This is a genomic window from Streptomyces novaecaesareae (assembly GCF_000716875.1).
Taxonomy (GTDB): Bacteria; Actinomycetota; Actinomycetes; order Streptomycetales; family Streptomycetaceae; genus Kitasatospora; species Kitasatospora novaecaesareae.
Genome location: NZ_JNWQ01000025.1, coordinates 1 through 57,671, shown reverse-complemented (window position 1 = coordinate 57,671; position 57,671 = coordinate 1). Strand labels below are relative to the sequence as shown.

Here is a 57,671-nt window from a genome sequence, read left to right as displayed (position 1 = left end):
GCCGGGGCAGAGCGTCGAGCCGCCGCTCCTGGCGAAGTGCTCGTTGCGGAAGGCCAGGCTGTGGGCGGTGTTGTCGGCGCTGCCGGTGAACGCGCCGCTGAGCTGGTAGGTGCAGGTGATGGTGCCGAACCAGCTGTTGAGGACGGCGGTGGCCTGGATCGTCCCGGCGGAGCCGCCGCCGAGCGTGACCGGCAGCCCCGGGCCGTCGGAGACGGTCAGACCGTACGGGAGGTTGCCGACGGTCAGACTGCGCACCGACGTGACGCCGGTGACGTTGCTGGTGCACGAGCCGAAGGTGAGCCCGGTCAGCGACTCGGTGGCCGAGCCCGGGGCCGCCGGGTTGGTCAGCACCGTGGCCGAGAGCGCGGAGGTGGCGCAGGTGACACCGGTGGTGCTGGTCGCGGTCGAGTAGAAGGTGGCGACGGCGCCCCCGGCCAGCGGCGCGGCGAGCGCGTCGCCCGGGGCGACGGCGGCGCCGCCCGCACTCCCGGCGGTGAGCACCGGCGCGGCGGCGACGGCTCGGGGCGCCGAGGCGGCGGGCACTGCGGCGGAGAGGAGGGCCGCGACGACGACAGCGGGGACGGCGGCGCGGACGGCGGTGGGGATGGCGGCGGGGACGGCAAGGCGGCGGCTGAAACGCATGGGAAAGCCTCTTCCTCGGTGAGGGGCGAGAAGACGACCTTTCGCTGCTCCCGTGCGGTGGGGGACCGGGAGCTCACTACGTTTTCTAGAACCGTGACCGTGCCTCGTCAAGGCGCTGCGCGTAACTTGCTGACGATTCGTCAACAAGGGGAGAATGGGACCGTGACACCTACTGCCGACCCCACCCCTGCCGAACTCGCCGCCCTGCTCGCCGACGTACGGGGCTCCGCCGGGCGGCTCGTCGGCCGCGGCCCCGCGCCGGACGGCTTCGGCCCGTCGGCGCCGACACCGACACCGACACCGCCGCCGTGGCCGCTGCCGCCGGTGCCTGGCTGGGGCTGACGGCGGGCCGCGCGCCAGCCGTCACAGCCCCGACTGCCCCAGCCGGCCGAGGCGTTCGCGGCCCTGGGCGGCCCAGTTCTCCAGGCCGGCCGGGTCCAGCCGGTTCGCCCACCACTTCATCTTCGTCCTCGGGAAGTACTCGCCCTCCCGTGCGTGGTCCTGCCCGGGGTACGACGACACCGGGTACTCAGGGGTGCCGGGCCGGCCCGCGTTGTGGAGGAACAGGGCGTGGGAGTTCCAGCCGAGCCGGCCCGCGCCCTGCTCCCTGACCTGCCAGTCGTCGTCGGCCATCTGCGTCAGGGCCACGCAGACGTCCTCCACCGGCATGCCCGGCCGCCGGAGGGAGACGTCCAGCGAATTGGCGTGCGCGAGGCTCTCGATCAGCTCGATGTGCAGGCCAGGCTCCGCCGGATTCGGGCGCCGGAGCACGAGGGTGAAGCCGTGGCCGGCGAACTCGATGCGGAAGACCGCCTCGGCACCCTGGCTCGCCGCCGAACCGATCGCCGAGGTGAGCCCGTTGACGGCGGTCCGGAACGCGGCGGCGTCCTCGGTCACCTCCCGGTCGTTGCCCGGGCCGCCGGCCTCGGCCCCGTCCGCTGCCCGGTGCGAGAGTGCCTCGCGGGACTCGCCCGCGCCGGCCGTGACGCCGGACAGGATCGGGAACAGGTGCTGGGCCGTCGGGTAGCAGGAAGCGAAGTTGACGGGGTTCAGGATGTCCCTGCGCAGCAGCTCGGGCCCGATCTCCGCGGCGAGGTCCATGGTGTCGTCGAACCCGTACGCCGGGTCGAGGACCACGTCCATCAGGTACCAGTGGAGGGCCTCGGGTCCGTCCCGGTGCGGGAACGGCGCACCGGCGGGCAGCGACTGCACGGCGAGTTCGATCAACTGGTTCACGTCCTGCGGGAGTTGAGCCGGAAGGGCCGGCTGGAACGCGGTGCTGTTCTGCTGGCAGAACGCCCGGAGCTCGTCCTCCGACCTGAAACTCCCGAAGAAGCCGCGCCAGGTCTCCCGGACCAGGTCCTGGTCCGCTCCCTGCCAGACCCGCTGGGCCAGGTCCAGGAACGCCTGCTGCTCCGCCGGCGGGACCACGCGGCCCGGCAGCGCCTCCCCGAGGGTCGTCCGCTGGACGGCGGCCGGTCCGGACACGGCCCCGGTGTCGCCGGGCTGGGCCGCCCGCGGCTCGCCGGGGGCCGGCCCCCGCAGCACCCGGGTGGCAGTGGCCTCCGCCTCGCGCTCGAACCGGTCCGACGGGTCGGAGATCCTGAGGCCGCCGCCGTTGTCGGTGCCCGCGACGGGGCCCTGGCGCTGCTGGATGACGTGGGTGAGTTCATGGGCGAGGGTGTGCCGGTCGTGACCGCCCGAGCCGAGCACGACATGGTTGCCGCTGGTGTAGGCGCGGGCGCCGACCTCGGCGGCGGACGCCGCCGCGGCCGGGCCGGTGTGCACGCGGACGTCGCGGAAGTCCGCGCCCAGCCGGGCCTCCATGTCCAGGCGGGACGCCTCGTCCAGCGGCCGACCGCTGCTGCGCAGCACGGACTGGACGGCGGACCGCTGCACGGCCGCCGCTCCGTGGGGTCCGGGGAGCTCGCCGCCGCGGCGGAGCATCTGGACGACGGCCGCGTTGCCGACCGTGGCCTGGAGGCCGAGCAGGCCGACTGCCGGCGCGGGTGCGGCCGGAGACGGCCTGCGGGCCTGCTGCCGGTCGCCGGCTGAGCCGCCGCGCTCGGCTGTCTTCTCTTCACGCACGTGCTCACTCCCTCGCTGAGGGCGGCCCCGCGTTGCCCGCCCGCGGGAGGAGGCCGCACATTCCGCTACCAGAGGGTAGCTTGAGCGGCAGACGGTTCAACGGACGTACGGTTCGGTCAAGTTGGCCGGATATCTGCCCTGTCGACAGCTGCTGGTCCACGCCGAGGGCGGAGCGGAGTGCCGCGGCGGGACTTACCCGGAAGAATGATGGGGCTGTGCGGACGCGCCGAGCGGACGGGCGAGGCGTTGGCGCGCGGCACGACACGGATTCCTGGTCGAGCACGGGACGGGGGCACGATGCGACGTCCGACACTGGTGGCCGTCAGCGGCCCGCCCGGGGCGGGCAAGACCACGCTGGCGCACGCCCTGGCCGACGCGCTCGACTGGCCGCTGGTCTGCCGGGACGAGATCAAGGAGCGGATGGCCGGTGCCGAGCCGATCGGTGCCGAGTCTGCCGAGGCCGGGCCCGCAGGGGACCAGGACCTGAGGACGCTGCACGCGTTCTTCCGCACCATCGGTGAACTCCTCGGGGCCGGGCGGAGCCTGGTGGCGGAGGCGGCCTTCCAGGACCGCCTGTGGCGCCCCGGCCTGGAGGCGCTCGCCGTGCCGGCCGACCTGAGGGTCGTCCGCTGCGTCGTCGATCCCGAACTCGCCCGGCTGCGCATCGCCCGCCGGGCCGCGGACGTGCCCTCGCGGGCCGTGCACGCGGACGCCGAACTGCTGCGGCGCATCGCGGCGGGGGAGCGGCCGATCGAGTCGTGGGTGCCGATCGCGACCGACGCCCCCTGCCTGGTCGTGGACACCACCGAGGGGTGGGAGCCGTCCCTGGCGCGGATCGTCGGCTTCGCGTCGGGTACGCCGTAGTCGAGGCCCAGTCGGGCCCCCAGCCCGGGGCCCCAGCCGGTGCCCGCGGCTGCCGGTGTCGCCCGCGGCCGGGGTTACCCTCGGCGGTATGGAGGCGTCGGAATCCACTGCCCCGGGCCCGTCGGCGAACCCGGTGAGCCCGTCGGCGAACCCCGCGGCCCCGGCAGGCGTGGCCGACCTCGTACGGCTGCTGGACCAGCGCGGTGCGGTGGTGCTGAGCGGCGCGGGCCTGTCCACCGAGTCCGGCATCCCCGACTACCGCGGGGCCACCGGGCGCCGCCGCACCGGCACCCCGATGACCTACCAGGAGTTCACCGGCAGCGAGGCCGCCCGGCGCCGGTACTGGGCCCGCAGCCACACCGGCTGGCCGCTGTTCGCCCGGGCCCGGCCCAACGCCGGCCACCACGCGGTGGAGCGGCTGCGCCGGTCGGGCCACGTCGCGGCGGTCATCACCCAGAACGTCGACGGCCTCCACCGCGCGGCCGGGACCGGGGAGGCCGTGGAACTGCACGGCGGACTGGACCGGGTGGTCTGCCTCGACTGCCGCCGGACCAGCTCCCGGGCCGAACTCGACCAGCGCCTGGAGGAGTTGAACCGGGGATTCCGCCGCCCCGGGGCCGTCCTGCGCCCGGACGGCGACGCGCAGCTGCGGCCGGAGCTGGTCGCGGGGTTCCGCGTCGCGCCCTGCGCCGACTGCGGGGGCGTGCTCAAGCCGGACGTGGTCTTCTTCGGCGAGAACGTGCCTGCCGCCCGGGTCGACCACTGCTACGAACTGGTCGACGCCGCAGCGGCGTTGGTGGTTCTCGGCTCCTCGCTCACGGTCCTGTCGGGCCTGCGCTTCGTCCGCCGCGCCGCCCGCGCCCGGCTGCCCGTCGCCATCGTCAACCAGGGCCCCACCCGCGGCGACGACCTCGCCGCGCTCCGGCTCGACCTCCCGCTGGGCCCGACCATGGCCGAGGCCGCCCGGCTGCTGGGCACCGGCTGAGGCGGCCGGCGGTCGGGGCTCGGCGGTCGGGGCCGCGGCTCGGTGGTCGGGGCCGCGGCGGCCGTCAGGGCCGCCCCGGCACCCACAGCGGCGCGGGGCCGCCGCGCGGCATGGCGCGCGCCGCGTCCTCCTCCAGCCACCCGGCCACCCGCTCCGGGTCGCCCTCGCACAGCTCCACCAGCGTGGTTGCGGCGATCCGAGTGCAGCCCAGCACCAGCGCGAGGGTGTCCCGGCGGCGGTGCCGGTCCCGGACGTACGCCTCGACCCGCTCCTCGATGCGCCGGTCGTGGTCCGCCCCGGCCCCCGTGGCGGCCGCCTGGACGCCGTGCCACACCAGGGTCAGCGCGCAGGGCTCGGCCGGGTGCGTCAGCTCGTCCCGGTGGGCCTGCTCGCGGGCCTCCGCCGACCGGTGGCCCAGCCACTCCAGCGCGGCCGGCTCGTCCCCCGCCCGGGACCGTACGACCAGCTCCGCGGCCCGTCCGACGACCGCCCGCAGCACCGCGGGCGCCGGCACCCGCAGCCCGGGCGCCGCCGGCTCGTCGAAGGCCAGCCAGGCGTCCGCGTAGGAGGCCGCCCGCAGGCCGCCCACCCAGGCCGGCGCCCCGGCGGCCGCACCCTGCCACTCCTGTGCCCCCAGCCGCACCAGTCCGACGGCGACCAGCAGCGCCGCATCCCCGTCCAGCCCCAGCAGTCGTCCACTGCGCACAATCACACACCCCCACCTGCGGTCATCACCCCGTGACCCGAACATCCCACCACACCAGGACGGGAACGAACTAGACAGGGCCACGTCACAGATCGGAGCCGATGCCAAGCTCCGCGACGCGCCCGGCCGCGCGGACGGGACGACCGACCGGGGGATGGTCCCGTCGGCGCGACGGCCGGGCGGGGGTGGCGCTCCGTCAGGAGTGTTCTGCTGACGGGCAGGCGACCGTCGCCGACCCCATCGATCACGTCGATCAAGGAGAGAGACCATGCCCCGCCTGCTCGGATCCCCCCGCCGGTTCCGTCCGTTCCATCCGTTTGGTCCGGTTCATCCGTCCCGCACCGGAAGGGCCGCCGGCGCCGTTTCCGCGACCGGCCTCGTCTCGGCGGCCTGTGCGGCCCTGGCCCTGCTGGCCGCGACCCCGGCCGTCGCCGTAGCTCCGCCGCTGTCCGCCCCGCGGATCATCGCCCACTTCGACCTGGCCCAGGGGCAGCAGCCCGAGAACATCGCCCTCGAACCGGACGGCTCCGCCGACCTCACCCTGTCCTTCGCCCGGCAGATCGGTCGGGTCACCCCGGACGGCCGGCTCACCGTCCTCGCCACCCTGCCCGACCCCGCAACCCCGTTCATCGGTGCCGCGCTCGTCACCGGCATCGTCCGCGCCCACGACGGCACCCTCTACTTCGGCTACGCCACCGGCACCGCCGACCTGCACGGCATCTGGCGGCTGCGCCCCGGCGGCACCCCCGAGCGGATCGCCGCCCTGCCCGTCACCGGCCTGCCGAACGGCCTCGCCCTCGACGAGTGCGCGGGCCGCCTCTACACCGCCGACTCGGCGCTCGGCGTGGTCGACGTGATCCCGGTGGACGGCGGCGCCGCCACGACCTGGTCAGACGACGCCCTGCTCAAGCCCGTCACCGCGTTCGGCGCCAACGGCCTCAAGCTGCACCACGGCGCCGTCTGGGTGACGAACACCGACAGCGGCAACCTGCTGCGCATCCCCATCGGCGACTGCGGGGCCGCCGGGCCGGCCGAGGTCCGCGCGAGCGGCCTCCCGGGCGTCGACGACTTCGCCTTCACCGGGCACGGCGACGCCCTGATCGCCACCCTGAACCCGTCCAGTGAGGCCGTCCTCGTCGAGCCGGACGGCAGCCACCACACCGTGCTCACCGCCGCCGACGGCCTGTCCAACCCGACCTCCGTCGCCGTCCGGGATGACACCGCCTACGTGCCGAGCGCGGCCTACTTCACCCGCACCGACCCCAACCTGCTGCTCGCCGACCTGCTCCGCTGACTGGTCGGCCCCGCCCTCGGGCCTGTGCCTCGGCGGCGCGGGCCGGGCCGGGCGGTGGGAGGCCGGGGCGCTGCGGCAGTGTCCGTTCCTGGTGGGGGTGGGGATGGACATGTGCGGCGCCGGCCTCCGCGCTCGCCGTGACGGCCGTCGGAGCGGCCCGGGTGCTGCGGGTGCGCCTGAGGGGCAACGAGTGGGCGGGCCTGGTGGCGGTGGGCGCGGGGCTGTGTCTGCCGGCGCTCACGGCCGGGCGGACGGGCACGGCACGGGCGGCAAGGGGTTGCGGCTGGGCGCGACGGGGCTGGTCGCGACGGGGCTTGCCGCGACGGGGCTGGTCGCGACGGGGCTGTTCGGGGCGGGCTGGGCGGCGGCGCGGTGCGCGGGTGCTGCCCGAGCCGAGGCTGCCGGAGCTGCCGACGGAGCCCTCGGCGTACGCCCTCGCGGTGGACGGACCCGGGCGAGACGGCGGGGTCGGCGACGCCGAACAGCCTGCCGCGGCGGCTCGATGAGTGGCGACCCGGACGACCCGGGCCCAGGGCGGGTCGTGCCCTGGGCCCGGGCGGGGTGGGCGGCGTCAGCCGTTGTCGGCCGCGCTGTCCGTGTCGGCCTGGGTGGCCGCGGAGTCGGCGGCGTCGAGCTTGTGCTGCATGTCCTGGACCTGGCTGCTGTCGGCCGGGCCGGGGGCCGCGTGGCCGCCGGAGCTGCCGGGGCCGCAGGCGGTGAGGAGGGCCGTCGCGGCGAGGGCGAGGCCGGCGAGCAGGGTGGCCGGGCGGCGGGTCACTTGGAGGCACCCTGGTCGTGGCCGGCGCACCAGGTGGCGACGGAGCGGAGGTCGTTCTGCCGGGTCTGCAGGGTGGTGACCAGGGCCTTGCGGGCGGTGAGGCGGTCGTTGAGGAGCTTCTCGATCTCGGTGTGGCCGGCGGCCTTGGCGTCGGCGGCCCGCTGCTGCAGCCGGGCGACCGAGCCGACCACGGTGGCGTCGCCGCCGAGGCGGGTGAGCGCCTTGGTGACGCGCTCCTCGGTCTTCGGGAGCCGCTTGCAGATGGCCTTCGCGCCGTCGCCCGCGGGCGTGCTCGCGGGCGACGGCGTGGCGGCCTGGGCGGGGACGGCGGCGACGGCGGCGAGGAGCGAGCCGGCGAGGGCCAGGGCGCCGAGGACGGAGGTGTTGCGGTGGGTGGACATGGGAGTCCCTTTCTGCCGTGGACGGTCTCCGGCGCCGGGCCGGCAGGCGGGTGCCCACCCGGCGGGATCCGGCCCGGTCGCCGGGAGCGTAGGACGGCTTCTTGTGGATTCCCTGTGGAACTCAGTGCTCCTCGCCCGCGATCCAGTCCCGCCGGGCCGGGAGCCGTACGGTCGGCGCGTCGGCGGTCGGCAGTGGCAGGCGGACCTCCACCCGGCAGCCGGTGCCGCCCAGGGGTTCGGTGATCCGGACGGTGCCCCGGTGCAGCGCGGCCTGCTGGGCGACCAGGGTGAGCCCGAGCCCGGAGCCGGGGCTGTCGCGGCGGCGGTGGAAGCGGTGGAAGACCGCCTCGCGCTCGCCGGGCGGGATGCCGGGCCCGGTGTCGTCGACGGTGAGCAGCGCGACCGTCCCGGCGGGGGCCAGCCGGACGGTCACCCGGGCCGGCTCCGTCCCGCCGCGCCGCCCGTGCACGGCGGCGTTGACGAGGAGGTTGACGAGCATGATCCGCAGCCCGGGCTCCCACCCGAACACCCGTAGCTCGGGCGGGAGTTCCACGGTGAACCCGGCGGCGGGGTGGCGGCGCCGGGCGTCGGCGGCGGCCGCGTCGGCGAGGTCGGCGAGGTCCACCGGGGCGAAGGAGTCGATCTCGACGAGGTCGCCGCGCGCGAGGGTGCCGAGGGCGGTGAGCAGGTCCAGCAGCCGGGTGTGGTCGTCGCGCAACTCGGCGACGATCTCGGCCCGTTCGGAGGACGGGAGGTTCGGGTGGGCGGCGAGCACGTCCAGGTTGGTGCGCAGGCTCATCAGCGGCGTCCGCAGCTCGTGCGAGGCGGCGGCCGAGAACGAGCGGGCGGTCTCCAGGGCCTGGGCGGTGCGCAGCGCCTGCTCGTCGTAGCGGGAGAGCAACAGGGCGAGGGCGGCGGCGAGTTCGTCCACCTCGACGGTTCCGCTGCGCTCCGCCGCGAAGCCTGTCGACCCTGCGGACCCTGTCGACGCGGTGGACCCTGCGACGCCGGTATCGGTGGCGGGGGCGCCGGTGGCGACGGGGGAGTGGGCGGCAGCCGGGTCGAGTTCCGCCGCACGGCGGCTGAGCCGGCGCAGCGGTGCGGTGGCGCGCTCGGCGAGGGCGAAGCCGATCAGGGCGGAGAGCGGCGCGGAGACGGCCGCCACGAGCAGGACCCGCCGGCGCACCGCCGCCGTCTGGTCGCCGGCCAGGCCGCCGGGCTCGCTGACCCAGAGCGTGCCGTTGCCGCCTTCGGCTCCGGTGCCGGAGACGTGGACGGTCAGCACCCGCCAGGCCGTGCCCCGGTCGCGGACGGTGACGGGCCCGCCGGGTGCGGCGGGGAAGGCCTGCCCGTCCGCGGGCTGCGGGCCGACCGACAACAGGACGGTGCCGTCCTGGGCGGTGACCCGTACCCCCGAGTCCAGGGCGGCGTCCAGCACCTTGCGCTGCTGGTTCTGCTCGACCTTGGGGCGGCCCCGGGTTTCGGCGGCCACCAGTGCGCGCACGCTCGGCAGGACGGCGGCCGCCCGGTCGCCCAGTCGGGTGTCCTGCTGGTGCCGGAGGTCCCGGCCGACCAGCGGCAGCAGGAGCAGTCCGGCCAGCGCGACCAGCAGCGGGACGACGGCGGCGGCCCACAGGGCGATGCGGGTGGAGAGCTTCACGGCGGCCGCTACCCGTTCCCGCCGGGCAGCCGCAGGACGAAGCCGACGCCCCGGACGGTGTGGATCAGCCGGGGCCGGCCGTCGGCCTCCAGTTTGCGCCGCAGGTAGCTGACGAAGGTGTCCACGGCGTCGCTGCGCACCTCGAAGTCGTACCCCCAGACCCGTTCCAGCAGCAGCTCGCGGGAGAGGACGATGCCGGTGTTCCTGGCGAGTTGCGTGAGCAGCTCGAACTCCCGCCGGGTGAGCCGCAGTTCGCGGCCGTCGAGGTGGGCCTGGCGGGTTGCCGGGTCGATCGTCAGCGGGCCGGACAGGATGCGGTCGGCGGGCTGCGGAGGCCGGCGGCGCAGCAGGGCGCGCAGCCGCAGCACCAGCTCCTCCAGGGCGAAGGGCTTCACCAGGTAGTCGTCCGCCCCGGCCTGCAGACCGGCGACCCGGTCGGCGGGCTCGTCCAGGGCGGAGAGCATCAGGACCGGGATGTCGTCGCCCCGGGCGCGCAGGGCCCGGCAGACCTCGGCGCCGCTGACGCCGGGCATGGAGACGTCGAGCACGAGGACGTCCGCGGCGTTGGGCACCGGCGCGTCCGGTGCGGCGGGCAGCAGGCGGGCGAGGGCCGTCTCACCGTCCTCGGCGAGGGTGACGGTGAAGCCGCTCAGGCGCAGGCCGCGTTCCAGGGTGCGGCGGATGGCCGCGTCGTCGTCCACCACCAGGACCCGGCCGCCGCCGGGGCCGTCCGTGCCCCCGGGGCCGTTCCCGTGCATCGGCTCCTCCTCGCGTTTCGGGCGGCCGACTCTCTCACACCTTCCGTGCGGGCCCGCTGCGGGGGTGTCCTCGGCAGGCGGGGGCGGCTCCCGGACCACGACCGCACCGCCCTGACGCATCGCGCGTAGTCCGTGCCCTGACCGAGCAGTTTCACCCGTCGGTCAAGGTCATGGCTGCGCACCGGCGCTTTCGAGAGGCTCGACCGGGCACGTTCATCAGCAGCAAACTCCGTCGACCGGCGGAACGGAAGGATGGTTCGCGTGAAAAGGCTCGTCATCGAACCCAACGAGAGCAGGCAGATCGATTGGCTGGTCGACGAGGTGCTCGACGAGTACGGCCCGTGGGACCCGGCCGAGTTCCTCCCGCACGCCCGGATGGTGGCGGAGTCGCTGCCGATCCGGGTCCGCCAGTTCTTCCGGCGGGTCCAGGCGGACGAGACGGACGTGGCGGTGATCTCGGGCCTGCCGCTGCGCCAGGACCTCGAACCGACCCCGACCGGCTGGGACATGGCGCTGAAGACCGGCGCCGGCCTCCGCGAGGAGGTCGTGCTCACGCTGCTCAGCGCCGGCCTCGGTGAGCCGTTCGCCTGGGGCGACCAGCAGAACGGCCGCATCGTGCACGACGTGTGCCCGGCGCCCGGCAAGGAGACCTCGGAGACCAGCGGCAGCAGCACGGCCCCGCTGTCGCTGCACACCGAGGACGCCTTCCACCAGTGCCGCTGCGACTACGTGGCGCTGTACTGCCTGCGCAACCAGGAGCAGGTCGGCACCACCGTGGTGCGCGCCGACCGGCTCGACCTGCCGGCGCGGCTGTCCGGGATCCTGTCCGAGAAGCGCTTCCACCACCGCCCCGACCAGTCGCACGTCGGGCCGCAGGGGCACTCCAGCGGTGCGGTGGACCGCGACGCGATCCTGTTCGGCCCGGCCGAGTCGCGCTATCTGCGGATCGACTTCGACGACACCTGCGCCGCGGACGAGGACGACGTGGAGGCGAAGGAGGCCATCGCCGAGCTGTACACGTACGTGACCGGCGCCCTGGAGCGGGTGGTGCTGGAGCCCGGCGACGCCATCTTCCTCGACAACTACCGCGTCATCCACGGGCGGGAGCCGTTCCAGCCGAGGTACGACGGGACGGACCGGTGGCTGAAGCGGGTCAACCTGATCCGGGACATCCGCAAGGTGTACACGGCGACCGAGTCCCGCTCGCGCGTCATCGTGTGACGCCTGCACCACACTGCGCCGCCGCGAGGTCCGGCGATTCAGGGGTCGTCAACCACCTTGAATCGTAGGGAAAACACCTGGCGGCGGCCTTGTGTGTCGGTGCCGGCCTGTATTGGCTTGGCCCGTGGAAATATGCACTGGTGTCACGTTTTGGTGATCTCGAACCCGAGTGCCGACCGGCGGGCGTGCGCGGACGCGTGCCCGCCGGACGCGGCCCCGCTGAACTGCCGGCAGGCGCTGACCCTCGGTCCGCGCCTGCTGCTGACGTCCGGCTGGCCGTGGCGGTCGCTCGGCTACCTGTCCTGCGGCGGGGCCGTCGTGTTCCTGATCATGGCCGCGGCGATGAACGGGCTGATCTACGTCGACAACCTGCCCGACTACGCCCAGCTGATGGTGGTGGTGGTCCTGGCCGCGGCGACCGGCATGCCGGTCGCCGCGGTGGAACGCCTGCGCCTGCGGATCGTGGACACCGAGCGCGTCGGCAACCCGCACGTGGCGCCGGACGCGCCCGGGCTGAAGGCGTGGCTGTGGCTGCGCATCGGCGAGGCGGCGACCTGGCGCGAGTTCAGCTACGCGATCGCGCTGACGGCCGTGCTGCCGCTGATCGACTTCGGCGGCGTCCTGCTGGTGGGGAGCGTGGTCATCCTCATCGCCGCCCCCTTCCTGGAGCCCTTCGTCGACCTCGGCCCGCTCATCGTCTTCGGCCACTGGCACATCGCCACCCCGCTCGACCGGGTGCTGGTGGTGCTCGTCGGCCTCGTCCTGCTGCCGGCGGCGGCCTACCTGGTGACCGCGCTGGCCGCGGGCCGGGCGGCCTTCGTGCGCCTGCTGCTGGCGCCGCGGGAGTCCGAGGTCGTCGCCCGCGTCCAGGAGCTGACCCGCTCGCGCATCCGGCTGGCGGACGCGTTCGAGGCCGAGCGCAAGCGGATCGAGCGCGACCTGCACGACGGCGCGCAGCAGCGGCTGGTCGGGCTGATCATGACCCTGGGCATCGTGGAGCACGGGCTGGAGGAGGAGCGGTCCGACCGTGCGGTGTTGGTGGCCAAGGCCCGCAAGGAGGCCGAAGGCGTGCTGGCCGACCTGCGGGAGCTGATCCGCGGCATCCACCCCCAGCTGCTCACCGACCGCGGGGTGCCGGCCGCGGTGGCCGAGATCGCGGACCGGAGCCCGGTGCCGGTGCACGTCGACATCACCCTCCCGGAGCGTCTGGTGTCCGCCGTGGAGACGGTGGCGTACTTCGCGGTGAAGGAAGCGCTCACCAACGTGGTGAAGCACAGTGGCGCCCGCAGGGCCTGGGTGACGGGCTGCCGTGAGGGGGACCGCCTGGTGCTGTGCGTCGGTGACGACGGCGTGGGCGGCGCGCGGCCCGAGGACGGCCGCGGCCTGCAGGGCCTTGCCGATCGCGTCGCCGTGGTGGGGGGCAGGCTCAAGCTGCTCAGCCCGTCCGGCGGCCCAACCGAACTAGTCGTGGAGCTGCCGTGGCGAACGCCCGATTCCGCATAGTGCTCGCCGAGGACGCCGTCCTGCTGCGAGAAGGACTCGTCGAACTGCTGGAGCGGTTCGGGCACGAGACCGTGGCCGCGGTCGGCGACAGCCGCGACCTGATCAAGGCCGTCGAGGAGCACCGGCCCGACATCGTGGTGACGGACGTGCGGATGCCGCCGGACTTCAACGACGACGGCCTGCGCTCGGCGATGGACCTGCGCGCCCGCTACCCGGAGCTCGCCGTCCTGGTGCTCACCCAGTACGCCGCGACGGCGTACGCGTTCGAGCTGCTGGAGTCCGGCGAGCACTCCCGCGGCGGCCTCGGCTACCTGCTCAAGGACCGGATCGGCGGGGTGGCCGAGTTCCTGGCGGCGATCGAGTGCGTCGCCACCGGCGGCACGGTCATCGATCCCGAGGTCGTCCGGCAGCTGTTGCGGCGCGGGCAGATGAACGAGCCGCTGGGCCGGCTCTCCTCGCGCGAGCGGGAGGTGCTGGGGCTGATGGCCGAGGGGAAGACGAACGCCAACATCGCGGCGGCGCTGTGCGTCAGCCAGCCCACGGTCGCCAAGAACATCGGCAGCATCTTCCTGAAACTCGGCCTGTCCGAGGACGACGGCCACCGCCGGGTGCTGGCCGTGCTGACGTACCTGCGGTCCTGACCGCCGCGGCGCCCTGACGGCCCAATTTCACCTGTCGGTCAAGGACGTGGCTGCGCGCCGGTGGTTCCGCGAGGCTCGACCAGACACGTTCGTCAGCAATCGACAAAGGGACCTACATGGCTAACAGCGTGGTGATCGTCGGCGGCGGTACCTCGGGCTGGATGACGGCGACCTACCTGAAGGTGGCGTTCGGCGACCGGGTGGACGTCACCCTGGTGGAGTCGAAGAACGTGCCCGCGATCGGGGTGGGTGAGGCCACCTTCAGCACGATCCGGCACTTCTTCAACTACCTGGGCCTGGACGAGCGCGAGTGGATGCCCGAGTGCCACGCCACCTACAAGCTGGCGGTCCGCTTCGAGGACTGGCGCGAGCCGGGCCACGTCTTCTACCACCCCTTCGAGCGCAACCGCGTCGTGGACGGCTTCGCGCTCACCGACTGGTGGGTGCAGAAGCAGCCGACCGAGCGCTTCGACCGGGACTCCTTCCTCATCGCCAACATGTGCGACACGGAGCGCTCGCCGCGCTACTTCGACGGCTCGCTCTTCGACAGCACCTTCGAGCGGGGTGAGGAGTACCGCACCACCCTCACCGAGCAGAACACGCAGTTCCCGTACGCGTACCACTTCGACGCCACGCTGCTGTCGAAGTTCCTGACCCGCTTCGGCACGGCGCGCGGGGTCAAGCACGTCCTCGACGACGTGGTGGACGTCGCGCTGAACGACCAGGGCGCGATCGACCACGTCCGCACCCGCGAGCAGGGCGACGTCCACGGTGACCTCTTCGTGGACTGCACCGGCTTCCGCAGCCTGCTGGTGGCCCAGGCGCTCAAGGAGCCGTTCATCTCGTTCCAGAACCACCTGCCCAACGACAGCGCCGTGGCGCTGCGCGTGCCGGTGGACATGGCCGAGTACGGTCTGCGCCCGGCCACCACCGCGACCGCGAAGGACGCCGGCTGGATCTGGACGATCCCGCTGTTCGAGCGGCTCGGCACCGGCTACGTGTACGCCAGCGAGTACAGCACCCCGGAGGAGGCCGAGCGCACGCTGCGCGAGTTCGTCGGCCCGGCGGGGGAGAACGCCACCGCCAACCACATCAAGATGCGCATCGGCCGCAGCGAGCGCGCCTGGGTGAAGAACTGCGTGGCGATCGGCCTCTCCAACGGCTTCGTGGAGCCGCTGGAGTCCACCGGCATCTTCATCATCCAGAACGGCATCGAGCAGCTGGTCAAGAACTTCCCCGTCGGCAACGAGGACACCGACGAGCAGCTCCGCAAGGCCTACAACCGCCAGGCCGCGAACATCATGGACGGTCTGCGCGAGTTCATGGTGCTGCACTGGTACGCCTCGAAGCGCACCGACAACCAGTACTGGAAGGACACCAAGACCCGGGAGATCCCGGACGGCCTGGCCGAGCGCCTGGAGCAGTGGAAGGTCAAGCTGCCCGACCAGGAGTCGATCTACCCGCACTACCACGGCTTCGAGTCGTACTCCTACCGCGCGATCCTCCTCGGCCTGGGCGGGCTGCCGGTGCAGCCGCTGCCCGTGCTGGGCAAGCTCGACAGCACCGCGGCGGACCGCGAGTTCCAGCTGGTGGCCGAGCAGACGGCGGCGCTGAACGAGAAGCTGCCCAGCCAGTACGAGTACTTCGCCCACCTGCACGGCCTCCCGCCGGCGCAGCGGAAGGCCGGCTCGGCGCGCTGAAGCGCCGGGTCTCCTCGCACCGGTGACGACGGCGATGGCCGGCCGGTGCGACGCCCTGCTCGAACCAAGTGCGGCGCGCCGCTGGAAAGTGGCGGCCCTGGCATGCGAAGGCGGCAACTGACCATGACGGATTACAGGATGGGCGGCGGCGCCGCAGGGAGCTCGGCCACGGTGACGGCGGTCGCTCCCGAGCAGTTCCGTTCCCTGATGTCGACGTTCCCCAGCGGTGTGGCCGTCGTGACCACGTCGGACCTCGACGGGAAGCCGTGGGGGATGACCTGCTCCTCGGTGTGCAGCGTGGCGGTGGAGCCGGCGACGCTGCTGGTGTGCCTCCGGGCGGGAAGTCCCACCCTGGCGGCCATGTCGCGCCGTTCCACCTTCGCGGTGAACCTGCTGCACGCCCGTGCCAGGGCGACGGCGGACCTGTTCGCCTCCGGGACCCCCCACCGGTTCGACCTGGTGCGTTGGTCGGCCGACCCGGAGGCGGCCGGTCCGCACCTGACCGACGACGCGCACTCGGTCGCCGACTGCCGGATCAGCCGGACCGTCGACGTCGGCGACCACACCGTGGTCTTCGGCGAGGTGTTCCGGGTGGAGCACCCGGCGGCGGAGGACCGCTCGCCGCTGCTGTACGGACTGCGGAAGTACTCGTCCTGGTCCGCTATCTGACGGTGAGTGAGAGAAACCGCTGATCGACCGGGAGAGCCGGTCCGTGCGGGTCGTCGAAGTCGACGGCCCCGCACGGACCGGCTTTTCCGCGTGGTCCCCGTGCCGTTGGGGACCACGCGACAGGTCGACCCGTACGGGGGGACGGGTCGACCACCGGGAGAACTTCCCGGCGTGTTGTGGTGTACGTCCAGTGAACCACCGACGCCCGGGCCCGCGCTGTAGCACTGGTTGTAAGAAACCGGTATTGCTAGGTATACCGAGCGCCGGGCAATGGCAGCCCCTCGGGCGCCCCGGCCCCGTCGCCCCGGCCCCGTCGCCGCCCCGGCCCCGCCCCTCCGGCGGCAACGAGAAATCCCCCCTGCCCGGCCTGAGGGCCGGGCAGGGGGGATTCTGTCAGAGTCTCCGGGCGTCGTCGGTCAGCGCCCGCTCATCGCCTCCTGGAGGCTCTTGGGCCGCATGTCGGTCCAGTTCGCCTCGACGTAGTCGAGGGCCGACTGCCGGTCGGTCTCGGGCAGGGCGACCGTCCAGCCGGCGGGCGCCTCGGCGAAGGACGGCCAAAGGGAGTGCTGGCCCTCGTCGTTGACCAGCACGAGGTAGGTGGCGTCCGGGTTCTCGAACGGGTTGGTGCTCATCGTGTTCCCTCCGTGGATTGCAGATGTCCTGACGCTGTTCACTGTTCTGACGCTTCGTCAGGAAGAGGATTCCCGGGGCACGCCCCAGGGCCTCCCGTCCGGACGGGAGGCCCTGGAGCTTCGTCGCTGCTACGTCCTGGCGGAATGCCGCTGCCGCAGCAGCGCCACGCCGAGCGGCGTGAGCGAGTGCAGCGCGGTGTTGCGCTTGCGGGCCGTCGTGACCAGTCCTGCCTTGCGCAGCACCGTGGCGTGCTTGCTGGCGCCGGCCAGTGAGATGTTCAGCCGCTGGGAGAGTTCGCCCGTCGTGCAGCTCTCCGAGAGCATCTGGAGCGCGGCGGCGCGGGTGTGCCCGACCAGGGCGCTCAGCGCCTGCTCGCTGCCCGCGTTGTGGCCCCAGAACTCGGCCTCGGTGGCCGCGTCCAGCGGCACCGAGAAGACCAGGACGGGGGCCCCGTTCTCCTGGACGTCGTCCAGGATCATGCAGGCCTTGCCGGCCAGGAAGAGTGACGGGCACAGCACGAGGCCCCGCCCGTTGAGGTAGATGTCGCGGTCCGGCTCCCCGGCGACCTCCAGCACCGGGGGCTTCCAGTTGAGCTTCGGGTGGAGGTTGTCCAGTAGCGCGTGCATACCGTTGGCGATGCCGATCCGGCCACAGGAGTCGCGCACCGAGGCCATGTGACCGCGCATCTGGCGCCAGTGCGGCAGTACGGCCGCCTGGCAGAACTCGAACAGGGTCGCCCTGACCCGCTGTCGGGCGCGGTCGTCACCCCCGAGGTCCTGGGCGCCGCCCGAGTGCAGTTTGAGCAGCGGCAGCAGCTCCTGCACGTCGTAACGGTCGGCCAGCTGCTCCACCTCGGCGACCCGGGTACCCAGTTGCTCCCGTACGCCCTTGCGCCAGCCGTGAAAACTGGCGTTTCCCTGCCTGCCGAACTGTTTCAGCGCGAATGCGCTTTCAACGACAGGACCTAAACTTGCAATCATACTTAATTGCGCGAGGTCGTCAACCGTGAAGTGGATTCTCAAGTCCCCGTCTCCCACACACGTCAATGCTGGGGAGTCGACGCCTCGGCTCGCCACCACGGTCCTTCGAGCTACGGCACGCGCTCGACGGCAGAAGTGCGCAGGTAAACCCCGCAGCACTGTGGTCACGTCCCAAGCCGATTTCAGCCGGCCCCCCAAGTGGCGGCCCCAGTTGACCGTCACTTATCAAAACCATAAGGCGGAAGTGACGATTCCAGTACGTAACGATGATCACGTCGCAGTGGCATTGACAAGCGGCCGTAGATGATCTAGGCCTCACCTCCGATGTCGTCGATCCGCTCATCCGTCTGTCCGACGCAGGCTACGCCCGGTCGTGGACGTCCGGTGCCCGCTCGGGCGATCCGCCGGGCCCGCTCCGGGGGGCTCGGCGCCGCTCCTTGAACGACAAGGCAACCTCCTTGAGGGCCCTCGCGGGCCGCACCTAGCTTCGTCTCGCGGAAAACGGAAAAGACTCCGTCCCAGTCGCACATCGCCCGTATCGCGACTGGAGGGACCGCTCACGGAGACGATGTGGAGACTGACTGATGCTGCCCAGCGCCCTGGAAAAAGCGGTCTACGGCGTGTACGCGACCACCGCTGTTCATCTGGCCGACAAGCACGGCGTGTTCGGGTTCCTCGTGGCCCAGGAGGCACCCACCGGCAAGATCGCCAGCGAGCTCGGACTCGACGAGGAGACCCTCGACCGGCTGCTGGTCCTCCTCGACTCCTTCGGCGTCATCGACCGGAACGAGGACGGGGCCTACCGCGTCACGCCCGAGATGGCGCCCTACCTCGACCCCAAGAGTTCACGCTCCGTCGGCGGCTTCCTCAGCCACGTGATGGGCAGCACCATCGGCCGGCTGCCGCAGCTCGACGGCTACCTGACGGCCGGGAAGTCGGCCGTGGACGCCGCCCTGCCGGCCCCGTTCGAGGTGATGTACAAGACTCCGAAGCTCACCGAGGAGTTCCTGGCCGCCATGTGGGAGCTCACGTACGACGTGTCCCGCGAACTGGTGCCGATGGCCGGGCTCGACGAGGTCGGGCACCTGGTGGACGTCGGCGGCGCCAGCGGCCCCTTCTGCGTGGCCGCGCTGGAGGCGACCCCCGGCCTGCGCGCCACCGTGTACGAGCTGCCCGAGGTCGAGCCGTACGTGGCCGACACCGTCGAGAAGTACGGCCTGCAGGGCCGACTGGACTTCGCCGCGGGCGACTTCCACCGCGACGAGTTCCCGTCGACCGACTGCGTCGCGTTCGGCTACATCCTGTCCGGCTGGACCGACGAGACCGGCCTGGAGCTGCTGCGCAAGGCGTACCGCGCCTGCAACGACGGCGGCCGGGTCCTGATCATGGACCGGCTGTTCGACGACGACCGCCGCGGGCCGCTGCCCACCGCGGTGATGAACCTGTCGATGCACGTCGAGGCGAAGGGCCGGCACCGGACCTCGGCGGAGTTCATCGGCCTGCTGGAGGCCGCCGGGTTCGTCGACTGCGAGGTGCACCGCTCCACGCAGGACAAGCAACTGGTCATCGGTCACAAGAGGTGAAACGTCGTGCCACGGGTCGGCGACGACACGAGGTCCCGAACGCAGCCCTGGAGGTCAAATGGAAACCGCACCGGCGTCCTTGCAATTTCCGGGACGATGCGACGAGGTCGCACAGATTCAAGAAAGGGCAGGCCGCGAGGCGCTGACCGCGGGTGAGCGCGACCTGCTGACCAAGCTCTACGAGGAGGCGTACTCCGAGCAGTCGGCCGCGAGCGAGGTGATGCGGCTGCTGACCCGCTCGTTCAGCCGGGAACCCATCCCGCAGTACTACCGCTACGCCAACCTGCACGTCTACTCGTGGTTCCTCGACCTGCACCCGACCGAGCCCGTGGCCGGCGCCGTGCTGGCCCTGGAGGCCACGCTGGCCGACCTCGACGAGGTCGAACGGCGCGCCGCTCCGCGGCTCACCGAGTCCGACAACACCGAGGAGCGCCTGCTCCGGCTGGACGTCCTGCGCGAGCAGGTCCGGCAGTTGCGGGTGGAGACCGGCGGCAGCACGACGGCGGGCGAGATCATCGACCGGTCGCGCGACGACGAACTGGCGCGATGGCAGGCGTCCGTACTGACCCGCTGCTCCGGCTTCCTCGCCTCGGGCGACCACCACGAGCACATGTTCCTGCGTGCCGTGCAGGCCTGCGAGCTGGCCTTCTACCTGATCCGCTACTTCACCGTGCGGGCGAGGACGGCGATCGGGCGCGACGACGCCCTGGCGCAGGCGCTGATGGCGCAGTTGAGCCAGTACGCGGAACTGCCCAACCACATCTTCCACGTGCTCAAGACGCTCACCCCCGAGCTGTTCCTGACGTTCCGCGACGCCACGGGCGAGGCCAGCGCCGTCCAGTCGCTGAACTACCACATGATGGAACTGGTGATCTACGGCTACGACGCGCGCAAGGTCGAGGCCTACACGAAGTTCGACCACCTCTACGAACTGACCGTGCCGCCGCTGCGCTCGGTGCGTCCGCTGCGCGACGCGGTGCTGGAGGCAGGGGTTCCGGCACTGACCGAGGGGTTCGCCGAGGTCGAGCGCACACTGCTGACCTGGCGCGGCAGGCACTACGGGTTCGGCCGCCGCTACCTGCCCGGGATGGAGGGATCCGGCGGCACCGAAGGCGCCGGCTACCTGAGGCGGTTCGTCCACAAGGACAACCTGGTTCCCGAGCCCATCACCACCGCGCCCGGACTCGACCTGCTCGGGTTCGCGTTCCGCTGATCCCGACCGTCGGACCGCCGGCCGGCGGTCCGACCAGGCCGTCGCCGCCCGAATCGGGCGGCGACGGTCTTTCGTCGTATCCGCCCCCCGACCGATACCGGCCGGGGAAGGCCGATTGGCGGTGGATCATTCACGGCGCGGGGCCGCGCGCACCCGAATTCACAATTCCTGCAAGGAGTTTCTTAGAATTTCCCTTGATCGGGGGACAGGTGGCGGCGTGCGGCGCGATCTCGGTAGGCTCCCTGACATGTCTCGTTCTGCATCCCAAGCCACACCCACTGACTGGTCGATTCGCTTAGATTCGGTGTCCAAGGTCTACGGATCGACAAAAAGCCCGGTGCAGGCGTTGGATGCGGTGAGCATCGAACTGCACCGCGGCACCTTCACCGCCGTCATGGGGCCCTCCGGCTCCGGCAAGAGCACCTTCCTCAACTGCGCGGCCGGCCTGGACCGCCCGACCTCGGGCTCGGTCTGGCTCGGCGACGTCGAGCTGTCGAGCCTCGACGAGGTCCAGCTCACCGAGGTGCGCCGGGAGCGGATCGGCTTCATCTTCCAGGCCTACAACCTGCTCGGCTCGCTGACGGTGGAGGAGAACGTCACCCTGCCGCTGCGGCTCGCGGACAAGAAGATCGACCACGCCTTCCTGCGCGAGGTCCTCACCGCCGTCGGCCTCGGCGAGCACCTCAAGCGGCGCCCGGCCGAACTCTCCGGCGGCCAGCAGCAGCGCGTCGCGGTCGCCCGCGCGCTGATCACCCACCCGGACGCGGTGGTCGCGGACGAGCCGACCGGAGCCCTGGACTCCCGCTCCAGCAAGCAGGTCCTGGAACTGCTGCGCCACGTCGTCGACTACATGGGGCAGACGGTGCTGATGGTCACCCACGACCCGGTCGCCGCCTCGCACGCCGACTCGGTCGTGTTCCTCGCCGACGGCAAGCTCGCGGGCGAGCTGCACCGCCCCACCCCGGAGCAGGTCGCGTCGCGCATGACGCACCTGGGCGAGTGGTGATCCGCCTCATTCGACGACTGGTCCGCCTCGTGGTGCCGTACCGCAAGGACCTGTCGTTGGCGTGGAGCACGATCAAGGGACGCAAGGGCGGCTTCGTCGGCTCCTTCGTCGCGATCGCCGCGGGCTCGGCGGTGATCACCGCCTGCGGGATCCTGCTGATGTCCGGACTCAGCACCGGTGTGACGCCCGAGCGTTACTCGGGCACGGCGGTGGTCCTCAGCGCGGAGCAGTCGTACTGGCTGGACGAGAGCTCCGAGGTCCGTTACAGCGAGCGCGTCACGCTGCCCGCCGACAAGGTCGCCGCCGTCGCCGCGGTGCCGGGCGTGCAGTCCGCCGTCGGCGACCTCGACGTGCAGGTCAGCGTGGTGACCCAGGACGGCCACGCGGTGGGCGGCCCGGACGGCTTCCCGGTGTTCGGGCACGGCTGGTCCGGCGCGGCGCTCGGGCCGTTCACGGTGGGCACGGGCAAGGCGCCCTCCGCGGCCGACGAGGTCGTGCTCGACGCCGACCTCGCCGCGCGCGCCCATCTGGCGCCCGGCGCGACGGTGCGGCTCGTGGTCGGCTCGGTCGCCTCCTCCTACCACGTGGTCGGCATCGCCGACCCGCCCGCGGGCGGCCTGGCCCGACAGGGCGCGGTGTTCCTCACCGACGACCAGGCGCGCAAGCTGTCCGGCCGGCCGGACCGGGTGGACGCCATCGGGGTGGGCGCCGCGCCCGGCGTCACCCCGGCCGAGCTCGCCAAGCGGATCACGGCCGCCGTACCGGGCCTGGTGGCCCACACCGGTGCGGAACGCGGCGACGTGGAGTTCCTGGACGTGGGCGACGCCCGCAGCCTGGTGGTCGAGTCGTCCGCGTCCTTCGGCGGCACCATGGTGCTGATCGTGGTGTTCGTGGTGGCGAGCACCCTCGCGCTGTCGGTGCAGCAGCGCCGGCGCGAACTCGCCCTGCTGCGCGCCATCGGCGCGACGCCCAAGCAGATCCACTGGATGATCGGCGCCGAGATGACCCTGGTGTCGCTCGCGGGCGCCGTGGTCGGCATGATCCCCGGGATCGTCCTCGCGTTCGGGATGCGCGAGGTGTTCATCCTCGCGGACGCGATGCCACCGGACTTCCAGATGGAGATCGGCTGGGTGCCGTTCCTGGCCTCGCTGGTGCTCTGCATGGTCAGCGCCCGGCTCGGCGGCTGGCTGGTCGCGCGCCGGGTGGCCAAGGTCAGCCCGGTCGAGGCGCTCGGGGACGCCGCCATCGAGCCCAAGAAGCTCGGCTGGGTCCGGCTGACCATCGGCGTCCTGCTCATCCCGCTCGGGCTGCTGCTGACCCTGAACAACGTGGCGGTGTCCGGCGATTCGGCCGCCGACACCGCGGCGAGCGCCGTCCTGCTGTTCGTCGTGTCGGTCGGCTGCATCGGACCGCTGCTGTTCCGCGGCGCCATCGCGGTGTTCGGCAGGCAGCTCAACCGGCAGTCCAAGGCCCACGGCTTCCTCGCCCAGGCCAACGCGCGGGCCAACTCGCGGCGCCTCAGCACGGCTGCCACCCCGCTCGCCATGGGCGTGACCCTGGCCGCCGTGCAGGTCTTCGGCGCCTCGACCACGATCGCCGCCGGGCAGGACCAGATGGAGGCCGGCTTGCGCGCCGACCACGTGCTGACCGCCTCCTCCGGCGCCGGGGTGTCCCCGGAGGTCGTGGACGCCGTGCGCGGCGTGCCCGGGGTCGCCGTGGTGACGCCGGTGGCGCGGATGCAGGTGCTGCTGACCTTCCCGTCCGAGGACAGCACCGCGACCAAGGTGTACGCCGCCCAGGGCGTCACGCCCGACCGGCTCTCCGACACCATGGACCTCCAGACGATCGACGGCGACACCGCCCAACTGCAGGGCGAGACGGTGGCGTTGAGCCGGGTCGTCGCGGAGACCGTCAAGGCGAAGGTCGGCAAGACGATCGACCTGCGGCTCGGCGACGGCACGGTGATCAAGCCGAAGGTGGTGGCCACCTACGAGCGCGGCCTGGGCTTCGGGGACGTCACCCTGCCCAACGACCTCGTCGTCGCGCACACCACCGCCCGGGTCGACGCCGCGGTGCTGGTCAAGGCCGCGGACGGGACCGACAAGAAGGCGCTCGACGGCGCACTGCGCGGCGCCCTGGACCGCTACCCGACCGTCAAGGTCGGCGGCCAGGACGCGTTCGAGACCGCGCCCGGATCGGGCGGAACGGGGGACTGGGCGCTCAACCTGCTGTTCCAGACCGTGCTGCTGGGCTACATCGCCATCGCCGTGGTGAACACCCTGGTGATGGCGACGGCGGCGCGGGTCCGCGAGTTCGCCATGCTCCAACTCATCGGCGCCAAGCCGGACCAGATCCGCTCGATGATGAACGGCGAGGCCAGGATCGTGGTCTTCTCGGCGCTGCTGTTCGGCCTGCTGGCCACGGCCCCGCCGCTGATCGGCATCAGCCTCGGCCTGACCCAGTCGCCCGTGCCCAGCGTGTCCATCCTCGGCCTGCTGGCGATCGTGGCGATCACCGTCGCGCTCTCCTGGGGTTCGATCGCGATGGCCACCCGCTTCGCCATGCGGCCCGCGCCGATCGACGCGATCGGCGGGCGCGAGTGAGCGGCCCCGCGGGCGGCTGAGGCCGCGGGACGCAGGCGATGGCGCCGCCGGATCTCCGGCGGCGCCATCGGCGTTCCCGAGCGCTTCCCGAGTTGCTTCCCAGGCCGTTTCCCAGGCCGTTTCCCGAGCGCTTTCCGGACCGTTTCCCGGGCCGTGTTCCGGGCCGCGCCCCGGCGCGCCCCCGCACGATCGGCCATCGGCAAAACGCCTGCTGACCGCCCTGTTTCGCTCTTCCGTCAAGTGCGTAGCTGGGCCGCGTCCCCTCTGGGGAGACTGGGCGACCAGGCACGGCCTCCGCCGTGTCAGCGATGCGCAGACCGAGGGGGAGACCGCACGTGACCCACGAAGGGTTCCCGGCAGCAGGACCGGCGTCGGACCAGGCCGTCGAGCACGCGGTGACCCGCTTCCCGGTGGACCGCCCACGGCCGGCGACACCGACCGAGGCCACCGCGACACACCGGTTGACGCTCGACCGCGCGCTCACGCAGGGCCTGCGGCAGCTCGCCGAGTCGGCCGGCGGCACGCTGTTCGGCGCGCTGGCCGCCGCGGGCCAGGTGCTGTCCGCGGTGTACGCGGGCGAGGACGAGGTGACCGCGATCGTCCGCGGCCGCTCCACGCAGGACGGCGGCGCGCCCGTCGTCCTGCGCACGACCGTCGACGGTGCGCTCCCGTTCGAGCGCCTCCTCGGCGAGGCCTCCGCCGCGGCGGGCGCCGCACTGCCCGGTGAGTACGCCGTCGCCGACGTCGTGCTGCGGTTCGCCGAGGCCGACGGCGCACTGGAGGTGTGCGTCGACCACCACCCCGAGGTGCTGGAGGCGGCGACCGTCGAGCGGTTCGCCGAGGCCTTCCAGACCCTGCTGGCGGGCGTGGTCGACAAGCCGGGGCGGCCGCTGTCCGAGCTGGCGCTGGCCCCCGAGGCCGAGCTGCGCCGCCTGGTCGTCGACTGGAACGACACCACGCACGAGTTCCCCGCGCACCGCAGCCTCACCGACGTCTTCGCCGAGCGGGTGCGGCTCACCCCGGACCAGCCGGCCGTGCTGTTCGGCGACGAGCGGCTCACCTACGCCGAGTTGAACGAGCGGGCCAACCGGCTCGCCCACCGCCTGCTCGCCGAGGGCGTCACCACCGAGTCCCGGGTCGGCCTGATCCTGGACCGGTCGGTGCACGCGGTCGTGTCCATCCTGGCCGTGCTGAAGGCCGGCGGCGTCTACGTCCCGCTGCACGCCGCCTACCCCGAGGACCGCGTCCGCTTCGTCCTGAACGACGTCGGCGCCGAACTGCTGCTGACGGACCGGGCGATGGCGGCCCGGGCCGCCACGGCCGACGTCCCGCTGCTCGTGGTGGACGACCCGGCCACCACCGCCGGCCGGCCCGCCCACGACCCCGAGGTGGAGCCGGACGCCCGGCAGCTCGCCTACATCATGTTCACCTCGGGCTCCACCGGGACGCCGAAGGGCGTCGCGATCACCCACGCCGACGTGGTCTCCCTGGTCTGGGACCGCCGGTGGCGCGAGGCGGCGCACCGGCGCATCGTCTTCCACTCCCCGCACGCCTTCGACGCCTCGACCTACGAGCTGTGGGTGCCGCTGCTGACCGGCGGCGAGATGGTCATCGCCACGGAGGAGCCGACCCCGGCCCTGGTGCGCGAGCTGATCACCGAGCACGGGGTGACGGCAGTGTTCCTCACCTCCGCGCTGCTGCGGCTGTTCGCCGAGGAGGCGCCCGACTGCTTCGCCGGCGCGGCCACCGTGATCACCGGCGGCGAGGCGCCCTCGCCGGAGGCGCTGGAGCGGGTGATCACGCACTGCCCCGGCACCGTCGTCATCAACGCCTACGGGCCGACCGAGGCCACCACCTACACGCAGTTCCACGAGCTGTCCCTGGAGCAGGTCCGCGCACGGGTGGTGCCGATCGGCCCGCCGCTGGACAACACCCGGCTGTACGTGCTCGACGCGTGGCTGCGCCCCGTGCCGGTCGGCGCGCCGGGCGAGCTGTACGTCGCGGGCGACGGCCTGGCGCGCGGCTACTTCGGCCGGGCCTCGCTGACCTCCGAGCGCTTCGTCGCCGACCCCTTCGGGACCGGGGAGCGCCTCTACCGCACCGGCGACGTCGTCCGGTGGCGCGCCGACGGCTCGATGGACTACCTGCGCCGGGCCGACAACCAGGTCAAGATCCGCGGCTTCCGGATCGAGATCGGCGAGATCGAGGCCGCGCTCACCGCGCTCGACGACGTCACCGACGCCGCCGTCGTCGTGCACGAGGCGCGCGGCGCCAAGCACCTGGTCGCCTACGTGGTGGCGCAGCGCAGCCGGGAGGCCGACCCGGAGGCCTGGCGGGACGCCCTGGCCGCGCGGCTGCCGAGCTACGAGGTGCCGTCCTGGTTCGTCACCATGGACGCGCTGCCGCTGAACAACAGCGGCAAGGTCGACCGCCGCGCCCTGCCGGAGCCACAGATCGAGCTGCCGTCCGCCGCGGAGCACGTCGAGCCGCGCACCGACACCGAGCGGCTGCTGGCCGGGCTGTGGGCCGAGGTGTTCGGCGTCGAGCGGGTGGGCGTGACCGACAACTTCTTCGAGTTCGGCGGGGACTCCATCCTGGCCATCAAGGTCGTCTCCCGGGCCCGCTCCCAGGGCATCCGGCTGACCGCCAAGGACCTCTTCCTCACCCCGACCGTCGAGGAGCTGGCCGAGGTCGCGACCCGTACGGACGACGCGGCCGGCAACGCCCCGGCGCAGCGCCCGCTGGTCAGCCTCAGCGACGCCGAGACCGAGCGCCTCGCCGCCGGCGGGGCCGTCGAGGACGTCTACCCGCTGACGCCGATGCAGAGCGGGATGCTCTTCGACGCCCTGATGACCGGGGACACCGGTCTGCACCTGATCCAGTTCGACCTGGTGCTCGACCACGTCGAGGACCCGGAGCTGCTCGCCCGGGCCTGGCAGCAGGCGGCCGACCGGCTGCCCATCCTGCGCACCGCCGTGGTCTGGGAGGACGTCAGCAGCCCGGTGCAGGTGGTGCGCGCCGCGGCCACCCTGCCCGTCACCGCGCACGACTGGCGCCGGCTGTCGGAATCCGAGCGGCAGGAGCGCTGGCAGGCGCTGCGCGCCGCCGACCGGGCGGCCGGCGTGGACTTCGCCGCCGCACCGCTGGCCAGGGTCGCGATCATCCGGCTCAGCGACAGCAGCGTCCGGGTGCTGTGGTCGATGCACCACATCGTGATGGACGGCTGGAGCGGCGCCGAACTGCTCACCGAGGTCGCCGCCGAGTACGCGCGGCTGCGCGACGGCGAGGGGCCGCAGCCGCAGCCCCGGGTGCCGTTCCGGGACTACCTGCACTGGCTGGACGGCCAGGACCAGGCCGCCGCGGAGGCGCACTGGCGCGCCGTGCTCGGCGACTTCGACGCGCCGACCCGGCTGCCGTACGACCGCCCGACCGCGCCGGAGTACCGGCCGCGCGCGACCGGCATGGTCGAGGTGGACATCGCCGCCGAGCTGTCCGCCCGGCTCGTGGAGGTGGCCAAGCGGGAGAAGCTGACCCCGAGCACGCTCCTGCAGGGCGCCTGGGCGCTGCTGCTGTCGCGCTACAGCGGCAGCCAGGAGGTCTGCTTCGGCGGCACGGTGTCCGGCCGGACCCCGGACCTGGCGGGCGTCGACTCGATCGTCGGCATGCTGGTCAACACCCTGCCCGTGCTGGTGCACGTGGACCGCGACCAGGACCTGGTGTCCTGGCTGGCCGCGCTCCAGGCGGAGCAGGCCCGCGCCCGCGACTTCGAGACCGTGTCGCTGACCCAGGCGCAGTCGTGGAGCGGGCTGTCCGCCGGGGACAACCTGTTCGACAGCATCATCGTCTTCGAGAACTACCCCTTCGACGAGCGGGCGTTCAGCGCGCACGGCCTGGAACTCAGCCACTTCGACACCGAGACCGGCTCGGGCGCCGCGCTCGGCGTCGTCGTGCTCCCCGGTGACCGGATCACCGTGCGGCTGCACTTCGACCCGGCGCTGTTCGAGGCCGACACCGTGCGCCGGATGGCCGACTACCTGCGGACGCTGCTGGAGGCGTTCGCCGCCGACCTCGGGCGGACCGTCGGCCAGCTGCCGGCGCTCTCGGAAGCCGAGCACCGGGTGCTCGTGGGCGACGCGGCGGGCACCGCCGAGGACCGCTCCATCGAGCACCGGATGCACGAACTCGTCGAAGCACAGGCGCAGTTGCGCCCGGACGCGGTCGCGGTGGAACTCGACGACCTGCGGCTGACCTACGCGGAGCTGGACGCCCGGGCGAACCAGCTGGCCCACTTCCTCATCGAGCGGGGCGTCGGCAGCGACGTACTGGTGGGCATCGCGACCGAGCGCAGCCTCGACCTGTTCGTCGCCATCCTCGGCATCCTCAAGGCCGGCGGCGCGTACGTGCCGCTGGACCCGGACTACCCGGAGGAGCGGCTGGGCTTCACGCTGGCCGAGACCCGCCCCCCGGTGGTGCTGGCCCACGAGCGCAGCATCAGCCGGTTCCCGCAGACCGACGCCGACCTGGTGTTCCTGGACCGCGACTGGCCGGCCATCGCCGAGTACCCGGAGACCGACCCCAAGGCGGCGGGCAGCGCCCGCGACCTCGCCTACGTCGTCTACACCTCGGGCTCCACCGGCCGGCCCAAGGGCGTGGCGGTCGAGCACCGCTCGCTCTACAACACCGTGACCGCGGTGGTCGGGCCGTACGGGCTGAACCCCGACAGCCGGGTGTTCCAGCTGTGCTCGATGAGCTTCGACACCGGCGTGCAGGACCTGTTCACCACCTGGGCCGCCGGCGGCACGATGGTGGTGCCGGCCCCGGACGTCGCGCGCAACGGCGCCTACCTGGTCGAGCACATGCTCGCGGGCAAGGTCACCACGGCGTCCATCCCGATCACCGTCCTGTCCTCCCTCGACCCGGACTCGCTGCCCGGGATGGACACCGTGCGGGTCGGCGGCGACGTCGTCGTGCCCGAGGTCGCCGAGGCGTGGGCCCGCGACCACCGGGTGATCAACAACTACGGGCCGACCGAGGCCGGCGTGACGGTGAGCCTCTTCGAGGTCGAGCAGGGCGCGGGCTACCGCAACGTCCCGCTGGGCGCGCCGCTCGCCAACACCCGGGTGTACGTGCTCGACGACCGGCTCTCCCCGGTGCCGATCGGAGTGCCCGGCGAGCTGTACGTCGGCGGCGTCGGCCTCGCCCGCGGGTACGTCGCCAACCCGGCCAAGACCGCCGAGCGCTTCGTCGCCGACCCGTTCGGCCCGGCCGGATCCCGGCTGTACCGCACCGGCGACGTGGTGCGCCTGCGCCCCGACGGCATGCTGGAGTTCGTCGGCCGCACCGACCACCAGGTCAAGATCCGCGGCTTCCGGGTGGAGCCCGGCGAGATCGAGAGCGTGCTGCTGCGCCACGACGGGGTCGCCGAGACCGCCGTCACGGTGTGGCCGGACGACAAGGGCAACAAGCGGCTCGTCGCCTACTTCGTGGCCCGGCCCGGGGCTGCGGCGCCGACCGCCGAGGAGCTGCGCCGCCACCTCGGCGGCACGCTGCCCGACTACATGATCCCGGCCGCGATCGTCCTGCTGGAGCGGATGCCGCTCAACCACAACGGCAAGCTCGACCGGTCGGCGCTGCCCGCACCGAGCCGCCAGGACGGCGCCGACGCCGCGTACGTCGCCCCGAAGGACCCGACCGAGGAGGCGCTGGTCCGGATCTGGACGGAGGTGCTGGGCATCGAACGCGTCGGCGTCGAGGACGACTTCTTCGCCCTCGGCGGGGACTCCCTCAACAGCCTGCGCATCGTCGCACGGATGCGCACCGCCTTCGGCGTCGAGGTCACCCCCCGGGACCTCTTCGAGGGGCTGACGATCGCCGCCCTGGCCACGACCATCCGCGACCGGATCCTGGCCAAGGTGCTGGAGATGGCCGCAGCCCAGTCCTGAAAACGCGTCGGACCCGCGCTTGTGAATGTGGAGAGAAGAGAACAGCATGGAACTGCCATCCGCCGCGAAGGACCAGCTGTCGGCACTGCCCGACCACCTGCGGGAGCTCCTCCTGCGCCAGCTCGCCGGTGAGGCCGAGCCCGTTCCCGAGGAGAGCCCGATCGCCCCGGTGCCCCGGGACGGCGGGCTGCCCCTGTCGGCGAGCCAGCAGGGGCTGTGGTTCCTGGCCGAACTGAACCCGGGCAGCGTCGAGTACAACGCCCCGCGGGTGCTGCGGCTGACCGGCGACCTGGACGTCGAGGCGCTGCGCGCGGCCCTGGACGCCGTGGTCGCCCGGCACGAGGCGCTGCGCACCACCATCGGCGAGGTCGAGGGCCGCGGCACCCAGGTGGTGCACGAGCCCGCTCGCGTGCCCGTCGAGGTCGTCGACCTCGCCGGCCTGCCGGAGCCCGAGCGCAGCGCCGAACTCGGCCGCTGCCTGGAGCGCGAGGCGTCCACCCCGTTCGACCTGCGCCGCGGCCCGCTGTTCCGGGTGTCGCTGCTGCGGCTCGCCGCGGACGAGCACGTGCTGGTGCTGGGCCTGCACCACATCATCGGCGACGGCTGGTCCATCGGGCTCCTGGTCGAGGAGCTCAACACCGGGTACGCGGCCCGGGTGCGCGGCGAGGCGGCCGAACTGCCGGACCTCCCGGTGCAGTACGCGGACTACGCGGCCTGGCAGCAGGAACGCCTCGCCGGGCCGGAGGTGGCGGGGCAGCTCGACTACTGGCGCAAGCAGCTGGCCGGGCTGTCCCCGGTGGAGCTGCCCTCGGACCGCCCGCGGCCCCCGGTGCTCGGCTCCGCGGGCGCGATCCACGAGATCGCCGTGCCCGGGGAGTTGACCCGGCGGCTGACCGAACTCGGCTCGCGCACCGGCGCCACGCTGTTCATGACCCTGGTGGCCGCGAGCCAGCTGATGTTCTCCCGCTACTCGGGGCAGCAGGACATCGCGGTGGGCTCGGTGACCGCCGGCCGCGGCCGGGTCGAACTGGAGCGCCTCGTCGGCTACTTCAGCAACACCGTGGTGCTGCGCTCGCAGGTGGACGAGGCGCGGTCCTTCACCGACTTCCTCGGCGACGTCCGCTCCACCGTGCTCGACGCGTTCGCCAACGAGGAGGTGCCCTTCCAGCGGCTGGTCGACATCCTGCGGCCGGAGCGCGACCCGAGCCGGCCGCCCCTGGTGCAGGTGATGGTCAACCTCCAGAACGCGCTGGAGGCCAAGACCGAACTGCCCGGCCTGCGGGTCACCGAGGTCGACCCGCCGCTGCACGTGGCCAAGCTGGACGTCTCCCTCGACTTCTTCGAGCAGGCGGGCGCGCTCACCGGCTACATCGAGTACAGCACCGACCTGTTCGACCCGGCGACGATCGAGCGGATGAGCGGCCACCTGGTGACGCTGCTCGACGGCATCGCCGCGCAGCCGGACGCCCCGATGCGCGACCTGCCGATGCTCCCCGACGCCGAACTGCACCTGCTGCACACCGAATGGAACGGCCCCGTCGTCGAGTACGGCCCCTCCCGGTGCGTGCACGAGCTGTACGACGAGCAGGCCGCGATCACCCCCGACGCGGTCGCGGTGAGCTGCGCCGGCCGGGAACTGACCTTCGCCGCGCTGGAGGCCCGCTCCAACCAGCTGGCGCGGCACCTGATCGGCCTGGGCGTCGGCCCGGGCACGCTGGTCGGCGTGTGCGTCGAGCGCGGCGTGGACGCGATGGTTGCGCTGCTCGGCGTGATGAAGTCGGGCGCGGCGTTCGTGCCGCTCGACCCGGACTACCCGGCGCAGCGCATCAGCATGATGCTGGAGGACGCCGCCGCACCGGTGGTCGTCACCCAGACCGCCGTGGCGGACCGGGTCGCCGGGCACGAGGCGACCATGGTCGTCCTCGACCGCGACCGCGCGGTGATCGAGGCCCTGCCGGACGACGCGCCGGAGTCCGGGGTCTGCGTGGACGACCTCGTCTACGTGATCTACACCTCGGGCACCACCGGCAAGCCCAAGGGCGTGCAGATCAGCCACCGCAACGTGCACCACATCCTGCGGGCCTGGAACGCCCAGTACGGCCTGAGCGAGATCTGCGGCCGCGCCCTGTGCGTGGCCAGCTTCGGCGTCGACCTCTTCCTCGGCGACTTCCTGTTCTCCGCGCTCTTCGGCGGCGAGATGGTGGTCTGCCCGGCGGAGGTGGTGACCGACCCGCCCGCGCTGGCCGACCTGATCGCCGAGGTCCGCCCGGAGATCCTGGCCACCACGCCGTCGCTGGCCCGGGCGATCAGCACCGAGCTGGCCTGGCGCGGAGGCGGCGGCCTGGAGTCGGTGCGGCTGCTCTCCCTGGGCGCCGAGGGCTGGCTCGCCGGCGACGCCGCCGACCTGCTCGAACACGTCGGCCCCGACACCCTGACGGTCAACGCGTACGGCGCGACCGAGACGACGGTGGACTCCACCGTGTTCGCGCTGCGCGGGGACCCGGTCGAGCCCTCGCCGATCGTCCCGATCGGCAAGCCGATGGTGAACACCACCGTGTACGTCGTCGACGAGCTGCTCCGCCCGGTGCCGATCGGGGTGCCCGGCGAGCTCTACATCGGCGGCGGCGGCATCGCCCAGGGCTACTGGGACCGGCCCGAGTTGAGCGCCGAGCGGTTCCCCCACGACGTCCTCGGCCCGGGCACCGGCCGGTTCTACCGCACCGGCGACGTGGTGCGCTGGCGCGGCGACGGCAACCTGGAGTACCTCGGCCGCGCCGACGACCAGGTCAAGATCCGCGGCTTCCGGGTGGAGCTCGGCGAGGTGGAGACCGCACTGGCCCGCCACCCCGATGTCGCCACCGCCGCGGCGGTCGCGCGGCGGGTCGAGGGCGGCCACACCCGGCTCTTCGGCTACGTGGTGCCCGCCGGCAGCACGGCGCCCGACCTCGCCGAACTCCGGGCGTTCCTGGCCGGCAACCTGCCGAGCCAGGCCGTGCCCTCGGCGATCATGGTCCTCGACGAGCTGCCGATGACCCCGAACGGCACCCTCGACCGGCGCGCCCTGCCCGAGGTGGCCGAGCCCGAGGCCGACCCGTCCCAGCGCGTCGCGCCGCGCACCCCCGTGGAGACCGTACTCGTCGACGTCTGGGCGAAGGTCCTGGGTGTGGAGCCCGACCGGATCGGCGTCGAGGACAACTTCTTCAACCTCGGCGGCGACTCGATCCTCAGCCTCCAGGTGGTGTCGCTCGCCCGGCGGTCCAACCTCCGGCTGACCACCAAGCAGATGTTCCTGCGCCAGACCATCGCCGAACTGGCCGGCGAGGTCACCGTGCTGACCGCGCCCGACGCCGAGCAGGGCCCGGTGGTCGGCCCGGTGCCGCTGACGCCCGTCCAGCACTGGTACTTCGAGGAGTTCCCCGACGCCCCCGGCCACTTCAACCAGTCCCTGTTCCTCGAACTGGACACCGAGGTCGACGCCGACGCGCTGAGCGCCGCGTTCACCGCCGTCCTCGACCACCACGACATCCTGCGGATCAGGGCCGAACAGGTCGGCGGGGTGTGGCGCCAGCGCAACGACGCCGCCGAGGCCACCGCGGCGGACGGCACCGTCCTCGACACCGTCGACCTCTCCGGCCTCGACGACACCGCACGGGACGAGGCGCTGCGCGCGGCGATCACCGCGGCGCAGACCGGGTTCGACATCCGCACCGGCCCGCTGTTCAAGGGCGTGCTGTTCACCCTCGGCGCCGGCCAGGCCCCCCGCCTGTTCCTCGCCGCGCACCACTACGTCGTGGACGCCGTCTCCTGGCGCGTCATCATGGCCGACCTGGACACCGGGCACCGGCAGGCGGCCCTCGGACAGAAGGTGGACCTGGGCCCCAAGTCCACTTCGTTCCGGGACTGGTCGCAGCGCCTCACCGGCCTGGTCGCCGACGGCGGCTTCGACGCCGAACTGGACTACTGGACCGGCGTCGAGAAGGCCACCACGAACGCCGCCGAGCTGCCGGTGGACCTCCACGGCGAAAACACCGCCGGCTCCGCGCGCACCCTGACCCGGCGGCTGAGCGCCGAACGCACCGACGCGCTGCTGCGCAAGGTGCCCGAGGCGTACCGCACGCAGGTCAACGACGTGCTGCTCAGCGCCCTCGCCCGGGTGCTGCGCGACTGGGCCGGCGGCACCGTGCCGGTCGAGCTGGAGGGCCACGGACGCGAGGACCTCTTCGACGACGTCGACCTCTCGCGCACCGTCGGCTGGTTCACCACGGTGTTCCCCGTGGCGCTGGACCTGCCCGAGGGCGAGGACTGGGGCGCCACCCTGAAGGCCGTCAAGGAGCAGCTGCGCACCGTACCCTCCCGCGGCCTGGGCTACGGCGCCCTGCGCTACCTCGGCGAGGCGGGCGCACTGGGCCGGGGCCGGCAGTGCCAGGTCGGGTTCAACTACCACGGCCGCTTCGACGCCGGCACCGGCGACGCCGGGCTCTTCCAGGGCTGGTGCGAGAACCCGGGCGTGCCCGACCGCAGCCCCGAGCAGGCCCGGCAGTGCCTGATCGAGGTCACCGGCATGGTCCGCGACGGCGAGCTGGAGTTCGGCTGGGAGTACTCAGGGAACGTTCACCGCGAGGAGACGGTCGCCCGGCTGGCCGAGGCGTTCCTCGCGGCGCTGGAGCAGATCGTCGAGCACTGCGCCCTGCCCGGCGCCGGCGGGTGCACCCCGTCCGACTTCCCGCTGGCCGGGCTGGACCAGGCGGCGGTGGACCGGATCGCCGGCGACGGCCGCTCGGTGGAGGACGTCTACCCGCTCACCCCGATGCAGAGCGGCATGCTGTTCCACTCGCTCGGCGGCGACGGCGACGTGTACCTCACGCACTTCGGCGCGGTGCTGGACGGCGTGGACGACCCGCAGCGCCTCGCCGACGCGTTCCAGCGCGTCGTGGACCGCACCCCGATCCTGCGCACCGCCGTGGTCGGGGCCGACGTGGACGTCCCGCTCCAGATCGTCCGCCGCGACGTGCGGCTGCCCGTGACGCACCTGGACTGGAGCGGCCTCTCCGAGGAGGAGCAGGACGCGCGGTCGCGGTCGCTGTGGGAGGGCCTGCCCTCGCTGGAGGTCGACCTGGCCGAGGCGCCGCTCATGCGGCTGACCATCGCCCGGCTGTCGGCGGAGAGCGTCCAGGTCTTCTGGTCCACCCACCACCTGCTGCTCGACGGGTGGAGCTTCGCCGACGCGCTGGCCCAGGTGTTCGAGGAGCACGCCGCGCTCAGCGGCGCGCCCACCCCGGCGCCGAAGCCGCGCCGCCCGTACCGGGACTACGTGCAGTGGCTGGCCGAGCAGGACGACGCCGCCGCCGAGGCGCACTGGCGCCGCACCATGGCGGGCTTCGCGGCGGCCACCCCGCTGCCGTTCGACCGGGTGCCGTCGACCGCGCACGACGCGCGCTCCTCGCGCGACGTGAACCTGCGGCTGCCCGCCGAACGCTCGCGCCGGCTCTACGAGTTCGCCAAGGGCGCCCGGCTGACGGTGAACAGCGTCGTGCAGGGCGCGTGGGCGCTGCTGCTCGCGCGGCACAGCGGCGAGCGCGACGTGTGCTTCGGCGCGACGGTGTCCGGCCGCCCCGCGGAACTGGCGGGCGCGGACGAGATCGTCGGCCTGTTCATCAACACGCTGCCCGTACGGACCACCGTGGACAGCGGCCTCGACCTGGTGTCCTGGCTGCAGCGGATGCAGGACGAGCAGGTCGAGACCCGGCAGTTCGAGCACGTGTCGCTGGCACAGGTGCGCGGCTGGAGCGAGGTCCCGAGGGGCTCGGACCTGTTCGACAGCATCGTCATCTTCGAGAGCTTCCCGTACGACCGCGACGCGGCCGCCCGGTACGGCCTCGTGGTGCGCGAGAGCAACGGCGCGGAGGAGACCAACTACGCGCTCACGCTCACCGCCTACACCACCGACGAACTGCACCTGCGCCTCGGCTACGACCCGCGCCTGTTCGACGCGGACACCGTGGAGCGGATCGCCGAACGCCTGGCGACCCTGCTGGACGCCTTCGCCGACCACGCGCAGGCCCCGATCGGCCGGCTGCCCGTGCTGCCCGCCGGCGAGCGGACCGTCCTGCTGGACGAGTGGAACGCCACCGCCCGGCAGACCGGGCCGGCCACCACCGTCGAGCTGTTCGAACAGCAGGCCGCGGCCACCCCGGAGGGCACCGCACTGGTGCACGGCGACACCCGGATCGGCTACGCCGAGCTGGACGCCCGCGCGAACCGGCTCGCCCACCACCTGGTGGCGCAGGGGCTGCGCCCCGAACAGATCGTCGCCCTGGCCTGCCCGCGCACGCCCGAACTGCTGGTGGCCATGCTGGCGGTGCTGAAGACGGGCGCGGCCTACCTGCCGCTGGACCTGGACCACCCGCGCGAGCGCCTCGCGTTCATGCTGCAGGACGCGGCCCCGGTGCTGGCCCTGACCGGCGACACGGCCGTACTCGACCTGCCCGAGGGCACGCCCGCCCTCTCGCTCACCGACCCCGAGGTGGTCGCCGCACTGGCGGCCCGCCCGGCCACCAAGCCGGAACCGGCCGCGGCGCCGAGCCCGGACAACGCCGCCTACACGCTCTACACCTCCGGTTCCACCGGCAAGCCCAAGGGCGTCGTGGTCACCCGCGGCAACCTGCGCAACTTCGTGCTGGACATGCGGGACCGCACCGCGATGACCCCCGAGGACCGGCTGCTGGCCGTCACCACCGTCGGGTTCGACATCGCGCACCTGGAACTGTTCGTGCCGCTGATCAGCGGCGCGGCCGTGGTGCTGGCCGACAAGGAGCTGGTGCACGACCCGGAGGAGCTGCGCCGGGTGGTCGACGCCGAGGGCGTCACGGTGGTGCAGGCGACGCCGAGCCTGTGGCGCGGCGTGGCCGAGGGCGCTCCCGACGTGCTCGCCCGGGTCCGGGTGCTCGTCGGCGGCGAGGCGCTGCCCGCGGAGCTGGCCGAGGCCCTGACCGCCGGATCGCCGTCGGTGACCAACGTGTACGGGCCGACCGAGACCACGATCTGGTCGACCGCCGCGGAGCTGACCCGCGGCGCCGCCGGTGCGCCGCCGATCGGCCGGCCGATCGCCAACACCCGGGTGTACGTGCTCGACGCCGGCCTCCAGCCGGTCCCGCCCGGCGTGCCGGGTGAGCTGTACATCGCCGGTGAAGGCGTGGCGCGCGGCTACGCCAACCGCCCCGACCTGACCGCCGGCCGCTTCGTGGCCGACCCGTTCGGGCCGGCCGGGGAGCGCATGTACCGCACCGGCGACGTGGTCCGCTGGCGGGCCGACGGCGTCCTGGAGTTCGTCGGCCGCGCCGACGACCAGGTCAAGATCCGCGGATTCCGGATCGAGCTCGGCGAGATCGAGACGGTGCTGGACACCCACCCCGAGGTCGGCTCGGCCGTCGTGGTGGCGCGCGAGGACCGGCCCGGCGACAAGCACTTGGCGGCCTACTTCGTGCCGGCCCCCCGCCCCGGAGGCGAGTGGGCGAGTCACGGGGAGACCAGTCCCACCACCGCGGAGCTGAAGGCGCACCTCGCACGGCAGCTGCCGGCGTACATGGTGCCCGCGTTCTTCGTGGAGCTGGACGTGTTCCCGCTGACGCCCAGCGGCAAGGTCGACCGGCGGGCGCTGCCCGCCCCGGGCACGGTGGCCGACGCCGACGCGCCCCGGGTCGCCCCGCGTGACGGGACGGAGGCCGCACTGGCCGCGATCTGGGCGGACGTGCTCGGCCGCCCGGTCGACACCATCGACGTGACCGGCGACTTCTTCGACCTCGGCGGGAACTCGGTGCTGAGCGTCCAGGTGGTCTACCGGGCCCGGCGGGCCGGCTGGCACCTGGTGCCGAAGGACCTGTTCGCGCACCCGACCATCGAGCGCCTGGCGGGGGTCGCGGTGCCCTCGGCGACGGAGCCCACTGCCACGGAGCCCACTGCCACGGAGCCCGCTGCTCCCCGGCAGCCCGCCTCCGCGCAGCAGGCGCCGGCCGACGCACCGGAGCACACCGGGGCCCCGGCCGTCAGCCGGGAGTTCCTGGCCGCCCGGCTCGCCGAGCTGGCGCGTGCGCACCGGGTGCCGGGCGCACAGCTCGCCGTGCGCCACGGGGGCCGCCTCATCACCGTCGAGACCGGGGAGCGGGTGGCCGGGAGCGGCCTGCCCGTCACCACGGACACCGCGTTCCCCATCGCCTCGCTGACCAAGCCGGTGACGGCGCTGCTCGTGCAGCAGCTGGCGGCCGACGGGCGGCTCGACCTCGACGCCCCGATCGGCGCGTACCTGCCCGAGCTCTCCGCGGCCGGCCCGGTCGGCCGGGTGACGGCGCGGCAGGCCCTCAGCCACACCGGCGGGCTGGTCGCCGCGATCGAGGAGCGGGTGCCGAGCGCCGACCGGCGCACCTGGGTCGAGCAGCACTGCGGCGAGAGCGCCGTGCTGCACCGGCCGGGCACCGCCTTCTCGTACTCCGACCTCGGCTACGTGCTCGCGGGCCGCCTGGTCGAGGTGCTGACCGGCACGGACTGGCGGACGGCCGTGGAGTCGCTGCTGCTGAGCCCGCTCGGGATCACGGCCGCCTCCAACGGGCAGCCGGGCGAGCGGCCGGTGGCCCAGGGCCACGTCGTCCAGGGCGGCGGGGCGCAGAACAGCGGGGCGCAGGGCGGTCTCCTCCCCGTGCCCGAGCAGACCTTCACCCCGATCGACGACCCCGCCGCGGGGCTGGCGGCCAGTGCGGCCGACCTGGTGCGGCTGGCCGGCGTGCACGACCGGACGGCGTCCGGGGTGCTCGACCCGGCGGCCGCCGAGGCGATGCTCCGCGACCTGACCGGCGAGCTCGCCGTCGGGCCGTTCGGCCTCGCCGACGGCTGGGGGCTCGGCTGGGCCGTGTACCGCGGCGCCGACGCCGCCGCCGGTACCTGGCACGGGCACGACGGCAGCGGTGACGGCACCTGGTCCCACCTGCGCTTCGACCCGGCGACCGGGACGGCGGTGGCGCTCACCACCAACGCGAGCACCGGGGCCGGGCTGTGGGAGGACCTGCTCGCCGAACTCGGCGCCGCCGGGCTCGACGTGGCCAACCACTCGCTGCGGGCGCTGTCCGATCCGGGGGCGCCGGCCGCCGGGCCGGCCGAGTGCGCGGGCCGGTACGCCAACGGCGACTGGGACTGCCTGGTCGAGACGGGCCCCGACGGGCTCACCCTCTCCGTCGGGCACGGGCCGCGCTCCGCACTGACCTGCTTCGCCGACCTGCGGTTCGCCGCCGCAGGCGGCGGCGGGGTGCCGGACACGGGCCGGTTCGTCCGCGACCCGGAGACGGGCCGGGTCGAGCTGCTCCAGCTCGCCGGCCGGCTGCTCCGGCGCACCGGGACGGCGACGGGATGACCGTCGACGTGAACACCGGTTCCGCGACAGCGGCGGCAGTGCCGCCGCTGTCGCGGAACCGGAACTACCACGTGCTGTGGGGCAGTCAGCTGGTGTCCGAGCTGGTCAGTCAGCTCTGCCTGATCGCGTTCCCGCTGACGGTGCTGGCGGCGACCGGCTCCGCGGCCCGGATGGGAGCCGTCTCCGCCGCCATCGCGGCCGCGCACATGGCGGCCAACGTCCCGGCGGGCGTGCTGGTGGACCGCTTCGACCGCAAGCGGGTCATGCTGGTGTGCCAGTGCGCCCGGGCGGCGGTGATGGCGAGTCTGGCGATCGCCCTGTTCTCGGGCCACTTCTCCATGGCGCACGTGCTCGTGGTCGCGGTGGCGGAGGGGCTGCTGGGCGCGGCCTTCGACCCGGCGGAGCACGCCGCGCTGCCGCAGGTCGTCCCCGAGTCGCAGCTGTCGCAGGCGGTGGCGCGCAACACCGCGCGCCGGTACATCGCCACGCTGCTGGGCCCGGCGGGCGCGGGCTTCCTGTTCGCCGTCGACCGGATGGCCCCGTTCGGGGTCGCCGTCGTCCTGCTGGTGGCGTCCTGCGTGGTGCTGTGCTTCCTCCGCCTTCCCCGGCCGGAACCGGAAGCCGTACGGGAGTCCGTGCCGGAATCCGCGGAGGAGTCCGGGAGTTCGGAGTCCGAGCGGGAGCCCGAGAAGGCGGGGCTGCTCGCCGACGGGTTCCGCTGGGTGCTGGGGCACCCGGTGATCAGGCCGACGCTGGTCTGGCTGATGGGCTGCGAACTGGTCATCTCCGCACTGATCATCATCGTGCTGGCGATGTCCGGCGAGGGCGACATGGCCCCCGGCGAACTGGGCGTGATGATGACCGGGTTCGGCATCGGCGGGCTGCTGGGCGCCGCGGTCGCGGGCCGGCTGCACGCCGCCCTGCCCGCGCCCGCGGTCATCCTGGGGTTCCCCTGGACGGCGGCGGCGCTGACGCTGCTGCTGGCCCTGGTGCCGACCGGGGTGCCGACCGGCGTCGTGCTCGGCGGGATCGCCTTCCTGATCCCGACCGCGTTCACGACGGTCATGACCTACCAGCTCACGGTCGCGCCCGACGAGCTGCGCGGCCGACTCAGCGGTGTCGTCGGGCTGTTCGCGGGCGGCGCCGGCGCGGTCGGGCCGCTCGTGGGCGGGCTGCTGATGTCGGGCGGGAACAGCCGTGGCAGCCTGCTGATCTGCTGCGCCGCTCTGGCCGTCGTCGCCGTCGGCACCACCCTCAGCCCGAACCTGCGGCGGTTCCCCACGCTGAAGTGACGGGACGCGGCCCGGATCCCACGGGCGGTACAAGGACGCGGCCCCTGCCCCTCACACCGGTGAGGGGCAGGGGCCGCGTCCTTGCCAGGAGGTCGGCCCCGGAAGGCCGGCCCAGGGGGCCTGCTCAGTCGGTCAGCGAGCAGCCCTTCTCGCTCTTGGCGGTGATCGCCTCGGCCGTGTACGGGCAGCTGAAGCCGATCCAGGTGAGCTTGGGCCACAGCTTCGCCCACGGCTCGCGGGGGTTGCGGCACACCAGGAACGGCGTGTCCTTGTCGGCGACGGGCAGGTCGGTCTCGAACTTGCCGGCGGGCTCGCAGCTCGCGAACAGCGCCCCGAACTCGTCGCGGTTCACACCGACCGCGATCACCACGTTCTTGTCGTCGGTGGGCTTTCCGAAGTCGGCGTAGGAGTTGTGTCCGCTGTAGACCTGCGGCAGGCCGTTCTGCGGGCCGAACTTGTCCAGGGCGCCCGCCAGTCCGTAGTGGTTGGCGTAGACGACGGCGTGCTCGCGGTCCTGCGGGGAGAGCGAGCGGTCGACGGCGGCGACCTCCTCGGCCAGCTGCGGCCAGCGCGACTGGTCGAGCTGGAAGACCCCGAGCGACTTCAGCACCGGGTTCGACCCGTACACCGCAATGGGCAGCACCGGGAGCATCAGCACGGAGGACAGCACCAGGTTGGCCACCAGGGCGGTGCCGGCCAGCGAGCGGCGGACGCGGGTCTTCGCCCACTCCACCGTCGCGACGGAACCCGCCGCCAGCAGCACCAGCGGGAGACCGCCGGTGTACTCGGGCTTCCCGCCGATGGCGAGCAGCAGCACCACCAGGAACAGGTAGCCGACACCGACCGGCCGGAAGGCCCGCCACGCCGGGCGGCGCAGCAGCGCCACGAGCCCGGAGATCCACACCGGGGTGAGGAACAGGCCGATCAGGATCACCTGGAACGGCACGAAGGCGACCCGGGAGTCGGACCCGAGGGCGACCTTCAACGCGTCGCTCATCTCCACCGCCGGCCAGCCGTGCGAGATCTGCCACAGCACCATCGGCACCGCGAACACCGCGGCGATCGCCGCCCCCAGCCACAGGTGCCGGCTGCGCAGGACCGCTCGTGGCCCCGCCACCAGGATGCCCACGAGCAGCGAGAGGACCAGCAGCACGAGGAGGTTCTTGGCGAGCAGGCCCACACCGGAGACGGTGCCGATGGCCAGCCAGAGCCGGGTGTCCTGGGTGCGCAGCAGGCGGACGAACAGCCAGCCCAGGGCCACCCAGGTGAGCAGGTCGGGGATGTTGGTGGTCAGCACGTGCCCGGCGTTGAGCGTGACCACCGTCGCGCCCGACGCGGCGGCGGCGAAGAGCTGGGCGCCGCGCGCGCCGCCGAGTTCGCGGGCGATGAGGCCGGACACCCACACCACCAGGCAGGCCATCAGCGCCGGGATCACGCGGAACCCGGTCAGGGTGTCGCCGAACAGCGTGGTCTCCACTCTGGCGATCACGGAGACCAGCGGGGGTTGGTCGACGTACCCCAGGGCCAGGTGTCCGCCGGAGGCCCGGTTGTACAACTCGTCGACGTGGTAGCCGTTGCGCCCCGACAGGGCCAGCAGCACCACGCCCAACCCGGCGGAGACGGCGAGCAACGGCCGCCGGTACAGCTCGGGAACCGCCGTTAAGCGGTCCTGGGAAGGGGCCGGAGAAACTTCAGTCGTCGTCGCCACGTAGCCACACTCTTTCTGTCCGCGGGTTCGGCCATGCGGATCGGATTGTCTCGGGCACGCCGCGGACGGGCGACCATGTTGACTCGTAGGAAAAGCTCGCAGGCGCCGGCCCCCTGACGACGGAGTGCCGCGCCGGTAACATGAGTCCTCCTCAGGTTTCCGTCAGGAGGCTGCCATGCCGGACCGTCTCGACCCGGACCGTCTCGACCTGCCGGCGGGATTCCGCTGGGGTGCCGCTACCGCCGCGTACCAGATCGAGGGGGCGGTGGGGGAGGACGGCCGCGGTCCGTCCGTCTGGGACACCTTCGTCGCCCGCCCCGGCGCCGTCCGCGACGGCCACACGGGCGCGGTCGCCTGCGACCACTACCACCGCTACCCCGAGGACATCGCCCTGATGAAGGGCCTGAGCCTCGACGGCTACCGCTTCTCCATCTCCTGGTCCCGCGTCCTGCCCACCGGCGCGGGCGCTGTCAACCCCGCCGGACTCGCCTTCTACGACCGCCTGGTGGACGCCCTCCTCGACGCCGGCATCACCCCGCTCCCCACCCTCTTCCACTGGGACCTCCCGCAGGCCCTGGAGGACGGTGGCGGCTGGCTCAACCGCGACACCGCCCACCGCTTCGCCGACTACGCCGCGATCGTGACCGACCGCCTCGGCGACCGCATCCCCACCTGGATCACCCTCAACGAGCCCTTCGTCCACACCGTCTTCGGCTACGCCCTCGGCACCCACGCCCCCGGCCGCACCCTCATGTTCGAGGCCCTACCGGCCGCCCACCACCAACTCCTCGCCCACGGCCTGGCCGCCTCGATCCTCCACGAGCGCGGCCTGGAGGTGATGCTCTCCAACAACCTCACCCCCGTCGAACCGGCCTCCCCCTCGGAGCCCGACCTCGCCGCCGCCCAGGCCTACGACGCCCTGCACAACCGCCTGTTCACCGACCCCGTCCTCCTCGGCCGCTACCCCGACCTCTCCGCCCTCGGCGTCCCCGACGACATCTACGGCGCCATCCACCCCGGCGACACCGACCTCATCCACACCCCCGGCCTCGACGGCCTCGGCGTCAACTACTACAACCCCACCCGCGTCGCCGCCCCCACCGACCCAGCCCTACCCTTCGACCTCGTCGACATCCCCGACGTCCCCCACACCGCCTTCGGCTGGCCCGTCGTCCCCGACGCCCTCCGCCGACTCCTCCTCGATTTGAAGGAGTCCTACGGAAAAGCCCTCCCACCCATCACCATCACCGAGAACGGCTGCTCCGTCACCGAGTCCACGACCCCCGACCAGCCCCGCATCGACTACCTGGCCACCCACCTCGCCGCCCTCGCCGCCGCCGTCACCGAAGGCGTCGACGTCCGCGGCTACTACACCTGGTCCCTCCTCGACAACTTCGAATGGGCCGAGGGCTACCACCAGCGCTTCGGCCTCGTCCACGTCGACTTCGCGACGCAGCGCCGCACCCCGAGGGCCTCGTACGCCTGGTACCGCGATCTGATCGCTGTTCATCGGAACCGTACTGTGAGGTAGCGGACCGGCCTGGTGGATCAACTCGACTTCTGGATAGCTGACTTGGGGAAGAGTGGTAGCTCAAGGTCAAGCTCCGTCACGACCGTCGGCGGTGCTCGGTCGGCTCCCGTCAAGCCCACTTGATGGAGCAGCCCATGCTTGCCCGGTGTGGCTCCGGCACGGGCTCGCCCGCCAGTACCAGGCCGACGGCGTGCCGCAGCAGCTCACCGGTGACCGGCTGCCGGTTGCCAGGGGTGGACTCGTCCATCGCGCCGCGGTAGGCCAGCTCCCGCCGGGCGTCGTACAGGAAGAAGTCCGGTGTGCAGGCCGCGTGGTACGCCCGGCCGACGGACTGGTCGACGTCGACGAGGTACGGGAAGGTCCAGCCCGTCCGTGCGACCTGGGCGCGCAGCCCGTCGGCGTCATCGGTGGGCGCGACGGCCGGGCTGTTGCTGCAGATCCCGACGACCGCCAGGTCCGGGAACTCGCCGACCAGCCGGCCGAAGACCTGCTCGACATGTCTCACGAAGGGGCAGTGGTTGCACAGGAAGGCCACCAGCAGGGCCGGTGCGGCGGCGAAGTCGTCCCGGGCCACGGTCTGGCCGTCGATCGCGGGCAGCGCGAAATCGGGCGCGGGAGTCCCGAGCGGAACCATGGTGGAGACGGCAGCCATCCGACTCACCCCCTCGGACCGACCCACGGCGGCCGGTGCGCATACCCCCATGATCCCGCCGCGGGGCCGCCGGTCGCCAGCGCCGCCCGCGGCCCGCAGGTTGTCGCGCTCGGCGCCGAGGCGTGTGATCCGACGTGATCCGACGGAGTCGGTCGGGTCCGCGCAGACCGGGGCGGCGCGTTCCGTAGCGGCGGACCGCAGGCGTCGTGGGGCGCCCGCGGTCCGCTGTAGCGACTAGCCGACCACCGCCGGGGAGCGGGGCGCCTCGGCGGCGGCCTCCGGCTGGTAGAACTCGGTGTGTCCTTCGACGTGGAGGTGGGGCAGGCGGCGGTCCAGCCAGGCGGGCAGCCACCAGTTGCCGCGGCCGAGCAGGTGCATCACGGCCGGTACCAGCAGCAGTCGGACCAGCGTGGCGTCGATCAGGATGGCCGACCCCATGCCGACGCCGATGACCTTGACCGGCAGGTCGGGCGCCGGAACGAAGGCCGCGAACACGGCGACCATGATGGCCGCCGCCGCGGTGATCACCCGCGCGGTGCCCGCCAGTCCGCTGACGATGGACTCCGCGTTGTCGTTGGTGCGCAGCCAGGCCTCGCGCATCCGGCTCACCAGGAAGACCTCGTAGTCCATCGAGAGGCCGAACAGGACGGCGAAGGTCAGCACCGGGACGAAGGCCGGCAGCGGGGTGGGGCTGTCGATGCCGATCCATCGGCCGGCGGTGCCGCCTTCGAGGACGAGGGCGACCACGCCGTACGCGGCGCCGACGGAAAGCAGGTTCATCACAGCGGCCTTGAGGGCGACGGCGAGGCTGCGGAAGGCCACCAGGAGCAGGAGCATCGACACCGTGACCACGCCGCCGACCAGTAGCGGGATGCGGCGGGAGATGTTGTCGGTGCTGTCGATCGCGCTGGCGGTCGCCCCGCCGACGTGCACCCGGACGCCGGGGCCGACCGCAGCCGGGATGACGTGATGGCGGAGGTCGCGGACCAGGGCCTTGGTGGCGCTGGACTGCGGACCGGTGTCCGGGACGACGGTGAGCAGCAGCGAGCGGCCGTCGGCGCCGGGCACCGGAGGGGTCACGGCCGTGACGCCGGGCACCGCCTTCAGCGCGGTGGGCAACGAGGCCGTCGCGTCGGCGGGGGTGCCCGGCGCCAACTCGGCGACCAGGACCAGCGGTCCGTTGCTGCCCGGTCCGAAGCCGGCGGCTACCGCGTCGTACGCCAGCCGGTTCGAGCGCCCGGCAGGGTCGTTGCCCGCGTCGGGGAAGCCGAAGCGCACGCCCAGGAACGGCGCCGCGAGCGCCAGCAGGACGACGACCCCGGTGACGGCACCGAGGACGCGGTGACGCTCGACCAGCCTGCTCCAGCGCAGCCAGCCGGCGCCCACCGAACTCTCGCCCTGGGTGGCGCGGCGCTGGGGCAGGGGCAGCCGGAGGCGCTCGATGTGTCGGCCGAGGTAGCCGAGCAGGGCGGGGAAGAGAGTGGCGGACGCGGCGATCACGACGAGCACGGAGAGGATCGCCGAGACCGCGGCGCCGCGCATGAACGACAGGCCCATCGCGAACAGCCCGAGCATGCTGACCACCACGGTCATTCCGGCGACCACGACCGCGCGGCCCGCGGTGTCCAGCGCGGCGACCGTGGCGGCTTCGGGTTCGAGCCCCTCGGCGCGCCACTCGCGGAACCGGGTGACCAGCAGCAGCGCGTAGTCGATGCCGACGCCGATGCCCAGCATCGCGGCGAGCGAGGTCGACCAGTCCGGGACCGGCATGATCGCGGCGAGGACCGGCAGCAGGGCGCTGCTGACCGCGAGCCCGCCGAGCGCGGTGAGCATCGGCAGGCCGGCGGCCACGACCGAGCCGAAGGTGATCACCAGGATCACGGCGGCGGCCGCAATGCCGATGCCCTCCGAGCCGATCGCGCCCTGCTCGGCCTGCTGGACCGTCATGCCGCCGAGGTGGACGCGCAGGCCGCCGCCGACGGGGCGGGCGAGGTCGAGCAGCCGCTGGGTGTCCGCCTTCGGCATGTCGGGGGCGACGGCGACGTCCAGGTGGATCTGCCCGAGGGCGGTGCGGCCGTCGGCCGACACCTTGCCGCGCGGGCCGTACGGGTCGTCGATGCCGCTGACGTGCGGCACCTCGGCCATCCGGGCGAGCAGGTCCTTGACCCGGTCGCGGGTGGCGGTGCCGGTCACGGTGCCGTCGGAGGTCAGCACCAGGTTGATCGATTCACCGCCCAGCCCGGGAAAGTCCCGCGTCAGCAGCTGCTGGGCCTGCTTGGAGTCCGAGCCGGGCGCGGTGTAGTCGGCGCTGTACTTGGCGCCGAGGCCGGCCGAGAGGCCGAAGGCCGCGCCGGCGGCGAGCAGCCAGAGCAGCACCGTGCGGCCCCGGTTCCGGAAGCTCCAACCGGCTATTCGGCCGAGCGGGCCGGGTCTGTGCGGCCCGCTCTCCCCGGCGGCTGTCCGCCGATCCTCGCGCAGTCCCTGGGACATGTGGTCCTCCGTACGTCGTCAGGGGCCCCGTCCCCCTGGCAAAGCGTTACGCTTCATAACGCATCTTATGAAGCGTAACGTTTCCCTCGACGGGTACGGATTGTCAACGCGGTGACTGGCACAGCGAGCCGATGGAGATGCGATGAGTGGGTCGACGGATGAGAGCGGGGGGCGGAGCCGCCGGGAGCGGCTGCGCACCGACACCGTGGAGGAGATCAAGCACGCGGCCCTGGGCCTGATCGTCGAGCGCGGCGCCGCGAACCTCCGCTTCACCGACATCGCCCGCAGCATGGGGATGACCCCGCCCGCGCTGTACCGCTACTTCGCCGACCGGGACGAGCTGCTCACCGCCCTCGTCGCCGACTCGTACGACAGCCTGTCGGACGCGTTGACGGCGACCCACGAGACCGTGCCGCCGGACGACCTGGACGGACGCTTCGTGGCCACCTGCACCGGCTACCGGACCTGGGCGCAGCGGAATCCGGAGCGCTTCGCCCTCATCTTCGGCTCCCCCGTGCCCGGGTACGCGGCCCCACCGGACGGACCGACCGTGGTGGCCGCCCGGCGGGCGATGGAGCACATGGCCGAACTCGTCGCCGACACGGCCGAACGCGGCCGGATCGGCAGCCCACTGGTGCCGGACGCGGCGGAATCCCTGATGCTGGCCTGGGCCACCGTGCACGGCTTCGTCGCCCTCGAGGTGCACGGTCACTTCCACGCGCTCGACCAGGACGCGCGGGACCGCCTCTTCGCAGTCCAGGCGGGCGTCGCCGCGCGCACCGCGGGCCTGTCGCCGGCCGTGGACCAGTGGTGATCACCGTCGAGCGCGGACGCTTCCCGGCCGCCTGGTGCATCGAACGACTCCGCGAACTCCTCGCGACCGCAGGATCCTTCGGTACCTGGTCATTCCTCGGTGGGGCCGAGGTCGGGTAGCCCACGCAGGTCGATGGTGGCGGCGAGGTGGGCCGCGTGCAGTTCCAGCACGGTGATCTCGTTCGGCCCCGGGCGCAGGACGGGGTCGGGCAGGTAGAGCGAGCGTTGGGGACCGCGGGACCAGAACCGGCCGAGGTGGAAGCCGTTGACCCAGACGTTGCCCTTGGTCCAGCCGGGCAGGTGGACGAAGGTGTCGGCCGGTGTGTCGACCTCGAAGGTGCCGCGGTGGAAGGACGGGCCGATGGCGGGCTCGGCGCCGCTGGTGAAGGCGAGGCCGGTGAGTGAGGTGAGGGGGAGCGGTCGGCTGGTCCAGCCTGTGGGTTCGATGCCGTTGAGGCGGACCTTTCCGAGGAGTCCCTTGCGGTCGTGGATGCCCGGTCCGTAGTTGACCCGGCCCTGGTTCTCCACGAGCAGGCGCAGGACGCTGCCCTTGTGGGGGGCGGTGAGCGCGATGGCGTGTTCGTGGTTCTCGCGTTCCAGGACGCCCACGGGCTGGCCGTCGACGAAGACCTGGGCCCGGTCGCGTACGTGCTCGATCTCCAGCAGCGCGGGGCCTGCGGTGGGCAGGACGGTCTCGTAGAGGACGAAGCCGAAGTCCTGGCCGAGCTGTTCCATGGTGAGCGGCCGCTCGGAGGCCACCGGGGTGCCCAGGAAGGGCAGGTTGTCGAACAGCGGAGCGCATTCGGTCAGGGCGATGCCTGGTGCGGCAAGCTTCGTGCCGCGTCCGGGTGTCGGATCGGTGGGCACGGGCGCGTACTTGGCGATGACCTCTCGGAACGCCTCGTACTTCTCGGTGGGGTCGCCGCTCTCGTCGAGGGGGGCGTCGTAGTCGTAGGAGGTGACGGTGGGGCGGTAGGTGTGCTTGTCGTTGGCGCCGTTGGTGAAGCCGAAGCTGGTGCCGCCGTGGAACATGTACAGGTTGACCGAGGCGCCCGTCGCCAGGAGGTCGTCCAACTCCCGTGCGGCATCGGCGGCTTCGCGGACCACGTGACGGCCGCCCCAGCGGTCGAACCAGCCGTTCCAGAACTCGCTGCACATCAGCGGACCGGTGAGCTGGTGGGCGCGCAGAGCGGCGAGACCGCGCCGGGCGTCGCTGCCGAAGTTGGCGGTGGCGAGCGTGCCGGGGAGTGCGCCGCGCTCCAGGTCGGCCGGCTGATCGCAGGTGAAGAGGGGGACGTCGACACCGAGGCGGCGCAGGAGTTGGGCGAGGTGGGCGATGTGGGCGGTGTCCTCGTCGTAGGCGCCGTACTCGTTCTCCACCTGCACCGCCAGGACAGGGCCGCCGCGCGTGGCCAGCCGGTCCAGCAGAGGGGGGGAGCAGGTGGGTGAGGTAACTCTCCACGGCGGTGAGGTACTTCGGGTCCTGGCTGCGCAGCCGGATGCCGGGCTCGGCCAGCAGCCAGGAGGGCAGGCCGCCGCCCTCCCACTCGACGCAGATGTAGGGCCCGGGGCGCAGCAGGACGTGGAGCCCCTCTGCGGCGGCGAGGTCGAGGAAGGCCGCAAGGTCGAGCTCCGCATCGAGGCGGAACGCATCCGGCCGTGGGTGGTGGAGGTTCCACGGGACATAGGTCTCAACCGTGTTGAGTCCCATCAGGCGGGCCTTGTGCAGGCGGTCGGCCCAGTGGTCGGGGTGGACGCGGAAGTAGTGCAGGCCGCCGGAGATGATCCGGAACGGCTCGCCGTCGAGCGTGAAGTCGTCGCCTTCGATCTGGAGGACGGGCATGGTGCGGGGTGCTCGACTCTGCGCGTGGCGCTCGCCGAGACCGGGCCGGGCAACCGCTCCGCGGCCGTCATCACCGAGCATGCTCGACAGCTGTTCGATCCCGAGGTGCTGTTCTTCGTCGGCGTCGCCGGCGCCCTGAAGGACGACATCGCCATCGGGGACGTGGTGGTGGCCACCACCGTGCACGCCTACCACGGCGGCAAGGACAACGTCGAGGGGTTCCTCGCCCGGCCGGAGGGATGGCCGGCCTCGCACGCTCTCTGGCGGACGGTTTGCTGCATGCCGACACCAGCGCCGAGCAGCGGTCACGCGCTGCCGCCCACGCAGCCGCCGCCACCGTCGCCATCCTGCGCGACCTTCCCCGGCGGGCGGCGCCGGTCGACCAAGCCGGCGGTTATGTCCCCGGTCCTGCTCTGCCGCGCGTTCTGGCCCCCGACCGTGCCTCGCTCCAGGCGTACAAGTTCCCGCCGGTCGCCCGTCATGACCTTCTCGACGCCGCGCTGAGAGCACGGGACCTGCAGCAGGAACACGGTGCCGGATCCCGGGTCGCTCTGGTCCTGACCGGCGAGGGCGGGATCGGCAAGAGCGTACTGCTCGGTCAACTGCTGCAGCGCCTCGAACGCGACTCCGGCGCGGTCGTCCTGGTGTCGTGCGCACAGTTGTCGCATGACGCCGTGTCCGATGGGCCCGTCGGGGCCGACCGAGCGCTCGGCGCAGGCGCCAGGCCCGTGGACGCTCTGGGAATCACCGAGATTCTCACCCGTCTGCGTGCCCGTCACGGGCATGTGACGCTGCTCGTCGACACGCTCGACCTGATCCTCGACCGCCGTACGGTGCCCGGCCTGTCGGCGGTGCTGACGGAGGCGCTGGACATCGGCGACGTGGTCATGACCTGCCGCGACCACGAGTACCAGACGTACCTGCAGCAGGCCAGGCAGAGCGCACCCAGGTTGGCGGGGCGGCTCGTCCGGTTCGGGGTACCCCTGCTCCTGCCCGAGGAGATCATCGACTGGGCCCGGAACCACCTGCGTGCGACGAACCCGGAACCGACGGCGTCCGACCAGGCGTTCATCGGAGTGCTGGAGGGCAAGGTGGCGAGGCCAGGCCCGCTCCGCCAGGTCTGCGCGCTACCCGTGCGCCTGACGATGGCCTGCAGTGTCTACGCGGGCGAAGGCTAGGTGCCGGAGGAGCTGACGGCCACGCGGCTGTACGACGACTACTGGCATGCCCGGGTGCGAACCGTCGGCGGGATGGAGGATCCGACCAAGGAACGGGCGGCACTTGAGTTGGCCAGGCTGCTTGTGACGGCCGGCGGCACGCTGACCGTCCGGGGGCCGAAGGGCCTCCTGGGCACCGACCTCGACCACGGGATCGGTCTCCTGGTCAGCGAAGGCGTGGTCCGAAGCCTGCGCGACCACTGGGAGTTCTTCCACCAGAGCTTCGGCGAGTACGCGCACGGGCGCTGCGACCGACGGCGGTGAGTGTGTTGCCGGCCAGCTCTCTGCCCTTGAGGGCGTGGTGTACCGCGGCGGAGTTCGGGCGACTGTGTAGGGGCAGCGGCTCGGAGACGGCGGACAAGCGGAAGACGTAGCGGTGCGGGTGTCCCGGGAGGCGGCATCGGACCGCCCCAGCCGGACTTTCCGAAGTCGTTGGGCCACTGCTGCGCGCCCTGGGGTTTCGCGCCCTCCGACATGCTGGAGCTGGCCGGATCGATGTCCGTGACCAGCCAGTGAAGGAAGGTGCCGCCAGGCGCGTCGGGGTCCTCGCAGAGCAGGACCAGCTCCACTGCATCGTCCGGTACCCCCGACCAGGTCAGTGGGGGCGACACGTTGTCGCCCTCCATGCTGTGGCGGCGGGGGATGCCCCCGCGGTCGTCGAAGGCTGTGCTCATGAGTGCGATTCCGGTCATGCGCAGCGCGGTAGCCGAAGCAGCCCCGGAGGCCACGGATGTTTCGCTCGTGCCACCCGAGCGGCCGACACAGAGGATCGACCCGTGGACAGTGCCATCGACGGCCCGTCGCCGTGCGGCCAGGGCGGCGGGCCGGTCAGACGTCCTTCTCCATGGCGCCCTCGTCCTTGCGCCCCAGGCCCGCCGCGCGTGCGGCGACCTCGAAGAGCGAGAGGTAGTCGGCCTCGGCGTAGCCCGGGCCGATGGCGGTCTGGATCAGCTGGTGGACCATCGCGGCGATGGGCATCGGGACCTCAAGAGCGTGGGCGGCTCCGGGCCCCAGGTCATGGTCTTTGCGCAGCCGAATCATGTCCGATGTGCCGGCGTCAGGGTGGCCGACTCGCCACAGATCAACCGCACCAACTGGGTTGAACCGTTGTGCTCGACAGATCCGCCGGCGAGGGGTCGCGGCCTTGCTGGAGGAGGGCCGTCGGCGCCCGACGGACCCGAAGGGCGCCGGGCCGTCCGAGACTTCGGCGACCGGACGGGCGTCTGCGCTCAGGAGGTGAAGTCGAGGCGCACGAACGGGTCGTGGTGGATGCGATCGAATGGCACTCCGGAGTGGTACAGCGCCCGGGCGGTGCTGTGGATCATGGGCGCGGGGCCGCTGACGTAGGCGTCGTGGTGTTGATGCCCGAGCGCAGGGCCTCGCAGACGAACGTCGAAGTGTGGTGATCAGACCGAGTACGGCGAGCCGGAAGTCGATCGTCCGAGGCGGGCGGCCCGAGGTTCCGCCGACGACTTCGTTGCTCACCACGTACTGATCGGGTTGCCTCGATCGCGTCGGACCCCGGTGGACACGACGGGACGGACGGTGCGGGCCGAGCCACTATGGGAGGGGGCCTACGGGTTTCACTGGTCGGCTCGAATGGGGTGCTCGTGATGGGCGTGCCATGGCATCGGTCGCCGGGGCCCGGACGCGAGGCCGCCGAGGCTCCGGCCGGGCGCGGACTGGAGGAGGCGGCGCGGATCCTGCGGTCGGCGCCGGCCCGGCTCGACGCGCACATCGGCGGGCTCTACCTGTTGTCGGAGGACCGGCAGGTGCTCGAACTGGCCGTGACCCTGGGGGCCGCCCGGCAGTTCACCAGGCCGTGGCAGCGCGTCGGCATCACCGCACCGGTACCGGTGGCCGAAGCGGTGCGCAGCGGCCTGGTCGTATGGGTGGGCGGCACGGAGGACATGGCGCGCAGGTACCCGAGGGTCGCGGTGGCCATGCCGTACGCGTTCTGCCTCGCGGCTGCTCCGCTCGTCACGCGGCGGACCGCGTACGGGGCCGTCTTCGTGCTCTGGCCCGCCGCGCATCCCCCCGAGATGTCGCCCGGTGAACGGGACCGGTTCGACGCGTTCGCCGATCGCCTGGCCGAGGTGCTGGCGGACGCGGCCCGGGCGGGCCGACCGGTCCGGGCCGGCCAGCGCCCCGGGGTGGCGGAGAGTGGCTCCGCCGCCCCCCTCGCCACGATGGCGGAACGGCTTCCGGAGGGCGTGTGCGACATCGATCTGGACGGCAGGCTGGCCGCGGTCACCCCGGCCGCCGCCGAGTTGCTGGGTGTACCGGTCGAGCGGCTGCTGGGCGCGCGGCCGTGGGCGGTCCTGTCGTGGCTGCGGGATCCGGTGTACGAGTACCACTACCGGGCCGCAGTGATCAGTGGGCAGTCCACCTCCTTCGTCGCGTTGCGGCCGCCGGACCGGTGGCTGTTGTTCGAGCTCTTCCCTGACCCGTCCGGACTGACCGCGCGGATCGTCGCCGCTGACGTCGTCGCCGCCGACTGCGACAGGCCCGTCGGGACCCCGCCCGAGCGGGCCACGCACACACGTCCCGGAGCGCTGTACCACCTCCTCCACCTCGCGGGCGCGCTGACCGAGGCCGTCGGCGTGCAGGACGTGGTGAGCATGGTCTCCGAGCAGATCGTGCCGGCTTTCGGGGGCCGAGCCGTGGCGGTGCTGATGGCCGAAGGGGGCCGACTGCGCATCGTGGGCCATCGCGGCTATCCGCCCGGCCTGGTCGACCAGTTCGACGGCACCCCGCTGACCGAGTCCACCCCCGGCGTCCAGGCGTCCACCAACCCCGTGCCGGCGTACTTCGAGACCCGTGCAGAGCTGGAGCGGCTCTACCCGGGCCGCCGGGAGACCCAGGACGGGATGGCCGCCTGGGCCTATCTGCCGCTGGTGACCTCGCGAAGGCTGATCGGCACCTGCGTGCTGGCCTTCGCCGAGCCGCACCACTTCGATCTCGAGGAACGCGCCGTCCTCACCTCGCTCGGTGGACTGATCGCCCAGGCCCTGGACCGCGCCCGGCTGTACGACACCAAGCTCGGCCTCGCCCAGGGCCTCCAGGAGAGCCTGCTGCCCCGTGCGCTGCCGGACGTTCCGGGCCTGGAGGTCAGCGCCCGCTACCTGCCGTGCACCGAGGGCATGGACATCGGGGGCGACTTCTACGACCTCATCCGGGTCGGGCCCGACGACGTGGCCGTCGTGATCGGCGACGTCCAGGGCCACAACGTCAACGCCGCCGCGCTGATGGGCCAGGTCCGTACCGCCGTCCGTGCCTTCGCCGCAGCCGACGCCGACCCGAGCACCGTGCTCTCCCGCACCAACCGGCTGGTCGCCGACCTGGACACGGCCCTGCTGGCCAGCTGCGCCTACCTTCGCGTCGACCTCGCCCGCCGGGAGGCCTGGCTCGCCGATGCCGGCCACCCCGTGCCACTGCGGTACGGCCCGGACGGCCGGGCGGGCGCGCTGGAGCCGCTCATCGGCCTGGTGCTGAACGTCGACCCCGCCGCCGACTACCCGCAGATCCGCGTCGACCTGTCGATCGGTACCACTTTGGCCCTGTACACCGACGGCCTCATCGACACGCCCGGTGTGGACCTCGACCAGGCGCTGGCCGACCTGACCGCCACGCTGGCCCGCCACGGCGGCGAACCACTCGACAGGCTGGCCGATGCTCTCGTCGACCGGGCAGGCCACGGAGAGCACCGCACCGACGACGTCGCGCTGCTGCTGATCCGGTCCGTGCCCCGGTGAGCCGGGACGGGGGCCGGATCGCCTCCGCGGTCGGCGGGTGCGGTGGACCCGGGGCGCTCTGGTCAGGGCCCGGTGTGCCGTGTCCCGTTCGTGCCGGGGCGGGACCATGGGTGTATGGCGAGAGACACGGGCCCCGGTCCCCGGGCTCCGGGCCGAGCGGGTGGTCGGCCTGGCCGGCAGTATCCAAGTCCGGTCCCGGGGGATCCTTCGGTGCGGCGTCTGCGGTCGGTGCTGAGCATCCGCAGTGTCGCCGGTCAGATGTTCCTCCTGCAGGTGTCGATCGTGCTGCTGCTCGTGGTGGTGGCGGTCATCGCGCTTTTGATCGAGTCCCGCAGCGACCGGTTCGCGGCAGCGCGCGACCGTTCGCTCGCCGCGGCCGAGGCGTTCGCCCACAGCCCCGGTCTGGTGGCGACGATGCAGGGCCCCGATCCCAGCGCGGTGCTGCAGCCGCTGACCGAAGCAGCCCGTAAGGACGCCAAGGTCGACTTCATCGTGGTGACCGACCGGAACGGCATCCGCTTCACCCACCCCGAGCCGGAGCAGATCGGCAAGAAGTTCGTCGGCACCATCGGGCCGTCGCTGCAGGGTCAGGTCACCGTCGAGCAGGTGCACGGCCCGCTCGGCCTGGAGTACCAGGTGGTGGTCCCGGTGGAGGACACCCACGGCGGGGTCGTGGGCATCGTGTCCGCCGGGATGAAGGTCGCCAACGTGAGCAGCGCGATCGACCGCCAGCTGCCGGTCGTCCTGGGCGCGGGCACCGTGGCGCTGGGCCTGGCTACGGCCGGAACGGCGCTGGTGGGCAGGCGGCTCCTGCGGCAGACCCATGGCTTGGGACCGGAGGAGATGACCAGGATGTACGAGCACCACGACGCGGTGCTCCACGCGGTGCGTGAAGGCGTGGCCATCGTCAGCGGCGACGGCCGGGTCCTGCTCGCCAACGACGAGGCGCGCCGACTCCTGGACCTGCCCCCCGACGCGGAGGGGCATGCGGTCACCGACCTCGGCCTCGACCCCCGTACGACCGAACTGCTGCTGTCCGACAGCGCGGTCACCGACGAGGTGCTCCCCGTGGGCGGCCGCCTGCTGGCCGTCAACAACCGCCCCACCGACAGCGGGGGAGGCCCCTCCGGCAGCGTCACCACCCTGCGCGACTCCACCGAGCTGCGCGCCCTGGCGGGGAAGGCCGAGGTCGCCCGCAGTCGGCTCAGGTTGCTGTACGACGCGAGTATGGCCATCGGAACCACCCTGGACGTCCGGCGCACCGCCGAGGAACTCGCCGAAATGGCCTCCCGGGAATTCTGCGACTACGCCACGGTCGACCTCGCCGACGAGGTGCTGCGCGGTGAGGAACCGCGGACCCTGACGGCCGGTGCCACGGTGGAGCTGCGGCGGGTGGCGGTCGCGGGCATCCGGGACGATTCGCCGCTGTACCCCCCGGGCAAACTGGTCCGGTGGGCGGGCAGCACCCCGCAGGCGGCGGGCTTCGTCAGCGGGCGGTCCGCGCTCGTCCCCGAGGTGGCGACGGACGCCGGGTGGCGCAGGCAGGACGCCGAGCTCACGCAGGCGGTGCTGGACTTCGGCCTGGCGTCGTTGATCGCCGTTCCGCTGACGGCACGGGGTGTGCTGACGGGCGTCGCCTGCTTCTGGCGCGGCCGGGACCGGGGCCCGTTCGAGGACGACGAGCTGTCCCTGGCCGGGGAGCTGGCCGCCCGCGCCGCAGTGTCCGTCGACAACGCCCGCCGCTTCACCCGCGAGCACACGATGGCCGTCACCCTGCAGCACAGCCTGCTGCCGCGCGCGTTGCCCGAACAGGGCGCCCTCGACGTCGCCTACCGCTACCTGCCCGCCCAGGCAGGGGTCGGCGGCGACTGGTTCGACGTCATCCCGTTGCCGGGTGCCCGGGTCGCGCTCGTCGTCGGCGACGTGGTCGGCCACGGCGTGCACGCGGCCGCCACCATGGGCCGCCTGCGCACCGCCGTCCAGAACTTCTCGACCCTCGACCTGCCGCCGGACGAGCTCCTCGGGCACCTGGACGAACTGGTCGCCCACCTGGACCAGGAAACGGCCGCGGCCGGGGGTGCGCTCGCGATCACCGGCGCCACCTGCCTCTACGCGATCTACGACCCCAGCACCGCCACCTGCGCGCTGGCCCGGGCCGGCCACCCCCCGCCCGCCCTCGTCCACCCGGACGGCACGGTGGAGCTCCTCGGCCTCCCCGCCGGTCCGCCGCTCGGCCTGGGCGGGATGCCCTTCGAAGCCGTGGAGCTGCGACTGCCACCGGGGAGCAGCCTGATCCTCTACACCGACGGCCTCATCGAGGACCGCACCCGCGACATCGGTGTCGGCCTGGACGTCCTCACGAGCGTCCTGGCCCGCCCCGACCGATCACCCCGGGAGATCTGCGAGGCCGTGATCGACGCCCTGCTGCCCGCCCGCCAGACCGACGACATCGCCCTCCTCGTCGCCCGCACCCGCGTACTGGAGCCCGACCGGACCGCCGAGTGGGCGGTGGCCTCTACTCCGGAGACCGTCGCCCAGGTCCGTGCCGAGGCCACCCGACAGCTCGCCGAGTGGGGTCTCGACGAGGCCGTCTTCGTCACCGAACTGGTGCTCAGCGAGCTGGTGACCAATGCCATCCGCTACGCCACCGCACCGATCAGGGTGCGGCTGCTGTACGACCGCACACTGATCTGTGAGGTCTCCGACGCCAGCAGCACCGCCCCGCACCTGCGCTACGCGGTCGCGGAGGACGAGGGCGGCCGCGGCCTGTTCCTCGTCGCCCGGCTCACCGAACGCTGGGGCGTCCGCTACACCCCCGAGGGAAAGATCATCTGGGCCGAGCAGTTCCTGTGACGGGGCGTCCCGCCCACCGGGCCCGTGGCCGAGCGGCCGGAGAAGGCCCAGGCGCTCCGCACCGTACGATGACAGTCTGTTCGACGGGCCGAGGGTTACCACCAGCGCTTCGGCCTCGTCCACGTCGACTTCGCCACCCAGAAGCGCACGCCTAGTGTCCTGCGCCGGAGATCCGTCGGCAGAATCGGGCAAGGGAGTCGAGGATCTCGTCGGCGGTCTTGGTCCAGGTGAACGGTGTGGGGTCCTCGTT

The 57,671-nt window shown here is 72.9% G+C and carries 36 protein-coding genes and 2 pseudogenes (1 of these 38 running past the window's edge); 23 read left to right on the top strand and 15 right to left on the bottom strand.

Annotated elements, in window-relative coordinates:
* On the bottom strand, nt 1–642 hold the 5' portion of the coding sequence (locus OP86_RS12170; RefSeq protein ID WP_063832355.1) for a hypothetical protein. 78 nt of this gene lie to the left of the window's left edge; only the first 642 of its 720 coding nucleotides appear in the window; the start codon lies at nt 640–642; the stop codon falls past the left edge of the window.
* Nucleotides 643–804: 162 nt separating this feature from the next.
* Here OP86_RS12170 and OP86_RS36550 point away from each other — a divergent pair, with 162 nt between their 5' ends.
* The gene (locus tag OP86_RS36550) at nt 805–984 is read left to right on the top strand and encodes a hypothetical protein (protein WP_157849726.1); all 180 of its coding nucleotides are present in this window, start codon (nt 805–807) and stop codon (nt 982–984) included.
* 21 nt (nt 985–1,005) lie between these two features.
* Here OP86_RS36550 and OP86_RS35795 read toward each other — a convergent pair whose 3' ends face one another.
* On the bottom strand, nt 1,006–2,589 hold the full coding sequence (locus OP86_RS35795; RefSeq protein WP_106973395.1) for an eCIS core domain-containing protein: 1,584 nt from the start codon (nt 2,587–2,589) through the stop codon (nt 1,006–1,008).
* 438 nt (nt 2,590–3,027) lie between these two features.
* Here OP86_RS35795 and OP86_RS12160 point away from each other — a divergent pair, with 438 nt between their 5' ends.
* Nucleotides 3,028–3,594, top strand: a complete 567-nt coding sequence (locus OP86_RS12160) for a P-loop nucleotide/nucleoside kinase family protein (protein WP_030058081.1) — start codon at nt 3,028–3,030, stop codon at nt 3,592–3,594.
* Between the two features lie 88 nt (nt 3,595–3,682).
* The gene (locus tag OP86_RS12155) at nt 3,683–4,579 is read left to right on the top strand and encodes an NAD-dependent protein deacetylase (protein ID WP_051830001.1); all 897 of its coding nucleotides are present in this window, start codon (nt 3,683–3,685) and stop codon (nt 4,577–4,579) included.
* 64 nt (nt 4,580–4,643) lie between these two features.
* Here the strand turns inward: OP86_RS12155 and OP86_RS12150 are convergent, their stop codons facing one another.
* A complete protein-coding gene (locus OP86_RS12150) occupies nt 4,644–5,291 on the bottom strand; it encodes a hypothetical protein (protein ID WP_167344203.1) in 648 nt (215 codons plus the stop codon).
* Nucleotides 5,292–5,553: 262 nt separating this feature from the next.
* Here OP86_RS12150 and OP86_RS12145 point away from each other — a divergent pair, with 262 nt between their 5' ends.
* Nucleotides 5,554–6,579, top strand: coding sequence for a hypothetical protein (locus tag OP86_RS12145; RefSeq protein WP_234434877.1), 1,026 nt, complete (start codon nt 5,554–5,556; stop codon nt 6,577–6,579).
* A gap of 571 nt (nt 6,580–7,150) precedes the next feature.
* On the opposite strand, the gene OP86_RS12140 is transcribed toward OP86_RS12145, so the two are convergent.
* The 4 genes from OP86_RS12140 to OP86_RS12125 all read right to left on the bottom strand — a co-directional run bounded on the left by OP86_RS12140 (nt 7,151) and on the right by OP86_RS12125 (nt 10,176).
* Nucleotides 7,151–7,357: a hypothetical protein gene (locus OP86_RS12140; RefSeq protein ID WP_030058086.1), complete on the bottom strand. Its 207-nt coding sequence runs from the start codon at nt 7,355–7,357 to the stop codon at nt 7,151–7,153.
* A complete protein-coding gene (locus tag OP86_RS12135) occupies nt 7,354–7,758 on the bottom strand; it encodes a hypothetical protein (RefSeq protein WP_030058087.1) in 405 nt (134 codons plus the stop codon). Before OP86_RS12135 ends, OP86_RS12140 begins: the two co-directional genes overlap by 4 nt.
* 121 nt (nt 7,759–7,879) lie before the next feature.
* Complete coding sequence (locus tag OP86_RS38750) at nt 7,880–9,418, bottom strand: sensor histidine kinase (RefSeq protein ID WP_033331691.1); 1,539 nt, start codon at nt 9,416–9,418, stop codon at nt 7,880–7,882.
* A gap of 8 nt (nt 9,419–9,426) precedes the next feature.
* Complete coding sequence (locus OP86_RS12125; RefSeq protein WP_051830000.1) at nt 9,427–10,176, bottom strand: response regulator transcription factor; 750 nt, start codon at nt 10,174–10,176, stop codon at nt 9,427–9,429.
* Between the two features lie 261 nt (nt 10,177–10,437).
* On the opposite strand from OP86_RS12125, the gene OP86_RS12120 reads away from it, so the two are divergent.
* The 5 genes from OP86_RS12120 (at nt 10,438) to OP86_RS12100 (ending at nt 15,910) form a co-directional block, all read left to right on the top strand.
* The gene (locus OP86_RS12120) at nt 10,438–11,397 is read left to right on the top strand and encodes a TauD/TfdA family dioxygenase (protein WP_051829999.1); all 960 of its coding nucleotides are present in this window, start codon (nt 10,438–10,440) and stop codon (nt 11,395–11,397) included.
* A 153-nt stretch (nt 11,398–11,550) separates the two neighbouring features.
* Nucleotides 11,551–12,900 (top strand): sensor histidine kinase, encoded by a 1,350-nt coding sequence (locus OP86_RS12115; protein WP_234434879.1) that lies wholly within the window; start codon nt 11,551–11,553, stop codon nt 12,898–12,900.
* Complete coding sequence (locus OP86_RS12110; protein WP_030058092.1) at nt 12,900–13,541, top strand: response regulator; 642 nt, start codon at nt 12,900–12,902, stop codon at nt 13,539–13,541. The genes OP86_RS12115 and OP86_RS12110 overlap by 1 nt, the downstream gene beginning before the upstream one ends.
* A 116-nt stretch (nt 13,542–13,657) precedes the next feature.
* A complete protein-coding gene (locus tag OP86_RS12105; protein WP_078588594.1) occupies nt 13,658–15,241 on the top strand; it encodes a tryptophan halogenase family protein in 1,584 nt (527 codons plus the stop codon).
* A gap of 123 nt (nt 15,242–15,364) precedes the next feature.
* Nucleotides 15,365–15,910 carry a flavin reductase family protein gene (locus OP86_RS12100; protein ID WP_234434880.1) on the top strand — a complete coding sequence of 182 codons (546 nt, stop codon included), beginning with the start codon at nt 15,365–15,367 and terminating at the stop codon, nt 15,908–15,910.
* Between the two features lie 416 nt (nt 15,911–16,326).
* Here OP86_RS12100 and OP86_RS12095 read toward each other — a convergent pair whose 3' ends face one another.
* Nucleotides 16,327–16,542: an MbtH family protein gene (locus OP86_RS12095; protein WP_030058095.1), complete on the bottom strand. Its 216-nt coding sequence runs from the start codon at nt 16,540–16,542 to the stop codon at nt 16,327–16,329.
* A 129-nt stretch (nt 16,543–16,671) separates the two neighbouring features.
* Entirely contained in the window at nt 16,672–17,565 is an 894-nt protein-coding gene (locus OP86_RS12090) for an ArsR/SmtB family transcription factor (RefSeq protein WP_157849725.1), read from the bottom strand.
* Nucleotides 17,566–18,107: 542 nt separating this feature from the next.
* On the opposite strand from OP86_RS12090, the gene OP86_RS12085 reads away from it, so the two are divergent.
* The 7 genes from OP86_RS12085 (at nt 18,108) to OP86_RS12055 (ending at nt 40,559) form a co-directional block, all read left to right on the top strand.
* Nucleotides 18,108–19,106, top strand: coding sequence for a methyltransferase (locus OP86_RS12085; RefSeq protein WP_030256706.1), 999 nt, complete (start codon nt 18,108–18,110; stop codon nt 19,104–19,106).
* Nucleotides 19,107–19,185: 79 nt separating this feature from the next.
* Nucleotides 19,186–20,319, top strand: coding sequence for a tryptophan 2,3-dioxygenase family protein (locus OP86_RS12080; protein WP_209440342.1), 1,134 nt, complete (start codon nt 19,186–19,188; stop codon nt 20,317–20,319).
* A 247-nt stretch (nt 20,320–20,566) separates the two neighbouring features.
* Entirely contained in the window at nt 20,567–21,325 is a 759-nt protein-coding gene (locus OP86_RS12075; RefSeq protein ID WP_078588595.1) for an ABC transporter ATP-binding protein, read from the top strand.
* Nucleotides 21,319–23,928, top strand: a complete 2,610-nt coding sequence (locus tag OP86_RS12070; RefSeq protein WP_030058101.1) for an ABC transporter permease — start codon at nt 21,319–21,321, stop codon at nt 23,926–23,928. The genes OP86_RS12075 and OP86_RS12070 overlap by 7 nt, the downstream gene beginning before the upstream one ends.
* 335 nt (nt 23,929–24,263) lie before the next feature.
* The gene (locus OP86_RS12065; RefSeq protein WP_051829996.1) at nt 24,264–29,870 is read left to right on the top strand and encodes a non-ribosomal peptide synthetase; all 5,607 of its coding nucleotides are present in this window, start codon (nt 24,264–24,266) and stop codon (nt 29,868–29,870) included.
* A gap of 46 nt (nt 29,871–29,916) precedes the next feature.
* Nucleotides 29,917–39,267, top strand: a complete 9,351-nt coding sequence (locus OP86_RS12060; protein WP_051829995.1) for a non-ribosomal peptide synthetase — start codon at nt 29,917–29,919, stop codon at nt 39,265–39,267.
* A complete protein-coding gene (locus OP86_RS12055; protein WP_051829994.1) occupies nt 39,264–40,559 on the top strand; it encodes an MFS transporter in 1,296 nt (431 codons plus the stop codon). The genes OP86_RS12060 and OP86_RS12055 overlap by 4 nt, the downstream gene beginning before the upstream one ends.
* Before the next feature lie 124 nt (nt 40,560–40,683).
* On the opposite strand, the gene OP86_RS12050 is transcribed toward OP86_RS12055, so the two are convergent.
* Nucleotides 40,684–42,189, bottom strand: a complete 1,506-nt coding sequence (locus OP86_RS12050; RefSeq protein ID WP_051829993.1) for a glycosyltransferase family 39 protein — start codon at nt 42,187–42,189, stop codon at nt 40,684–40,686.
* Between the two features lie 253 nt (nt 42,190–42,442).
* On the opposite strand from OP86_RS12050, the gene OP86_RS12045 reads away from it, so the two are divergent.
* The gene (locus OP86_RS12045; RefSeq protein WP_030256718.1) at nt 42,443–43,798 is read left to right on the top strand and encodes a GH1 family beta-glucosidase; all 1,356 of its coding nucleotides are present in this window, start codon (nt 42,443–42,445) and stop codon (nt 43,796–43,798) included.
* Nucleotides 43,799–43,907: 109 nt separating this feature from the next.
* On the opposite strand, the gene OP86_RS12040 is transcribed toward OP86_RS12045, so the two are convergent.
* The gene (locus OP86_RS12040) at nt 43,908–44,450 is read right to left on the bottom strand and encodes a thioredoxin family protein (protein ID WP_030058108.1); all 543 of its coding nucleotides are present in this window, start codon (nt 44,448–44,450) and stop codon (nt 43,908–43,910) included.
* A gap of 234 nt (nt 44,451–44,684) precedes the next feature.
* Entirely contained in the window at nt 44,685–46,940 is a 2,256-nt protein-coding gene (locus tag OP86_RS12035; RefSeq protein ID WP_063832354.1) for an MMPL family transporter, read from the bottom strand.
* A 142-nt stretch (nt 46,941–47,082) separates the two neighbouring features.
* Here OP86_RS12035 and OP86_RS12030 point away from each other — a divergent pair, with 142 nt between their 5' ends.
* Entirely contained in the window at nt 47,083–47,754 is a 672-nt protein-coding gene (locus OP86_RS12030; protein WP_033331686.1) for a TetR/AcrR family transcriptional regulator, read from the top strand.
* Between the two features lie 89 nt (nt 47,755–47,843).
* On the opposite strand, the pseudogene OP86_RS32895 reads toward OP86_RS12030, so the two are convergent.
* A pseudogene (locus tag OP86_RS32895) lies at nt 47,844–49,596 on the bottom strand (glycoside hydrolase family 35 protein).
* Here OP86_RS32895 and OP86_RS34725 point away from each other — a divergent pair.
* From OP86_RS34725 to OP86_RS37140, 3 genes are all read left to right on the top strand, one after another.
* A complete protein-coding gene (locus tag OP86_RS34725) occupies nt 49,477–50,100 on the top strand; it encodes a phosphorylase family protein (protein ID WP_342447783.1) in 624 nt (207 codons plus the stop codon). The pseudogene OP86_RS32895 and the gene OP86_RS34725 overlap by 120 nt on opposite strands.
* Nucleotides 50,101–50,324: 224 nt before the next feature.
* Complete coding sequence (locus OP86_RS37145) at nt 50,325–50,774, top strand: hypothetical protein (RefSeq protein ID WP_158707016.1); 450 nt, start codon at nt 50,325–50,327, stop codon at nt 50,772–50,774.
* A complete protein-coding gene (locus tag OP86_RS37140) occupies nt 50,775–51,077 on the top strand; it encodes a hypothetical protein (RefSeq protein WP_030058114.1) in 303 nt (100 codons plus the stop codon).
* A gap of 176 nt (nt 51,078–51,253) precedes the next feature.
* Here OP86_RS37140 and OP86_RS39020 read toward each other — a convergent pair.
* Nucleotides 51,254–51,439, bottom strand: a pseudogene (locus OP86_RS39020) (YbhB/YbcL family Raf kinase inhibitor-like protein); the annotation flags it as partial.
* Between the two features lie 202 nt (nt 51,440–51,641).
* A complete protein-coding gene (locus tag OP86_RS34715; RefSeq protein ID WP_199815164.1) occupies nt 51,642–51,791 on the bottom strand; it encodes a hypothetical protein in 150 nt (49 codons plus the stop codon).
* A gap of 635 nt (nt 51,792–52,426) precedes the next feature.
* Between OP86_RS34715 and OP86_RS12005 the strand changes: the two genes are divergently transcribed.
* Nucleotides 52,427–54,568: a SpoIIE family protein phosphatase gene (locus OP86_RS12005; RefSeq protein WP_030058115.1), complete on the top strand. Its 2,142-nt coding sequence runs from the start codon at nt 52,427–52,429 to the stop codon at nt 54,566–54,568.
* A gap of 258 nt (nt 54,569–54,826) precedes the next feature.
* Complete coding sequence (locus OP86_RS12000) at nt 54,827–57,421, top strand: SpoIIE family protein phosphatase (RefSeq protein WP_051830005.1); 2,595 nt, start codon at nt 54,827–54,829, stop codon at nt 57,419–57,421.
* Nucleotides 57,422–57,671: the final 250 nt, after the last annotated feature.

Bases quoted from the DNA above. Each gene is read 5' to 3' on its own strand.
- OP86_RS12030 (WP_033331686.1), top strand. From the start codon at position 47,083: ATGAGTGGGTCGACGGATGAGAGCGGGGGGCGGAGCCGCCGGGAGCGG.
- OP86_RS12055 (WP_051829994.1), top strand. From the start codon at position 39,264: ATGACCGTCGACGTGAACACCGGTTCCGCGACAGCGGCGGCAGTGCCG.
- OP86_RS12040 (WP_030058108.1), bottom strand. From the start codon at position 44,450: ATGGCTGCCGTCTCCACCATGGTTCCGCTCGGGACTCCCGCGCCCGAT.
- OP86_RS12045 (WP_030256718.1), top strand. From the start codon at position 42,443: ATGCCGGACCGTCTCGACCCGGACCGTCTCGACCTGCCGGCGGGATTC.
- OP86_RS12105 (WP_078588594.1), top strand. From the start codon at position 13,658: ATGGCTAACAGCGTGGTGATCGTCGGCGGCGGTACCTCGGGCTGGATG.
- OP86_RS34715 (WP_199815164.1), bottom strand. From the start codon at position 51,791: ATGCCCATCGCCGCGATGGTCCACCAGCTGATCCAGACCGCCATCGGC.
- OP86_RS12095 (WP_030058095.1), bottom strand. From the start codon at position 16,542: ATGAGCACCAACCCGTTCGAGAACCCGGACGCCACCTACCTCGTGCTG.
- OP86_RS12085 (WP_030256706.1), top strand. From the start codon at position 18,108: ATGCTGCCCAGCGCCCTGGAAAAAGCGGTCTACGGCGTGTACGCGACC.
- OP86_RS12100 (WP_234434880.1), top strand. From the start codon at position 15,365: ATGACGGATTACAGGATGGGCGGCGGCGCCGCAGGGAGCTCGGCCACG.
- OP86_RS12075 (WP_078588595.1), top strand. From the start codon at position 20,567: ATGTCTCGTTCTGCATCCCAAGCCACACCCACTGACTGGTCGATTCGC.
- OP86_RS12035 (WP_063832354.1), bottom strand. From the start codon at position 46,940: ATGTCCCAGGGACTGCGCGAGGATCGGCGGACAGCCGCCGGGGAGAGC.
- OP86_RS12135 (WP_030058087.1), bottom strand. From the start codon at position 7,758: ATGTCCACCCACCGCAACACCTCCGTCCTCGGCGCCCTGGCCCTCGCC.
- OP86_RS12125 (WP_051830000.1), bottom strand. From the start codon at position 10,176: ATGCACGGGAACGGCCCCGGGGGCACGGACGGCCCCGGCGGCGGCCGG.
- OP86_RS12005 (WP_030058115.1), top strand. From the start codon at position 52,427: ATGGGCGTGCCATGGCATCGGTCGCCGGGGCCCGGACGCGAGGCCGCC.
- OP86_RS12145 (WP_234434877.1), top strand. From the start codon at position 5,554: ATGCCCCGCCTGCTCGGATCCCCCCGCCGGTTCCGTCCGTTCCATCCG.
- OP86_RS12000 (WP_051830005.1), top strand. From the start codon at position 54,827: ATGTTCCTCCTGCAGGTGTCGATCGTGCTGCTGCTCGTGGTGGTGGCG.
- OP86_RS12060 (WP_051829995.1), top strand. From the start codon at position 29,917: ATGGAACTGCCATCCGCCGCGAAGGACCAGCTGTCGGCACTGCCCGAC.
- OP86_RS35795 (WP_106973395.1), bottom strand. From the start codon at position 2,589: ATGCTCCGCCGCGGCGGCGAGCTCCCCGGACCCCACGGAGCGGCGGCC.
- OP86_RS12160 (WP_030058081.1), top strand. From the start codon at position 3,028: ATGCGACGTCCGACACTGGTGGCCGTCAGCGGCCCGCCCGGGGCGGGC.
- OP86_RS12155 (WP_051830001.1), top strand. From the start codon at position 3,683: ATGGAGGCGTCGGAATCCACTGCCCCGGGCCCGTCGGCGAACCCGGTG.